Annotated in this window: 55 protein-coding genes (1 of these 55 running past the window's edge); 33 read left to right on the forward strand and 22 right to left on the reverse strand. The window is 34.1% G+C overall.

Going from position 1 to position 57,671, the window contains the following annotated elements; translation table 11 throughout:
* The 4 genes from BMX24_RS02090 to BMX24_RS02105 all read left to right on the forward strand — a co-directional run.
* On the forward strand, positions 1–412 hold the 3' portion of the coding sequence (locus tag BMX24_RS02090) for an NADH:flavin oxidoreductase/NADH oxidase (protein ID WP_089790427.1). It extends 641 nt beyond the left edge of the window; only the last 412 of its 1,053 coding nucleotides appear in the window; its start codon lies beyond the left edge, outside the window; the stop codon is at positions 410–412.
* A 31-nt stretch (positions 413–443) separates the two neighbouring features.
* Positions 444–734, forward strand: coding sequence for a DUF2752 domain-containing protein (locus tag BMX24_RS02095; RefSeq protein ID WP_089790428.1), 291 nt, complete (start codon positions 444–446; stop codon positions 732–734).
* A gap of 23 nt (positions 735–757) precedes the next feature.
* Complete coding sequence (locus BMX24_RS02100; protein WP_089790429.1) at positions 758–1,081, forward strand: CCC motif membrane protein; 324 nt, start codon at positions 758–760, stop codon at positions 1,079–1,081.
* A gap of 120 nt (positions 1,082–1,201) precedes the next feature.
* A complete protein-coding gene (locus BMX24_RS02105; protein ID WP_089790430.1) occupies positions 1,202–2,974 on the forward strand; it encodes a DUF6119 family protein in 1,773 nt (590 codons plus the stop codon).
* 61 nt (positions 2,975–3,035) lie between these two features.
* Here BMX24_RS02105 and BMX24_RS02110 read toward each other — a convergent pair whose 3' ends face one another.
* Complete coding sequence (locus BMX24_RS02110) at positions 3,036–4,565, reverse strand: endonuclease (protein WP_089790431.1); 1,530 nt, start codon at positions 4,563–4,565, stop codon at positions 3,036–3,038.
* Between the two features lie 703 nt (positions 4,566–5,268).
* Here BMX24_RS02110 and BMX24_RS02115 point away from each other — a divergent pair.
* Positions 5,269–6,081, forward strand: a complete 813-nt coding sequence (locus BMX24_RS02115) for a T9SS type A sorting domain-containing protein (protein WP_089790432.1) — start codon at positions 5,269–5,271, stop codon at positions 6,079–6,081.
* 105 nt (positions 6,082–6,186) lie between these two features.
* On the forward strand, positions 6,187–6,504 hold the full coding sequence (locus BMX24_RS02120; RefSeq protein ID WP_139176688.1) for a hypothetical protein: 318 nt from the start codon (positions 6,187–6,189) through the stop codon (positions 6,502–6,504).
* Positions 6,505–6,572: 68 nt separating this feature from the next.
* On the opposite strand, the gene BMX24_RS02125 is transcribed toward BMX24_RS02120, so the two are convergent.
* Together BMX24_RS02125 and BMX24_RS02130 are read right to left on the reverse strand one after the other, a co-directional pair.
* The gene (locus BMX24_RS02125; RefSeq protein ID WP_089790434.1) at positions 6,573–7,100 is read right to left on the reverse strand and encodes a DUF4136 domain-containing protein; all 528 of its coding nucleotides are present in this window, start codon (positions 7,098–7,100) and stop codon (positions 6,573–6,575) included.
* A 1-nt stretch (position 7,101) separates the two neighbouring features.
* Positions 7,102–7,284, reverse strand: coding sequence for a DUF5522 domain-containing protein (locus BMX24_RS02130; protein WP_066441318.1), 183 nt, complete (start codon positions 7,282–7,284; stop codon positions 7,102–7,104).
* Between the two features lie 41 nt (positions 7,285–7,325).
* Here BMX24_RS02130 and BMX24_RS21300 point away from each other — a divergent pair, with 41 nt between their 5' ends.
* The 5 genes from BMX24_RS21300 (at position 7,326) to BMX24_RS02155 (ending at position 12,302) form a co-directional block, all read left to right on the forward strand.
* Entirely contained in the window at positions 7,326–7,652 is a 327-nt protein-coding gene (locus BMX24_RS21300) for a hypothetical protein (protein ID WP_089790435.1), read from the forward strand.
* A gap of 187 nt (positions 7,653–7,839) precedes the next feature.
* Positions 7,840–8,748 (forward strand): 1-aminocyclopropane-1-carboxylate deaminase/D-cysteine desulfhydrase, encoded by a 909-nt coding sequence (locus BMX24_RS02140; protein WP_089790436.1) that lies wholly within the window; start codon positions 7,840–7,842, stop codon positions 8,746–8,748.
* A gap of 15 nt (positions 8,749–8,763) precedes the next feature.
* Positions 8,764–9,822: a glucosaminidase domain-containing protein gene (locus BMX24_RS02145; RefSeq protein WP_089790437.1), complete on the forward strand. Its 1,059-nt coding sequence runs from the start codon at positions 8,764–8,766 to the stop codon at positions 9,820–9,822.
* A gap of 73 nt (positions 9,823–9,895) precedes the next feature.
* Positions 9,896–11,179 (forward strand): glutamate-1-semialdehyde 2,1-aminomutase, encoded by a 1,284-nt coding sequence (gene hemL / locus BMX24_RS02150; RefSeq protein WP_089790438.1) that lies wholly within the window; start codon positions 9,896–9,898, stop codon positions 11,177–11,179.
* 277 nt (positions 11,180–11,456) lie between these two features.
* Positions 11,457–12,302 (forward strand): helix-turn-helix domain-containing protein, encoded by an 846-nt coding sequence (locus BMX24_RS02155; RefSeq protein ID WP_089792690.1) that lies wholly within the window; start codon positions 11,457–11,459, stop codon positions 12,300–12,302.
* A 78-nt stretch (positions 12,303–12,380) separates the two neighbouring features.
* Here BMX24_RS02155 and BMX24_RS02160 read toward each other — a convergent pair whose 3' ends face one another.
* The 4 genes from BMX24_RS02160 to BMX24_RS02175 all read right to left on the reverse strand — a co-directional run bounded on the left by BMX24_RS02160 (position 12,381) and on the right by BMX24_RS02175 (position 18,726).
* Positions 12,381–13,541: a hypothetical protein gene (locus tag BMX24_RS02160; protein ID WP_089790439.1), complete on the reverse strand. Its 1,161-nt coding sequence runs from the start codon at positions 13,539–13,541 to the stop codon at positions 12,381–12,383.
* Positions 13,542–13,723: 182 nt separating this feature from the next.
* The gene (locus tag BMX24_RS02165) at positions 13,724–14,749 is read right to left on the reverse strand and encodes a CARDB domain-containing protein (RefSeq protein WP_089790440.1); all 1,026 of its coding nucleotides are present in this window, start codon (positions 14,747–14,749) and stop codon (positions 13,724–13,726) included.
* 223 nt (positions 14,750–14,972) lie between these two features.
* Positions 14,973–16,136, reverse strand: coding sequence for a hypothetical protein (locus tag BMX24_RS02170; RefSeq protein WP_089790441.1), 1,164 nt, complete (start codon positions 16,134–16,136; stop codon positions 14,973–14,975).
* Between the two features lie 34 nt (positions 16,137–16,170).
* Positions 16,171–18,726, reverse strand: a complete 2,556-nt coding sequence (locus BMX24_RS02175) for a TonB-dependent receptor domain-containing protein (RefSeq protein WP_089790442.1) — start codon at positions 18,724–18,726, stop codon at positions 16,171–16,173.
* 185 nt (positions 18,727–18,911) lie between these two features.
* Between BMX24_RS02175 and BMX24_RS02180 the strand changes: the two genes are divergently transcribed.
* The 4 genes from BMX24_RS02180 to BMX24_RS02195 all read left to right on the forward strand — a co-directional run bounded on the left by BMX24_RS02180 (position 18,912) and on the right by BMX24_RS02195 (position 22,934).
* Positions 18,912–19,589: a response regulator transcription factor gene (locus tag BMX24_RS02180; protein ID WP_089790443.1), complete on the forward strand. Its 678-nt coding sequence runs from the start codon at positions 18,912–18,914 to the stop codon at positions 19,587–19,589.
* 53 nt (positions 19,590–19,642) lie between these two features.
* Complete coding sequence (locus tag BMX24_RS02185; protein ID WP_089790444.1) at positions 19,643–20,674, forward strand: sensor histidine kinase; 1,032 nt, start codon at positions 19,643–19,645, stop codon at positions 20,672–20,674.
* A gap of 132 nt (positions 20,675–20,806) precedes the next feature.
* Entirely contained in the window at positions 20,807–21,400 is a 594-nt protein-coding gene (locus BMX24_RS02190) for an IS1096 element passenger TnpR family protein (RefSeq protein WP_089790445.1), read from the forward strand.
* A gap of 184 nt (positions 21,401–21,584) precedes the next feature.
* Complete coding sequence (locus BMX24_RS02195; protein ID WP_089790446.1) at positions 21,585–22,934, forward strand: alpha-amylase family glycosyl hydrolase; 1,350 nt, start codon at positions 21,585–21,587, stop codon at positions 22,932–22,934.
* Between the two features lie 92 nt (positions 22,935–23,026).
* On the opposite strand, the gene BMX24_RS02200 is transcribed toward BMX24_RS02195, so the two are convergent.
* A complete protein-coding gene (locus tag BMX24_RS02200) occupies positions 23,027–23,956 on the reverse strand; it encodes a hypothetical protein (RefSeq protein ID WP_089790447.1) in 930 nt (309 codons plus the stop codon).
* A gap of 368 nt (positions 23,957–24,324) precedes the next feature.
* Between BMX24_RS02200 and BMX24_RS02205 the strand changes: the two genes are divergently transcribed.
* From BMX24_RS02205 to BMX24_RS02235, 7 genes are all read left to right on the forward strand, one after another.
* Positions 24,325–24,765, forward strand: a complete 441-nt coding sequence (locus BMX24_RS02205) for a hypothetical protein (RefSeq protein ID WP_089792692.1) — start codon at positions 24,325–24,327, stop codon at positions 24,763–24,765.
* A gap of 70 nt (positions 24,766–24,835) precedes the next feature.
* On the forward strand, positions 24,836–25,429 hold the full coding sequence (locus BMX24_RS02210; RefSeq protein WP_089790448.1) for a hypothetical protein: 594 nt from the start codon (positions 24,836–24,838) through the stop codon (positions 25,427–25,429).
* 54 nt (positions 25,430–25,483) lie between these two features.
* On the forward strand, positions 25,484–26,278 hold the full coding sequence (locus BMX24_RS02215; protein WP_089790449.1) for a thymidylate synthase: 795 nt from the start codon (positions 25,484–25,486) through the stop codon (positions 26,276–26,278).
* A 44-nt stretch (positions 26,279–26,322) separates the two neighbouring features.
* Positions 26,323–26,532 (forward strand): hypothetical protein, encoded by a 210-nt coding sequence (locus BMX24_RS02220; RefSeq protein ID WP_089790450.1) that lies wholly within the window; start codon positions 26,323–26,325, stop codon positions 26,530–26,532.
* A gap of 406 nt (positions 26,533–26,938) precedes the next feature.
* Positions 26,939–27,169 (forward strand): hypothetical protein, encoded by a 231-nt coding sequence (locus BMX24_RS02225; protein ID WP_089790451.1) that lies wholly within the window; start codon positions 26,939–26,941, stop codon positions 27,167–27,169.
* A complete protein-coding gene (locus BMX24_RS02230) occupies positions 27,169–29,682 on the forward strand; it encodes a M1 family aminopeptidase (RefSeq protein WP_089790452.1) in 2,514 nt (837 codons plus the stop codon). The genes BMX24_RS02225 and BMX24_RS02230 overlap by 1 nt, the downstream gene beginning before the upstream one ends.
* 253 nt (positions 29,683–29,935) lie before the next feature.
* Positions 29,936–31,264 (forward strand): hydroxymethylglutaryl-CoA synthase family protein, encoded by a 1,329-nt coding sequence (locus BMX24_RS02235; RefSeq protein ID WP_089790453.1) that lies wholly within the window; start codon positions 29,936–29,938, stop codon positions 31,262–31,264.
* Between the two features lie 131 nt (positions 31,265–31,395).
* Here the strand turns inward: BMX24_RS02235 and BMX24_RS02240 are convergent, their stop codons facing one another.
* Complete coding sequence (locus BMX24_RS02240; protein WP_089790454.1) at positions 31,396–32,595, reverse strand: dicarboxylate/amino acid:cation symporter; 1,200 nt, start codon at positions 32,593–32,595, stop codon at positions 31,396–31,398.
* 94 nt (positions 32,596–32,689) lie between these two features.
* Here BMX24_RS02240 and BMX24_RS02245 point away from each other — a divergent pair, with 94 nt between their 5' ends.
* The 3 genes from BMX24_RS02245 to BMX24_RS02255 all read left to right on the forward strand — a co-directional run bounded on the left by BMX24_RS02245 (position 32,690) and on the right by BMX24_RS02255 (position 34,537).
* Positions 32,690–33,604: a DnaJ C-terminal domain-containing protein gene (locus tag BMX24_RS02245; RefSeq protein WP_089790455.1), complete on the forward strand. Its 915-nt coding sequence runs from the start codon at positions 32,690–32,692 to the stop codon at positions 33,602–33,604.
* Between the two features lie 3 nt (positions 33,605–33,607).
* The gene (locus BMX24_RS02250) at positions 33,608–33,910 is read left to right on the forward strand and encodes a chaperone modulator CbpM (RefSeq protein ID WP_089790456.1); all 303 of its coding nucleotides are present in this window, start codon (positions 33,608–33,610) and stop codon (positions 33,908–33,910) included.
* A 99-nt stretch (positions 33,911–34,009) separates the two neighbouring features.
* Positions 34,010–34,537, forward strand: a complete 528-nt coding sequence (locus BMX24_RS02255) for a YcxB family protein (protein ID WP_089790457.1) — start codon at positions 34,010–34,012, stop codon at positions 34,535–34,537.
* Between the two features lie 51 nt (positions 34,538–34,588).
* Here the strand turns inward: BMX24_RS02255 and BMX24_RS02260 are convergent, their stop codons facing one another.
* Positions 34,589–35,572: a PLP-dependent cysteine synthase family protein gene (locus BMX24_RS02260; protein ID WP_089790458.1), complete on the reverse strand. Its 984-nt coding sequence runs from the start codon at positions 35,570–35,572 to the stop codon at positions 34,589–34,591.
* Positions 35,573–36,020: 448 nt separating this feature from the next.
* Positions 36,021–37,250: an ABC transporter permease gene (locus tag BMX24_RS02265; RefSeq protein WP_089790459.1), complete on the reverse strand. Its 1,230-nt coding sequence runs from the start codon at positions 37,248–37,250 to the stop codon at positions 36,021–36,023.
* A 4-nt stretch (positions 37,251–37,254) separates the two neighbouring features.
* Between BMX24_RS02265 and BMX24_RS02270 the strand changes: the two genes are divergently transcribed.
* Positions 37,255–38,451, forward strand: coding sequence for an exo-beta-N-acetylmuramidase NamZ family protein (locus BMX24_RS02270; protein ID WP_089792694.1), 1,197 nt, complete (start codon positions 37,255–37,257; stop codon positions 38,449–38,451).
* A 101-nt stretch (positions 38,452–38,552) separates the two neighbouring features.
* On the opposite strand, the gene BMX24_RS02275 is transcribed toward BMX24_RS02270, so the two are convergent.
* Genes BMX24_RS02275 through BMX24_RS02285 form a run of 3 tightly spaced genes read right to left on the reverse strand, consistent with a single transcriptional unit; the run spans position 38,553 to position 40,566 of the window.
* Complete coding sequence (locus tag BMX24_RS02275) at positions 38,553–38,759, reverse strand: hypothetical protein (RefSeq protein WP_089790460.1); 207 nt, start codon at positions 38,757–38,759, stop codon at positions 38,553–38,555.
* 4 nt (positions 38,760–38,763) lie between these two features.
* Positions 38,764–39,387 carry a DUF3575 domain-containing protein gene (locus tag BMX24_RS02280; RefSeq protein ID WP_089790461.1) on the reverse strand — a complete coding sequence of 208 codons (624 nt, stop codon included), beginning with the start codon at positions 39,385–39,387 and terminating at the stop codon, positions 38,764–38,766.
* A 3-nt stretch (positions 39,388–39,390) separates the two neighbouring features.
* The gene (locus BMX24_RS02285; protein ID WP_089790462.1) at positions 39,391–40,566 is read right to left on the reverse strand and encodes a thioredoxin family protein; all 1,176 of its coding nucleotides are present in this window, start codon (positions 40,564–40,566) and stop codon (positions 39,391–39,393) included.
* A gap of 691 nt (positions 40,567–41,257) precedes the next feature.
* Between BMX24_RS02285 and BMX24_RS02290 the strand changes: the two genes are divergently transcribed.
* From BMX24_RS02290 to BMX24_RS02320, 7 genes are all read left to right on the forward strand, one after another.
* Positions 41,258–42,385: a histidine decarboxylase gene (locus BMX24_RS02290; RefSeq protein ID WP_089790463.1), complete on the forward strand. Its 1,128-nt coding sequence runs from the start codon at positions 41,258–41,260 to the stop codon at positions 42,383–42,385.
* A gap of 54 nt (positions 42,386–42,439) precedes the next feature.
* Complete coding sequence (locus BMX24_RS02295; protein ID WP_089790464.1) at positions 42,440–43,078, forward strand: GNAT family N-acetyltransferase; 639 nt, start codon at positions 42,440–42,442, stop codon at positions 43,076–43,078.
* 340 nt (positions 43,079–43,418) lie between these two features.
* Positions 43,419–44,471 carry a hypothetical protein gene (locus BMX24_RS02300; RefSeq protein ID WP_170835639.1) on the forward strand — a complete coding sequence of 351 codons (1,053 nt, stop codon included), beginning with the start codon at positions 43,419–43,421 and terminating at the stop codon, positions 44,469–44,471.
* A 96-nt stretch (positions 44,472–44,567) separates the two neighbouring features.
* Positions 44,568–44,879, forward strand: coding sequence for a helix-turn-helix transcriptional regulator (locus BMX24_RS02305; RefSeq protein ID WP_089790466.1), 312 nt, complete (start codon positions 44,568–44,570; stop codon positions 44,877–44,879).
* Between the two features lie 210 nt (positions 44,880–45,089).
* Entirely contained in the window at positions 45,090–46,520 is a 1,431-nt protein-coding gene (locus BMX24_RS02310) for a hypothetical protein (RefSeq protein WP_089790467.1), read from the forward strand.
* 324 nt (positions 46,521–46,844) lie between these two features.
* Positions 46,845–47,783 carry a ParB/RepB/Spo0J family partition protein gene (locus tag BMX24_RS02315; RefSeq protein WP_089790468.1) on the forward strand — a complete coding sequence of 313 codons (939 nt, stop codon included), beginning with the start codon at positions 46,845–46,847 and terminating at the stop codon, positions 47,781–47,783.
* Complete coding sequence (locus tag BMX24_RS02320; RefSeq protein WP_089790469.1) at positions 47,755–49,158, forward strand: recombinase family protein; 1,404 nt, start codon at positions 47,755–47,757, stop codon at positions 49,156–49,158. The genes BMX24_RS02315 and BMX24_RS02320 overlap by 29 nt, the downstream gene beginning before the upstream one ends.
* Before the next feature lie 102 nt (positions 49,159–49,260).
* Here BMX24_RS02320 and BMX24_RS02325 read toward each other — a convergent pair whose 3' ends face one another.
* From BMX24_RS02325 to BMX24_RS02360, 8 genes are all read right to left on the reverse strand, one after another.
* A complete protein-coding gene (locus BMX24_RS02325) occupies positions 49,261–49,836 on the reverse strand; it encodes a DUF6705 family protein (protein ID WP_089790470.1) in 576 nt (191 codons plus the stop codon).
* 2 nt (positions 49,837–49,838) lie between these two features.
* Positions 49,839–51,446, reverse strand: coding sequence for a hypothetical protein (locus BMX24_RS02330; protein ID WP_139176691.1), 1,608 nt, complete (start codon positions 51,444–51,446; stop codon positions 49,839–49,841).
* Positions 51,447–51,736: 290 nt separating this feature from the next.
* Entirely contained in the window at positions 51,737–52,057 is a 321-nt protein-coding gene (locus tag BMX24_RS02335; protein WP_089790472.1) for a hypothetical protein, read from the reverse strand.
* 4 nt (positions 52,058–52,061) lie between these two features.
* Positions 52,062–52,592 (reverse strand): hypothetical protein, encoded by a 531-nt coding sequence (locus BMX24_RS02340; RefSeq protein WP_139176694.1) that lies wholly within the window; start codon positions 52,590–52,592, stop codon positions 52,062–52,064.
* A 1-nt stretch (position 52,593) separates the two neighbouring features.
* The gene (locus tag BMX24_RS02345; RefSeq protein WP_089790474.1) at positions 52,594–52,989 is read right to left on the reverse strand and encodes a hypothetical protein; all 396 of its coding nucleotides are present in this window, start codon (positions 52,987–52,989) and stop codon (positions 52,594–52,596) included.
* Positions 52,990–53,338: 349 nt separating this feature from the next.
* The gene (locus tag BMX24_RS02350; protein WP_089790475.1) at positions 53,339–54,034 is read right to left on the reverse strand and encodes a hypothetical protein; all 696 of its coding nucleotides are present in this window, start codon (positions 54,032–54,034) and stop codon (positions 53,339–53,341) included.
* Between the two features lie 19 nt (positions 54,035–54,053).
* Positions 54,054–56,396, reverse strand: a complete 2,343-nt coding sequence (locus tag BMX24_RS02355) for a ThiF family adenylyltransferase (RefSeq protein WP_089790476.1) — start codon at positions 56,394–56,396, stop codon at positions 54,054–54,056.
* Positions 56,396–57,484 (reverse strand): ComEC/Rec2 family competence protein, encoded by a 1,089-nt coding sequence (locus BMX24_RS02360; RefSeq protein WP_089790477.1) that lies wholly within the window; start codon positions 57,482–57,484, stop codon positions 56,396–56,398. Before BMX24_RS02360 ends, BMX24_RS02355 begins: the two co-directional genes overlap by 1 nt.
* Positions 57,485–57,671: the final 187 nt, after the last annotated feature.

Raw genomic sequence — 57,671 nt, forward strand, 5'->3', positions numbered from 1 at the left:
AAACGAAAATGTGGCACTGTTTGTAAGAATTTCCGGAACAGAATACGCTGAAAGCGGCTGGGAAATTAGCGACAGCGTGGAATTGGCAAAAATCTTAAAAAATCATTCCGTTGATCTGGTGGATGTTTCCAGCGGTGGAAATATTCATGGGGTTAAAATTCCTCTTTTTGACGGCTATCAGGTTCCTCTTTCTTCTCAGGTAAGAAATGAAGCGGGAATAAAAACCGGGGCTGTAGGATTAATTAAAAAAATCTCACACGCGGAAGAAATTCTACAAAAAGGCGATGCAGATTTAATTTTTATCGCAAGGGAAATCCTGAGAAACCCATATATTGCCATCCAGGGATCGTTTGAGATGAAGGAAGATTGCTTTTTTCCCCATCAATATTTAAGAGCTAGAATTTCTACATAATTTTTATATATTTGAGAACCAAACAGAAAAAATGAAAATAGAAGACTTCATGCTCCCGTGTCCAAGCAAAAAATTCTTAGGAATCGAATGCTTCGGTTGCGGAACCCAGCGAGCTATTGTCATGGTTTTTGAAGGGAAATTTGGTGAAGCTTTTCACCTGTTTCCGGCGGTCTATACTTTGTTGCTGTTTTTTGCAACGGTTTTCCTGAGCTTTGTAGACAAGAAAAGGAATTATGGTAATGTCTTAGTCATTTTAGCGGCTGTGAATTCCGTAATTATGGTCGTGTCTTATTTTTATAAACATTTTTTTATTAACCATTAAAACAACAAATTAAAAATATAACTATGGATCAAAAATTGCCAAATGCACAGACCGTGCTTATTTTAGGAATCGTTTCAGTGGTAGGAAGCTGCTGTTGTACAGGTTTAATCGGTATTATCTGCGGACTTATCGGATTAAACAAATACAAAAGTGATAAGCTTCTGTATGATGCAAATCCTTCCCAATATTCAGATTTTGGAAATTTGAATACAGGAAGAATCTTATGTATTATAGGTCTTATTTTGGGTATTCTTCAGGTACTTTACTTCATCTATATCCTTGCAACGATCGGTTGGGACGGATATATGCAGCAAATGCAGGATCTTACCAAAATGGGAAGAGGATAAAAAATCAAGACCGCGATTAGGCGGTCTTTTTTATGTCTAAATTTATTTTTATGGCTTCCCGTAATATTTGATAATTAGTATTTTATATATTTATGAAATAAAAACTATAACCAAATACTTATGTCAAATACAGTCAATGCCAAATTATATAAAGTACAAGATTTTATTGTTAAAGAAAAAGATGATAATGAAGCAGTTATTCAAGAAATAATCGATAGTTATTTAAAAAGGAAAGAAAATGAGTTTATTCCTATTAATTTATCAAATAGTGTAAATATTGAAGGCTGGAATGCAAAACTATATGTTTTTACGACTGGAATAAAAGTTCCAAGCTGGTATGATTTTTTAGCTTCTATAGTTGATGAAGAATCAGAATTAGATAATATTAAAGTACAAAATTCAACATTTGTATTATTCGTTTATGATCATGAGTCTATTTTTATTATATCAAGAGGCTATCACGGACATTCTTTATTGGATGAATATATTGAACCTTTTTTTGGAATGGATGTATTATCTAAATTAGTAAATAAAAATTCCACTGAGATTAGACAACTTGAGGAAAGAGGATTATTTGGAATTGAACTTGGCGCTCAAAGGTATTTTAGAGAAAATTATAGTTTAGCTTTTGAAGATGATTTTGGTAAGATTTACAAGGCAATGTTAGCATCAATTAATGAAGATGATTTTGGAAAATTAGGTATTATTAAAAAGAAAGAATCAACAACGAAACTTTCTATAAATGGAGGTTCATCTCTTGAAATTTCATCTAAATTCGATTATGAAGAATTAATAAATCGATTAAAAAAAATTAAAGAATTATTAAAATTAGAAGGTGTTGAATTTAATCAATTTTATAGATTACCATTGTCTAATCCAATTAATAAGGAATTAAATGACTGTTTACTCGATTATGCTTATGAATGTTTAATTAACAATGAAAATATAGATTTTTATAATCCAAATCTAATGCATTATGTAAGATCTACAGAGACAGAATTTTTTAATAAAAAAGATGGTAATTATTGTGAAAAAGAGTATTCGGCTTCAAGTAATTATATTGAAATAATGAAGCTTTTAAAGGATAATAATTTAATTGATGACACAAGTTTAGAAACATTTAAAGAATCTTTAGATAAAACTCAAGGTCATTTTAGAGAAAATGATAGTGGGGAATTTATTTTTCCTTCAAAACTTTCTTATTGGATTTCTGGAGAAGTAGAATATGGAGGAAACAAATATTTTAAACTTGATGGTTCTTGGTATGTCTATAGAGATAGTTTAGATCATAACTTGAATGAATATTTTAAGGATTTTGATTTTGAAAGTTATGCCCCAATTATACCTTTAGAATCCTGGGTTAAAAAAAGTGAAGGTTCCTATAATGAAAGCTTTAAAAATAAAGAAGGTTTTATTATTGGTGATCGAGCATATTTAAATTATATTGAAATTGCAGATTTAATAAGAGTTACTGATGATAAAATTTATTTATATCATGTTAAAAAAGGTCTAGGGCAAGATACGAGAGTTTTGATAAATCAAATAAATAATTCTGCTCGTTTTTTATCTTATTCTGAAGATGAAGAAAGTATTGAAGGTATTAAGTCATACTATAAAAGTGTTTCAGATAAACATTATAACGGAGGTAAAATTAAATTAAAAGAGAACAACCGATTAAAACAACTTTCAGAGAAAAACTTCATTGATTTATTTAAATCTAATAGAAAGATTTGCTTTGTTTTTGCTTATGGTTCTGATAATGTTTTATCTATAAAAGATGAAATTATTGCTAGTAATTCTCGTATAGCAAAATTATCTTTAATTTATATAATAAGAGATATGAAAAGAACTGATTATGAATTATTATTTGAACGAATATTATTAGAGGAATAAACAATTAAAACTCCTTCTTTCAAAACGAAAAGAAGGAGTTTTTAATTGTTTAAAATATTAATTATCTTACAATAAACTTCAAAGTCGAAGCATCCAATTTCAATAGATAGATTCCCTGTTCAAGGCTTTTAATTTTAATTGAATTTCTGGTGTTTTTAAAAGGCTGGTCAATAGCCTGTACCATTTTCCCCTGAAGATTGTAGATTTCAGCTTTTTTGATATTTTGCGTTTCCCCTTTTACAAAAATTTCATTGTTTGAAACCGGATTAGGAGAGATCTGTAGTGCATGAGTTTCATTAAATTCAGAAGCAATATTCTGAGCTTGTCTTGCACTTCCGGAATAGCAGGTCCAGCTTAGATTGTCGATCGCCACTCTGTTGTTCGTTGAAGTATTTTCAAGTTCCACGACTACATTTCCTGAAATATTGATATTATTAATGGTTGTCGTTGTAACATTCGTGTTGTAAGGGATCGTTCCGACAGTTGTTCCGTTTACTTTTACGTTGAAAGTTCCGTTCGAACCGGTAAATTTCAATTGAGTTGTTACCGTTAATGAACCGATTCCGTTGGCTGAGCTACCTGAAGTTAATGAACCGTCTCTTACCGTAATGGCTTTGGTAGTAATAGTTTGATCGGTTCTGGCGTCAGTGGCCGTCCATGAAATTCCGCTGTTCGTCCATGTTCTTGTTAAATAAGAAGATGTGCTTGCTGTTGGGATGGCTTCAAAATTTTCGTTCACACAATTGGTTCCTGTCGGAGGATTGGTTGTTCCGCCACCGCTTGTAGAACCCCAAATCTGACTCACATAATTCGGATTATCAATAAATGGATTTCTGTTTCCCTGATAGGTGTAAGAAGCATTATTTCTGTTAATTTCCGCCTGAGAAACCGGATCCTGATTGTGCCAAGCCAATAAAACATTCAGCTCCCAGGTCTGCAATCCCGGAAACGTTGAATTTCCCAACATATTTCCCGAAGAAAAAGTAGAAAGCTTGCTTTGATAACGGGTCACAAAATAAAAAATCATTCTTGCAACATCTCCCTTAAACTCATCAATCGGCTCAAAAACAGTCCCGGAATATCCTGATGAAACAGAATTTCCAAGTTTTGAACCGTTTTTAGAAGTAAAAGTAGCTGTTCCTACCTTCCCGAAAGGATAATTTGATCTCATTCCGTTTACTTTTCCGTCGGTTGCTCTGATGAATTGAATATCAGAAACCATTGGTGAAGCTTCATTAAATAAGCTTTGAGGAACGATATGCTCCCTGTTGTAGCAATTTCCTTCTACAGAATAGGTTCCGCACTGGTTGGTTACCGGAGTATATTTGTAAGGATCTGTTGTGGTCGGTTTTTCAGAGTAGATATCTAAAATAGAACCATCGTTTTCATAATTTTTATCGATGTCGGTGGTTTTGTAGCCAGTCCAGAGTCCGTTGTAGCCTTTGTCTTGATGACCGTTGGTGATGATTGTACTCAAAGCGGTTTTCAAAGCGGCGCCTGACAATCCGTTGGCAGCGTTGTAATAGCCTGCCGGAGCTTGTGCATTAGCCAAAAAACCAATAAATGCAAATAGAAGTAATGATTTTTTCATGTCAATTTAATTTTTTCAGTAAGATTACTACAATTTAATGAATAAAAAATTACGGAATTGTTAAATTTCAATACGTGTTGAATTATTAATTATGCATTGCTTACCATTAGATTGTGAGTATGGAAAAATGATTTTATAATGCTTTGGGAGCTTCGGCATGATACGGGCAAAAGACTGTGGATATTAAAAAATAATAATTGTATAACAGTTAGTATTAAGAGTATATGTTGAGGTTCTCGAAGCATCTGTATTAAAATAAATCAGTGTCATTTGTGAAAATGTTTGTGATACTCAAGTTTAGAATAAAGTTTTCAGCATAGCAATGTGTAAAACGGGTAGTATTAGGAATGTCTTGCTGAGGTTCTCGAAGCATCTGTATTAAAATAAATCAGTGTCATTTGTGAAAATGTTTGTGATACTCAAGTTTAGAATAAAGTTTTCAGCATAGCAATGTGTAAAACGGGTAGTATTAGGAATGTCATGCTGAGGTTCTCGAAGCATTTTTTATTAAAAATAAATTAGTGTCATTTGTGAAAATATTTGTGATACTCGTGTTTTAAAAAAAACAACCATAATAAAAAATATTTACATTAATCAATTTTAAATCAAAAATTAATTTATATTTAATTGATAAAAATCATAAAATTTTAAATTAAAAGTAATATCAAAAAGAATTACTTTCGCATTATTATCTTTATTTAGAATGATTAAAAATTTATCTCTTAAAAAATGTTTTCCTTTATTAGGAATCTTGGGTGGAATGTTAACTGCAAATGCTCAATGCAATGCAGTCACTAGTTTTTCTGAAAATTTTGATGCCTATAGCTGCTGTACTATGGGAGTGGTGCCTACTTGCTGGGACAGTGTTCTTTTGGGAGGAGCAAGCCAGATTATTTCGTCAACAGCTCCTGCTTCAGGAACGAGTCAGATTTATCAAAATGGTTATGGAGCAGGGAAAATCTCTATCGTTGTGATGCCTCCGGTTTCCAATATCAATGCGGGAACACACCGTTTGAGAGTAAAAATGAGGGCCAATTCTGCGGGGTATCTGGAGTTTGGTTATATTAAAGATGCTTTACCGGAAACTTTTGTTGTCCTTCAAGGCATTACGATCACCAATACATCTTACAGTGACAGTGCTGCAGAGCGAATTTTCACGGTTCCGACTACAGTTCCGGACGGAATGAGACTGGCGATCCGTAATCCCGGAACTTCTTTCGCGGGGCATTACTGGGATGATGCAGTCTGGGAGCCGATTCCGACATTGGGAACGGTCGAAACAACTATTTCTTCGGGAGTAAAAGTTTATCCGAATCCTTTTACTACTGTTTTACATATTTCTGATACTAAAGATGTTAAAACTGCGATCATCACCGATGCCGTAGGAAGAGTGGTGAAAACTGTTGAAAAACCTGCGACAACAGTAGAAGTGAACGATCTTCAGAAAGGAGTGTACTTTGTGACTCTTTATTTTAAAAACGGGACAGAAAAGTCTTTTAAAACAATCAAAAACTAATTTTTTTTAAATTTAAATTGAAAGGCTGTTAATTTTATTAGCAGTCTTTTTTATTTTGCTTGATTTTTGGCAGGTGTTTTGAGTTATTCTATGAAAATCACCATTATGAATAACAAAATAAAAGTAGCTCTGGCAATGATTGTAGGAGGAGCATTAGTCTATCTGGGTCGTAAAATAAAGAACAGGAAAAATGATTCCGAAGTCTTTGTAGGAGAAGACGGGAATACGTACAAAAAGGATGAAATGTATTTTACTTCCGACGGAAAAGTCTATAAGAACGGGAAAGAATTACATTTTAAAACCCCTGAAACCGATAATGTCACAGATTCGAAAAGCAATTTTAAAAACGAATCAATACCAAAAAATTATGATGCACAGCCTAAAAATGTTGAATATCATCATAAAGGGGTAAGGCACCATTAATACTGAAAAAAAAGTCAATGCAATAAAAAACTGCATTGACTTTTATATATACTTGATTGATTTAAATCTTATTTTCTCTGCGGAGGGTAATTTTTCATAATTTCCGCCATGATTTCCGGGATTTGTCTTTGCTTAGCTTTCGGTGAATCTACGGAAATTCCGCTTCCGATTCCCTGCCAAACCAATTTGTTGGTTTTTGCATCAACTAGGTCTACGATCAAAGCACCTTCGTTATAGTTGCTTGTCCATGTTCTGCTCATCCCGATTCCCCATCCGAAAGGCCCGCCCCAACCATACATTCCGTAGGGAGAGTTGTTGGTAATATCGGTAACTTTTTTGTGGTTGGCTTTTACATTCACGATCAGATCAGGGTTTTCTCCCGACTGAAGACCTTTGCTTTGAAGCTGTCTCGACAATTCATTCAGCACTCTGTCTTTATCAATATCATTCAGCTTCAGATCGTCAATCCTGATTTTGTAAGTTTTATATGTTGTAAAATTTGCTGTTTCAGCATAATCAGAACGTACCTGGAAAGGACTACAAGATGTTAAACCCAACGTAGCCGCAGCCAACAAAATAAAAATATATTTTTTCATTTTATTTATTTTTTTTATCGTTTTTAATAAATGTATCGGTCTTTTTATCGTATCCGTAAGGACAATGTCTACAGCCACTTTTACAGCAATATCCTCTTTTTAAGTGAAATTTTTCTGTAAAAACCTTATACCCCTGCTCGTTGTAGTAAAAGTCTTCACCTTCTTTGATGTCAAAAAGTGCCATAGGTTAAATCTCTAAGTCAAAAAAACTTTATATTTGTTATTATGATAATTGTATGCCAAAAGCCTTTAAAAAAATTAAAAATTAGCGGCATTGCTCTTTTCCCTTTTATCTTCATTAGGAAACCCGAAGATAAGAAAAATAAAATATTGATCAACCACGAAAAAATCCATTTACAACAACAACTGGAGCTGCTTGTCATTTTCTTTTATATTTTTTATGTGATCGAATATTATTACTGGTTTTTTAGATTAAAAGACGCCCATTCAGCATACAAACGAATCTCATTCGAAAGGGAAGCTTACACCAATGAATCGGATTTACATTATCTCCAAAAAAGAAAATTCTGGAGCTTCAGGAAATATCTTTAAGGGTTTTGGGTTTAATGTTTTAGATTTAAAGTTTAATGATTCTGTCAATTTTTTTACGTAAACAGCCTTGTCAAGGTTTTAAACCTTGACAAGGCTCATTCATTCAATGAATTTTTGACATCAATCAGGTAAATATCATTCAAACACAAAAAACATTAATTTTGTACCATATGATTTAAGCTAAAGAATGCTGCTACAACTCCCGACACAAAAAATTCCCATTCAGGAAATTTCCATTAATAAAAACATCAAACTTTTTATTAAAAGAGAAGATTTGATCCATCCTCATATTTCCGGAAATAAATATTGGAAGCTGTTTTTTAATATTAATAATTATTTAGAAAAAAATCCTGAAAAACCCTATATCATCACTTTCGGGGGAGCTTTTTCCAATCATATTTCGGCGGTTTCGGCGGTTGGAAATTTAGCAGGAATTCCAACATTGGGAATAATAAGAGGAGAGGAGCTGAAAGATAAATGGCGCGACAATCCAACATTACTTTTTGCCAAAAGAAACGGAATGAACTTGCAGTTTGTTACCCGGGAAGAATATCGTCACAAGGAAAAATTAACCGACTTTTTACAGAATGAATTTCCCGATGCCCTCATCATTCCGGAAGGCGGAACCAACGAAGAGGCTCTGGCAGGCGTGAAAATGATGCTGAACGACGATACAAAAGATTTTGATTATCTTTGCACCGCAGTCGGAACTGGAGGAACGATTGCAGGGATTTCAAAATATTGTGAAGATAATCAGAAGGTTATAGGATTTAAGGCGGTTGACGATGATTCACTTGAAAATAAAATCTTGGAATTAACTTTAAAGCAAAACTTTAATCTAATAAATTCATGCTTTGGAGGTTATGGTAAAGTAAAAGACGAAAATATTCGTTTTATCAATGATTTTAAAGAGAAATATGGGATTCCTTTGGAACCGATATATACGGGAAAGATGATGCAGAGAGTTTTTGAACTGATTGATGAAGATTACTTTCCTGAAGACAGCAAAATTTTGTGCTTTCATACTGGTGGACTGCAGGGAATTGAGGGGGCAAATTTGCTTTTAGAAAAACAGAATAGAAATTTAATTATATAAGTAAAATTGAAAAACATGAAAAGACTTTTCTTACTCGTAAGCCTTTTAGTTTTATCAAAATTCTCAGCTCAATCTTGGGCAACTGAAGATCAATACATCCAAAAATTTGCGAAGTACGCTGTAGAGGAGATGGAAAAATACAAAATTCCGGCCTCTATCACCCTTGCTCAGGGACTTTTGGAAACCGGCGGTGGACAAAGCCGATTGGCTCAGGAAGGCAAAAATCATTTCGGAATAAAGTGTAAAGAAGACTGGACGGGGAAAACCATGAAACATACCGACGACGCTCCCAATGAGTGTTTCCGTGTTTATGACGATCCGAAACAGTCGTATGAAGATCACTCCGTTTTCCTGGCAACAAGAAAATATTATACAGGCCTTTTCAATCTTGATATGAAAGATTACAGAGCCTGGGCTCATGGTCTGAAAAAAGCCGGCTATGCAACAAATCCACGTTATGCTTCTATTTTGATCGGTAAAATTGAAAAATATAAATTGTACGAATTCGACAATACAAGCTCAAAAGAAGTTTTGTATGCTGTGCTGAAAATGTATCCCGATCTTAAAGACGACAGAAGTTTCATGGCTCAGCTGGAACCTGAAAAATATACCAAAAAAATAAAAGATCCGGTTACCGTAGAAGTTCCTTATAAGCAAACGTCTTACGCTCAACAACAGAAAAGAGTGGAAAGAATTAAGACAAAAGCTGAGATTCTTAATTCTATTTTAATTAAAAGTCATCCGAATGACGGATTGAAATATATTATCATTCCTGAAGATACCAACTTAAAATTCATCGCCAATAAATTCAAAATAAGCGAAAGCAAGCTGATGAAGTGGAATGAGCTGGAAAATGATGTGCTAAAGAAAAATGATATTGTTTTCCTTGAATCTAAAAACTCTGACGGAAATACTCCGACTTACAAAGCAGAATCAGGCGAAGACATGCATGATATCGCACAAAAATTCGGAATCAAATTAAATAAACTATACGCAAAAAACAGAATGGATGAAGGCCAGAAACCTTCTGCCGGACAATTGATTTATTTAATTGATAAAAAACCTAGAAACTAATTTTTGTTGACGGTTGCTGGTTGCTCGTTGATTGTTAAACTAGCAACCAGCAACCGTCAACCAACAACTACATATGAAATACCAAAGAAGTTCAGCTTTATTCGATGAAGCTTACAAATACATTCCCGGAGGGGTAAATTCTCCGGTTCGTGCATTCAAATCTGTGGGTGGAGTGCCCGTTTTTATGAAATCTGCAAAAGGAGCTTACCTTACGGATGCTGATGACAACACGTATATCGATTATATCAACTCATGGGGTCCCGCCATTTTAGGTCACACTCATCCAGAAGTGTTGGAAGAATTAAAAATTCAGGCAGAGAAAGGTTTTTCATTCGGTGCACCAACAGAGCTTGAAACGGAAATTGCAAAATTCATCGTAGAAAATGTTCCGAATATCGACCAGATCAGAATGGTTTCCTCAGGTACGGAGGCTTGTATGAGCGCGATCAGACTGGCAAGAGGTTTTACGGGAAGAGATAAAATCGTAAAATTTGAAGGTTGTTATCATGGTCATTCAGATTCGTTTTTGATTAAAGCGGGGAGTGGTGCAGCGACTTTCGGAAATCCGAATTCTCCGGGTGTACCGGCAGGAACGGCAAAAGATACTTTACTAGCAAGATATAATGATTTTGAACAGGTTGAAGATTTATTCAGACACAATCAGGGCGAAATTGCCGCGGTAATTATCGAACCTGTTGCAGGAAATATGGGCTGTGTTCTTCCTGAAAATGAATTCCTTCAAAAATTAAGAAAAATCTGCGATGAAAACGGTGCTTTATTGATTTTTGACGAGGTAATGACAGGCTTCAGATTGGCCTTTGGCGGTGCTCAGGAACTTTTCAATGTGAAAGCTGATTTGGTGACTTACGGAAAAGTAATCGGAGGCGGACTTCCGGTGGGTGCTTTTGCAGGAAGAAACGAAATTATGGATCATCTCGCTCCAAAAGGTGGTGTTTACCAGGCCGGAACATTGAGCGGAAATCCTTTGGCCATGAGAGCCGGATTGAAAACGTTGCAAATTATTAAAAACGATCCTGAATTTTTCAACAGATTGGTGAAAACTACAGAAACGCTGGATTTTGAAATCGGAAAAATTTTAAATGAAAAAGGGATTGCCCATAAAATCAACAGAAAAGGATCGATGATGTCGGTGTTCTTCCATATTAATAGGGTTTCGAATTTTGATGAAGCTCAGGAAGCAAATCATTCATTATTCAATAATTTTTTCCATCAAATGCTGACAAACGGAATATATCTTCCGCCAAGTGGCTACGAAACATATTTCATCAGTGATGCGATTAAAGATAAAGAAATTGACATGACTTTAGAAGCAGTCAGAAAATTTGAATATTCTTAAAAGATAAAAATAAATTTTAAAGGATGAGGTTTTGCTTCGTCCTTTTTTGTTTTTATTTAAACACGAATTTCACGAATATTTTCACGAATAACACTAGTAATATTTGGTTTGTCCGTCATTCAGACCTCCAACCTGTGTCGAAATGACAATGAGACTGCTTATTTTTTCTTCCACAGATTTATACAGATATTTGTGTCATTCGTGAAAATATTCGTGAAATTCGTGTTTAAACTCAATCTCACAAAATTTGCTTATTTTAGAAAGTAAATTTAATCAAGTGAGTCATCAGAAAGATCATTTTCCGGTTTTGAGAATTCAGGAATTTGTGGAGAAGCAATCGAACGGTTGTGATCTGCTGTTCAATGAATTATATGGCGAAAGATCAATTATTGAGCCTCATAAACACGATTTTTTTATCATTAACCTCTTTGAAAAAGGCAAAGGAACTCACACGATAGATTTCAGGGAATATCCGGTTGAAAATCATCAGATTCATCTGCTATTTCCGGATCAGGTGCATCACTGGCAGATTGAGAAAGAAACGATCGGATATCAACTGATGATCAGCCGGGAATGGTATGAGAGCTTTTTACCGTCATTGAGATTTTCAGCTTCTTATTACCAATATCATCCTGTAATTTCACTTTCGGAGCCGGTTTATCAGTCACTGCGGTATGAATTTCAGATGATTCAGAATGAATTAGATTTGGAACCGATTTTTTGGGAACTGATTCAGAAACGTAGTGAGCTGATTGGTTTATTGGTAAGCAAAACCGCGGAAGGAGCTTTCAAAGATTTTGAAATGTACAATTCTAACCCCATTATTTCTAAATTTTTAAACTTAATTGATAGTCATTTTAAAACAGAACGCTCCGTATCTTTTTATGCCGAAAAACTGAATATTTCGGCTAATTATCTGAATATTGTCTGTAAGAAAAACCTTAACGTATCGGCTTCATCATTGATTCAGGACAGAATTTTACTGGAAGCAAAAAGATTATTGAAAGTTTCCGAAATGTCGGTAAAAGATATTGTTTATGATCTTGGTTTTTATGACCATGCCAGTTTTTCCAAATTTTTTAAAGCTCAGACGGGAATGACTCCTTCGCAATTCAAAGAATAAATGGAAAATATATTTTAAATAAAAATCCCCTCGAAAGCCTATTCCGAAGGGATTTTTTTATTGTTTTTAATTAATTTATTATAAACCAGACCAACCCGCTGCCCAAGCCGGAGTGGCAGTTCCGTTTCCGGCACCGAATGCATCCGGTTTTTCGGTGAAAGTGGTATCTACAATAGGAACATTCGCCCCTGCTGTTGATTTTAAAGACACTTTGGTTGTTGTATTGTCAAACAAAGCACCCACGATTTTTTTATGACCGTTAAAATACGTTACGGAAGGATCACTTTCAATAGTAATTCCTGTTGACCAATTGGAAATCACGATATTTTCTAAAATGGCATTGGTTCCCGAAATTAGGTTGATCCCGTTGGTATTTCCGGTAGTTCCTCCAATTACCGTGATGTTTTTAATGGTAGGATTTGATCTCGGAGAAGCGTCAAAATTGGTAGCATTATTCACCCCTCTGATGCCGGAATTTCCTGTTCCGTCGGCTCTTCTTTTAGTATAAATATTAGTAACTACCGCAGCCCAGCCGTCTGTAAAGCTGAAAGCATCGTCTGCATTACCGGCAGAAATGATATTGGAAACTATCACTGTTCCCCCGTAAAGTTCAATACCATCGTCTGAACCGTTGAGTAATGAAATATTGTCTGCTTTTGTGCCATTACCTACACCAAATAAAGAAAGTCCGTTGAATTTTTTGCCAGGCGCGAACTCTGCTCCTGCATATTCAATTCTTACATAATTCAAAGATCCTGAATTATCTGCAGGATCAGAACCACCGTAAGTAGAATTACCGATTTCGGAAATACCTGTAGCACCTGTATTAATGGGTGCTTTTCCGCAGATCACCACACCGCCCCAGCTTCCCGGTGTTGCCGCAGAAGAAGTGAATGAAACCGGAGATAATGCAGTTCCGTTGGCATATAACTGTCCGCCTTGTTCCACCAAAAGATAAGATGCCGCACCTGCTGTTGCCACGATTCTGGTTCCTGCAGGAATCACAAGTTTTCCTCCGTTTTTTATAATGACACTGCCGGTAAGTACATATACTTTGGTGGCATCCAGTGTTACGACTTGTCCGTTGGTAACTTCACCCTTAAAATTACTTGGGTCTAATGCAATGCCTACGGGAACGATGGTCGCAATTGTTTCATCGTCTTTACTGCAGGAATATATAGTGAAGGAAAAGCCTATTATAAGAGCCGCAATGATTAATTTTAAGTGATTCTTTTTCATACTATTTTTTTAGATTCTTTTGAATAGATACTTGCAGGGATCTATTTAAGAAGACCAAATTACCATTTTTCTGTTAATTTTCCCAATTTCACTTGAGTAGGGTTAAAATAATTTGAACGGCTAAAATAAAAAACATCAGAAAATATTCTCTGATGTTTTTTGATTATGAAATAATTTGAAGTTTATTTTGAAATTTTTAATTTTCGGGTTATATTATTTTCCGATTTGATGAAATAATTTCCAGCTCCGAAATCTTCAACAATTTTATTTTCAATTTTTTCATCTTTTTTTACTGAATATTCTTTCAATAAATTCCCTTTTTCATTAAAGACTTTGATACTTGTTAAGTTAGCAGATTTCCCTGGAATTGTGATGCTTGTGGGATATAAAGATGCTTGTTGTATTTTAATATTGTTATTTTCATTAAGTTCATCAGCGGTATTATTCTTATCAATATGAAATGCCAGATAGGCAGGTACATAATCCTGTGAAGGAGAAATCAAGGTTTCATAAAATTCTACAGTTTTTATGTTTGTATTGGCAATAGAGACAGCAGCGTCATAAGTTTTTAAAGCTGTACCACTTGGATATGTACCACTTTGTGATAACCCCTGAATAAGGGTAAGTGTTGAGTTTTGGTTGGTTAGAGAACCTGTATTGTAGACTGTTACTACAAATTTATATTTCGTCCCTTTGTTAAATGCTGTTCCGGGATAATTTGCCGTATCTTGTGAATCAAAGAAAAGGTGTGAGTAGTCATTTGTGTTAAATTTATCTCTATAAATCTGAATTCTTGCAATAGAAAAGTCTGGCTTTTGTGGTGCCGGGGGAGTGTATGTTAAAGTTTGTGTCATTTTCGGCATTTCCGGATTTTCCCAAGCTTCAATTACTAAGATGAATTTTGCAGGAGTTGTACTTTCATAATAGTTTAAAGAATACGTAGAGTATCTAAATCCTGGAGGAAAAGTGAACTGCTCAAAATTACTCTCATCGATTTTAGAGTTATAAGAAATTAAGTTTTCTTGAGCGACCGAATTCTTATAAACATACATATCTACTTTAAAAAAGGTTCCTGAAATGTCATAACTATAATCCATTCTGTGGTTTGCCGTACTGAGAGCATCAACTTTAAAATTGCCTGCAGTTAGAGTCTGAGCCTTCACAGTAAATGAGAAAAAAAGTACTAAATAAAAGAATAAATTTTTCATATAATTTTTTTAATAATTAATTCTAAGTGTTGTGATTTTTTGTAATGTAAAGAAAGAGAAAAATCAAAAAATTGATGTTAAAAGAAAAATAACTAATTATTAAATTAAATTTTTGAAATAACACTAAAAATGAAGGATAAAATGATTCCATTAAAAAACGGCATCGGAAATATTTCCGATGCCGTTTCTTTCAATTTGATATGAAAAAACTAATTACTATTTTTTATAAGCTAGACCATCCAGAAGCCCAAGAAGGAGTGGACGTTCCGTTTCCTGCACCTGTAGCACTTGCGTTTTCTGTGTATGTGTTAGCTAATACTGTTACAGAAGTTCCTGCATTAGATTTAGCAGAAGCTTTAGTCGTAACGTTGTCAAACTTGATGTTTGTAATTTTACCACCTCCGTTGAAGTAGCTTACAGACGCATCATTCTCAATATTGATACCTGTAGCCCATCCTGAAAGTACTACGTTATCGATAGTAGCGTAAGTTCCTACTCTTAGTTTGAAACCGTCAGCTTCACCAGAAGTACCTCCGATGAAAGTAGCATTTTTGATAGTAGGATTTGATCTTGGAGATGCATCGTGGTTATTTGAGTTGTTATCTGCTTCGATACCTCTGTTTCCTGTACCGTTTGCTCTTCTTTTTGTGAAGATATTTGTAGCAGTACCGTTCCATCCTTCTGTCCAGTCAAAAGCATCATCTTCATTACTTACAGAAACCACATTTGTTACGTTTACAGTTCCTCCGAAGAACTCAATACCGTCATCAGATCCGTTTACAAAAGCTACGTTTTCTACTTTTGTTCCGTTTCCTACACCGAAAAGAGAAAGACCGTTGAATTCTTTATCAGCAGTATAAATTGCTCCGGCATATTCAACTCTTACATATGTTAAAGATCCTGAGTTATCAGTAGGGTTTGTACCTCCGTAAGTAGCGTTACCAACTTCCGCAGTAGCAGTAGTACCTTTATTGATAGGTGCTTTACCACAAATTACTAATCCACCCCAGCTTCCCGGCGCACCTGCAGGAGATGTGAATACCACAGGAGCAGACTGAGTACCGTTTGCGAATATTTGTCCGCCTTGTTCTACAGTGATGAAAGAAGAAGTACCACCTGTAGCCTCAATTCTTGTACCTGCAGGGATAATAAGTTTACCACCATCTTTGATCATTACAGCACCTGTAAGTTTGTAAACTTTAGATGGATCTAATGTCACAACCTGACCGTTAGGAACATCACCCTTGAAGTTACTTGGATCTTGAGCGATTCCTACCGGAGATACTGTTGGAATTGAATCATCATCACTGCTGCTGCATGATTGGATTGCAAATGAAGTCCCAATAAATAAAGCCGCAGCTATTAATTTTAAGTGATTCTTTTTCATAATACTTTAGATTTTTATTCTTTTTTAATTTATTTTAAAATTCATAAGAAACTCCTAGTCCTAAACCGATACCTCTTTTGTATTGTTTAGCAATAAGCTCTGTTCCTTCATTATCCTGAACCCTTTTGATTGTAGGATTGATTAAGTTTTTACCTTGAAGGGAGATCCCAAATCCATTGTTGAACTTGAATCTTGCTGTAGCATCCAAAGTATTGATGGCTTTGTCTACCATATTTCCTCTTTTCTCGAAACCTAGAGAGTAAATATTGTCTCCGATGTAAGAATATGCTACCACCAAGTCAAGATTTCCTGTTCTCCATTTTGTTTCCCAACCTAAGTTTACGTTGGCAAGGAAATCTGAAGCTCCCTGCATTTTTTCTTTGTCTTTAAGGAAGTTTCCGGAAACGTATGTATTTTCTTTAGATAATTTTTCAGAATCCAGATCCTGTTCCGTATTTAGATAAGTTGCATTAAGGAAAGTATACACTCTAGAGTTTCCTTTTGTATAAAGGTCTTTTCTGAATTCAATTTCAGCTCCGAATACTCTGGCGCTTTCTCCAACGTTGGCAAATGAAACTACGTTTGATGAAGAAGCAATGGTAATCCTTGAAATCGGATTTTTGATATATTTCCCGAACGCTGTGATTGAGATTACTTCATTCTTTTTCGGGAACCATTCCCATTTTAAGTCTAGATTATAGTTATCAGAAGGATAAACATCTTTGTTACCTAAGCTTGACTCGTCGATATCTTCATATTCGAATGGAGCCATTTCCAATAATAGTGGAGTAGTATAGGTCTTGGATGCTGATAATCTGAAATTGTTGAAATCGTTTAAAGCATATTTTACGTTCAATGACGGTAAAATTTTAGAATAATTTTTATCTAAATTACCACCATTAGAAAGTAGAGCCGTATTATAAGTCATCTTCTGGCTTAAGTTATCATAACGAACGCCAATCTGAGCCGTTAATTTTTCATTAAACTTATAATCAAAGTTCACATACCCTGCATTATTGAAGATCTCAGAAGTAAAGAACTGTGGGATCAAAGCTGTAGCTGGATCAAATTTCACATCTCCTCTGAACGTTACAATATCAAAAGCACCGATCTGGTAGTTCAACGGATTAAAGAAAGTATCATAATTATTAGGATCTACAAAATAACTTCCCTGGTTCAGCTTAATTCTGAAGTTGTACTGGGTAGCTCTGAAATCACTGTCTTTATATCTTCCGCTGTATCCTAAGGTCAATTTTGCATTCTCAGAAAATTTGTAATCTGCATGGATGTCTCCTACATAATCATTTTCAATAAGATTATCAAAATATCTGTTGTTTGCTCCCGGATTACTGCTTGCAAAGAAACTTGTATTCATTTGCTTGTCGAAGATCGTTACGTTCTGCTGACGGTCTGGTCTTTTACTTTCCAGTCTGTTGTAGCCTAAATTCCAAGAAAGCTTCAAAGGCTCTGATAAAGTATGCTCACCTCTTAATTGGTTTACAAACAGATCGTTTACTTTATAGGTTGCTCTTCTCAGATTGGTTACATATCTTTCCTGTAACGGGTCATTATCGTAATAGTCTCTGTTATATCCTTGGTAATTACCCAATTTTTGATCGGTAGTGTGGATATAATTTGTTGTGAAATTAATATTATGATTGCTGTTTAGCTTATAGTTTAAGTTTAATAAGCCAGTGCTGTTTGTCAGATATCTGTATTCTTCAGCATTGTTATAGATTTTCAGCGGAGTGTTTTGTCCGTCGTATGCGCCACCTGCGATTCCTTTTACATATCCGTAATCATTGTCAAATGCGGCATATCCGAAAATGCTCAGTTTTCCTGTAGAACCTACTTTGAAGTTTGTTCCAAAATCAATTCCTAAAGACGAAGCAAAAGGATTGTTCTGTTCTTTATTCTGCCAAGAAGTTTTGAAAACATACCCTGCACTTGCAACAGATGCATTTGAAGGTTTTTTAATGATATCGGTTCCGAAGAAATTCGGTCCGTCTTGTAAGTAGAAATTATTTTTCTGGATGGCATTGAAATTGACAGAAGATCCTAAATTTACTTTAAAATAAGGCTTTCCTGTATACACTTTTGAAACGATATCTACGTTTGCACCAGCCATATCTCCCCAGATTCTAGGAGTATATACTTTTTCTAAACTTAAATAATCGATCATATCAGTTTTCACGATACCTAAGTCGATGTTCTTATATAGAGGATCGTTGGAAGGAATAGGAAGACCATTCATCGTCGTAGAATTATATCTGTCTCCCAGACCTCTTACGAAAATCTGCCCGCTGCTTTCCTGCTTCTGAGTTCCGGTAGCTTTCGTTACCGCGGTAGCAGCATCACCTACACCTTGTTTTGTAAGCTGTGCAGATCCTACTCTTTCAATTACTTCTACAGATTTTTTTTGTAAGCTGATGATGTTGGATTCTGCTCCTTTTTTAGTTGATCCAGTGATTACGACACCTTCGATCTTCTTTTCAGATTTTGCAGTGTCTTTTTTGGTTTCTTGAGCGTAAAGTACAGTTCCCGATGTTGTTAAAAACAAAACTGCGATACTCAGTTTTCTAAAGTTCATTTCTTTTACTATATTCTTTCGGTGCAAAGGAATAAAGAATATGTGGGGTAAATGGTTTAGCGAAATTTAAATTTTCCTTAACTAAATATTAATAAAAGGATATTATTGTTAACTTTATGTGAACGATACCCGTTTTGTTAAACAGTGATTAAAATATTATTAACTTTGACCCGTAAAAATTAAAAATGAACCAAAAGAAAATCCTCTTAATAGACGATGAATTGGATATTTTAGAGATTCTGTCTTACAACTTAGAAAAGGAAGGCTACGACATCTACACTGCCACAAATGGTAACGAAGGTATCGATAAAGCTAAAGAAATCATCCCAGACCTTATCTTATTGGATGTCATGATGCCGGAAAAAGACGGTATCGAAACTTGTCAGGAACTTCGAAAAATTAAAGAACTTCAGAAAACTCTTATTGTTTTCCTTTCCGCGAGAAGCGAAGAGTTCTCTCAATTGGCCGGTTTCCAGGCGGGTGCAAACGACTACATCGTAAAGCTGATCAAACCGAAAATCCTTATTTCTAAAGTGAATGCCTTATTACAATTAACCTCTCAGGTTTCTGATAATGCAAAACTCATCGAAATCGGAGATCTTGTGATTGATAAGGATAACTTCAGGGTTTCCAAAAACGGGCAGCAGTTTCTGCTTCCGAAAAAAGAATTTGATCTGCTGTATCTATTGGCTTCAAACACAGAAAAAGTCTTCAAAAGAGAAGAAATTCTGGAAAAAGTTTGGGGTAATGACGTGATCGTGGGAGAAAGAACCATCGATGTCCATATCAGAAGATTAAGAGAAAAATTAGGAATCAATACGATTCAGACATTAAAAGGAATTGGGTATAAACTTATTGTTTAATACTCAATTTCAATTTTATTACCTTTACAATCAACCAATAAAATTTTGTAAAATTGAAATTTTACAGACTCACACTCGTCGCCTCTTGTCTTCTGACATTGGTGATGTTTCTTTTAGTAATCATTTTCGATTCACTAAAGGATATTTATTACAAAACGCCATTCTTCAAACTGGGGCTTTTCTTATGTCTTGTCTTTATTTTTATCGTTAATTATATAGTATTGGAACTGCTGTTTAATTATTATGGTAAAAAGCAGGTTCGCGGGCTTTCGCAGCTTCTTCCTCAGGAGATTGTTCATGACGACGATCAAAATATTACCATTAAAGAATTGGGAGAAAGATTCTCAGACCTTAATCAGCAGAAAGTCACCGAGCTCGATATGATGAAAGAAATGGAAAGCTACCGTAAAGAATACATCGGGAATGTTTCTCATGAGCTTAAAACCCCGTTGTTTTCCATTCAGGGTTACGTTGAAACGTTGAGGGACGGAGGTGTTGATAATTTGACCATTCGGGATAAATATTTGGAAAGAATTGATAAATCGGTAGAAAGGCTTATTGCTATCGTTACAGATTTAGATATGATCAACAGGCTGGAAGCCGGCGAAATCAATCTTACTGTTTCCAGATTTGATGTTAATCTTTTAATTAAAGAAATTTTCGACCTTCTGGATCTTGAAGCCGAAAAACACAATACTACGTTGCAGATTCAGACCCTTCATCCGCAGATCTTTGTTGAAGCCGATAAGCAGAAGATTTCTCAGGTTTTTATTAATTTGATTTCCAATGCCATTCACTACGCCAACAGACAGGAAGCCAAAGTAGTGGTAAAAACAAGTATTCTTAAAAACAAGGTTTTAATAGAAGTCATAGACAACGGAATGGGAATCAAGTCTGAAATCCTTCCAAGAATTTTCGAGAGATTCTATCGTGTGGAAACCAGCCGAAGCAGACGCGAAGGCGGTTCCGGGCTTGGGTTGGCCATTGTAAAACACATTCTCGAGGCCCACAACGAAAACATTACGGTAGAGAGTGTATATCTCGAAGGAACGAAATTCAGTTTTATGCTTGAAAAAAGTAAATAATTTCTGCAGAATGTATGAAAAAAAAATATTTTAAAAAATCCTGAAATATTTTTTTGTCACATCTCATTTATTTTATATTTGCAACAGAGATTTATCATAATAAAAAAGGCAAAAAAAGTAATTTAAAAACTGATGGTTTACAAAATCCGCGTAATATTAGATGCGAAAGAAGATATTTTCCGAGATATCGAAGTTAAAGGAAAACAGACGCTATGGAACTTACATTTAGGAATTAAAAGTGCATTCAGCTTGCAGGGAGACGAGCTTTCTACTTTTAATTTGCTTGAAGACGATGGAACGATAGTAAAAAGTGTTCCATTGGAAGATATGAGTGACGATGGTGATGGCGAAATTATGTCGGATGTGTACATTGATGAGGCTTTCGAAAATATAGGAGATAAAGCTCAGTTCCAGTATGGCCTTCTTGACCTTTGGGAATTTTTCTGTGAGCTTGTTGAGATCATCGACGAGACGAAAGGGGTAAATTATCCTATCACAGTTTACAGATTTGGAAACGTTCCTTTGAAAGCGCCTAGCAAAAATGGTGGTTCAGGATCTAAAAAGAAATCGGCAATGCCTTTGATGGACGACGATTTCAACTTTGAAGATGACTTTGCAGAAAGCACAACCTTTGTAGATGAAGACGACAGCTTCGATGATGAGGAAGAAGAAGACTACAACGATGATATCTTCGATGAAGAAGATGACAATGAGGATGAAAGATAATCAGCAGATATCAAAAATATACAGCCCTGAATGAAAATTCGGGGCTTTTTTATGGGGAAATCTGAACTAAACCTTCAAGGTTTTCAAAATCTTGAAGATTTGAGAAGACCTATAATATAAAAATTCACCCTCCGCCATTTCACTTTTATAAAACACATTTCCTACATTTGTTAAAAATCGCTTAATGAAAAAATTAATTTTATTAGCTGTAATTGGTCTGGGAATTGTTTCCTGTACCACTCAAAATAGAATAAAACACATGACAGATTTACCTAAAGACTGGAAACACACCACAAATATCTATGAAGTTAATTTAAGACAATATACACAGGAAGGAACCTTCAAGGCATTCGAAAAAGAAATGCCGAGACTGAAGTCAATGGGTGTGAAAACACTTTGGTTTATGCCAATTACTCCGATTGCCCAGCAAAATAAAAAAGGAAGCCTGGGAAGTCAGTATGCAGCATCAGATTACACTTCTATCAATCCTGAATTCGGAACTCTGGATGATTTCAAACATATGGTGAATGAAGCTCACAGATTGGGATTTAAAGTTCTTATCGACTGGGTAGCCAATCATACCGGTTGGGATCATGTATGGACAAAAACGCATCCCGAATTTTATTTAAAAGATCCTGACGGAAAATTCCACATTGCTTCCGGAATGGACGATATCATCGAGCTCGATTATAAAAACCAGGAAATGCGCCTTGCCATGATCGAGGCGATGAAATATTGGGTGAAAGAAACCAATATTGACGGATTCAGATGTGACCTGGCTTCTTGGGTGGAAGTAGATTTCTGGCAGCAGGCTCGTCCGGAAGTTGAAAAAATAAAACCGCTTTTCTGGTTGGGCGAATTTGATGAATTGGAAAGCCCGGAATACGGAAAAGTTTTCGATGCCAGTTATTCATGGAAATGGATGCACAAATCTGCAGATTATTACAAAAATAACGAGCCGCTTCAAGAGTTAAAGGATTTACTGATAAAATATTCCGCTATTGGAGACAGCTCAATGAGAGCTTGGTTTACCACAAACCACGATGAAAACTCATGGAATGGAACAGAATATGAAAAATATGGGGTTATCACCAAGCCAATGGCTGTATTTTCCGCAACATGGAATGGCGTTCCGTTACTATATTCCGGACAGGAACTCCCCAATATGAAACGACTGGAATTCTTCGAAAAAGATGTCATCAAATGGACAAATACTTACCAGATGGCAGATTTTTATAAGACATTATTAAATTTAAAATCATCAAATCCTGCATTAAGAGGCGGTGATGCTAATGTCACAACTTATCTTTTAAACACGACGGCCAACGATAAAATTTTAGCTTATATTCGAAAAAATGGGAAAGATGAGGTTTTGGTAGTGTTAAATATGTCAAAAGAACCAGTCAATTTCAAGATTGAAGATGAACATGTATCCGGAGCTTTCATTAATGTATTTGATAAAACAAAAAGGAATTTTGATGAAGGAAAAGATTTCAATTTCAAAGTTTCCGATTATGCGGTTTTCGAAAAATGAAATTCCCGGCCATTGAAATCATGGCTGAAATTATAAATTAAAGAGACCATTTCAAACTTTGAAATGGTCTCTTTTTATTTAAAAAATAAAATTTAAAAAGCCTGTAATTTTACATTATCTATTACCCAAAGCTCCGTAGCTGCATTGTCTCTCACACCCACTCTTATTTTTAGCTGGCTGGAATTGGGAATTCCCGTCACCGACAGTTTTGTAATCGCCTGTGCCCCTGTAAGTGTAACTCCCGATCCGGTGTTGGTATTAGAAGAAGTTACAGTGATACCCGATGAAGAATAGCTGTTTGTCCCTGTACCGGAACCCGTAAACGCCCATCTTACATTCGTGGCAGTAGAAGAATTGCCTCCGGTAAGGGTAAGTTTTGTATTGTAATTGGCACCGCCATCTGTACTGATGTCGATAGTGACAACATCCGTATTTTCCATACCGTTGGTAGTACTTCCCACAGAAAAAGCAGCTACATCAAAACTGAACGTAATATTATTCGTATAAGAAGAAGCATCTACTGTATTGAATTCCAGATAAGAAACTGTCGCACTGGTATTTGAGGTGCTGTATCCGTATCCACGCGTTCCTTCAGAAAATAAAGCTGAGGATCCCGGAGCATCGGAAGCAGTGGAAGAACCGGAAGTGAAATTGAAGCTTGAAGGTGAAAATCCTGATGTGGTATAATTTACGGAGTCACTGGTTTCAAATCCCTGTGTGAAGATAACCCCCGTCTGCAAATTTCCCCCTGAAGAGCCTTCAAAACCTAGATTGACCCATTTTGTGCCATTCCATCCCAGGAAAGTTTTTTGTTGTTTGTCATACACAATCAGACCTTCGCTTGCTGTACCGGAAAGAGAAGTAATGGCCGCAGTAGTAAGTCTGGGAACTAAAAATCCTTTTGTATCAGATGTTACATCTAGTGCTGATGAAACGTGAGGAGATTCTATGTTAATCCCAACCTGTGAATATGCAGTTGAGAAAATTGCCATAGAAGCAATCATGAATAATTTTTTTGTCATTGTTTTTTTTATAAAAATTGAACGGCAAATATATGAATTATTCCAGTTTTTAAATTTTATTATTGATAAAAAATGTAAATGTTTTGTGTTAATTTATTAATATTTAAGTGTAAATATTAGAGTTATTCATAAAAATTATTACTTTAAATAAATAATTATGTTAAATGTTTATTTTCATTTTTATTGCTGTTTAAAATATGACTGTCAATTTTATCTTTAATGATGGGAAATTTATATTAATTTAATTCCATTAGTGTTGATTTATTTTTAAGATTTAAATATTATGTTATATTGTTATTCTGCCTTTAAATAAGATTAAAAATATTTAATACATTTGAAAGTTGATGTTAAATGAAAGTCTTTTGTCTATGGATAAATCGAAAATATTAGAGATTATAAGAAATAAAATCACGGAAAAAATTCAAAGTTTTGAACATCTTATCGCCGAAACCAGAGCTTCAAATAACGATACGAAAAGTTCGATGGGAGATAAATATGAAACCGGCCGTGAGATGCTTCAGCAGGAAATCAACAATCTTCAAAGGCAATTGAACGAAACGTTGAATCAACAGTCCATCCTTCAGAAAATCACTTCCGAAACATCTTCAAAAGTGCAGAACGGAGCTTTAGTGAAAACAAATAAAGGATTGTTTTATATAGCGGCTTCCATCGGGGAAATTGTCGTTGACAATCAAAAAATCATGACGGTTTCGGTAGAATCACCTTTAGTAAAAGCAATGATGGGATTACAATCGGGGCAAAATTTTTCTATTAATAATGTAAATCAAACCATAGAGGAAATCTGGTAAAAATAAAGGCTATATTTGTAAACCCTTTCAGAGTTTCAAACTCTGAAAGGGTTGCCTTAAAAACACACAAATGAAAATAGAAACCTTAGAATCAGGTCATTTTTATCATATCTATAACAGAGGAAATAATAGTGAAATGATTTTTTTCGAAGAAAGAAATTATCATTACTTTTTACAACTGTTAAATAAATATATTGTTCCTATTGGTGAAATTTATGCTTATTGCTTATTAAAAAATCATTTCCATTTTTTGATTAGATTAAAAGAAGAAAATAAAATTTCTTATGATGATTTTGTATTTTCAACGATAAATAAACCAAAATCAATTGATCCTTCAAGGCAATTCTCACATTTTTTTAATGCTTACACACAAGCAGTCAATAAACAATATTGCAGAACAGGTAGTTTATTCGAAAAACCATTTGAAAGAAAGAGAATTACAGATGAAAAATATTTAAGACAGGCAATTTTGTACATTCATAACAATCCTGTAAAACATGGGTTAGTGTCAAAAGTTGAATATTACAAATGGTCATCATATAGAGCGATTTTATCTAATAACATTTCAGCCGTTAGAAAAAAAGAGGTGTTGGAATTATTTGGCGATCAAGAGAATTTTGTATTTTCGCATAATTATTATGATGTATTAAACTTGCCATATTAATTTATCTTTTTTTAGTTTCGGCTCCCGAAAGATATCATAAAACCCAATTTTAAAATGCAAAATTACTTAGACCTTTTACAGCATATTTTAGACAACGGAACAGACAAAACCGACAGAACAGGAACGGGAACCAGAAGTGTTTTCGGCTATCAGCTGAGATATGATTTGTCGAAAGGTTTTCCTTTGGTGACTACCAAAAAAGTGCATTTGAAATCTATTATTTATGAATTGCTTTGGTTTCTAAAAGGAGATACCAATATCAAGTATCTGAAAGACAACGGAGTCTCGATCTGGGACGAATGGGCGGATGAAAACGGAGATTTAGGTCCTGTTTACGGAGCGCAGTGGAGAAGCTGGAACGGAGCCGATGGGAAAGTTGTCGACCAGATTACAGAGGTGATCGACCAGATCAAAAAAAATCCCGACTCCCGAAGACTGATCGTTTCTGCCTGGAACGTTGCCGAAATCCCGAATATGGCTTTAGCGCCTTGTCACGCATTATTCCAGTTTTATGTGGCGGATGGAAAATTATCACTTCAATTGTATCAGAGAAGTGCAGATGTTTTCCTGGGAGTTCCTTTCAATATTGCAAGTTATGCCTTGTTATTGATGATGGTTGCGCAGGTCTGCGATCTTGAGGTTGGAGATTATGTTCACAGTTTTGGAGATGTTCATATTTATAACAATCATTTTGAGCAGGTTCAGAGACAGCTTTCAAGAGATCCTAGACCACTTCCTACGATGAAGCTGAATCCTGAAATTAAAGATATTTTCGGTTTTGATTTTGAAGATTTTACACTGGAAAATTATGATCCGCATCCGGGAATTAAAGCGCCGGTAGCGATTTAATTTTTAGTAATAAATTCATTAACCTTGATATAAATTCAGAAATTATGGAAATTAAAATCAGCTTAGACGAATATGCAGATATTCCTTTTATCAAGAAACTTTTATCACAAATAAAAGGTATCACTAATATTGAAGTTTCTGAAAATGATAAAACATATTCTTGGGACGAAATAGAGAATTCAGAATATTTTGCAAAAGTAATGAAGCAAGTGAGAATGATTATAAAAATGGAGAACTCAGGAGCTGACAGATGATTTATTAAATGAGATATTTGGCAAAAAATGAAAATAACAATTTGAGACTGCTAGAATATCACTGGACGAAATTATAGATTTTCTAAGAGCTAGATGGACTGCAAAAGAAATTACTGTTTTAGAGAATGACATTAAAAAATTCAGACAGACAATAGTTGATAATATTGTAAAACATCCATCTTTGAAAAAATTTCCAAATAAAATACATGTCTATTGGAAAGAAGCAAATTAAGTTGATGTATGAAATCAAGACAGATGAAATCGTTATTAAATTATTCTGGCATTGCAAACAAGATCCAATAAAATTAAAAAATATTCTTAACGAAAAAACAAACTAAAAAGTGAAGCCTAAAACTTCACTTTTTTTGTAACATTCACCGTAATTTTCCAACCTATTGAACAAAAAATGAAATATTTAAAAATAAATACCCAGGAAACTACCGATCTTGAAGCATTGAAAAACGCAATCCTTCAGATGAAAGGTGTAGATTCCGTAGACATTATCGACGAAGAAAATCCCGAAAGTGAACTGAAAAAAGCTTTCAATAAAACGAAAGAACAGTTTAAAAAAGGCGATTATGAAACAGTTGTCAATGATATTTTCGACATTTTAACAAAAAATAATTCTAAAAAATAATGAAAAAGGCCATTTTATCGATTGCTCTTTTGGGAGGTATTTTTTTCTCCGTAAATGTAGCAGCACAAACCGATACTTCGGGTAGAGAAAAGGTATACAGAGCCACTCACACGAAGGTAACGGAACTTAAACATACCAAGCTTAAAGTAAATTTCGACTATCAGAAAGAACAGATGAACGGGGAAGAATGGCTGACTGCCGCTCCTTTTTTCTATGCTACCAACGAGCTGACTCTTGATGCAAAAGGTATGTTGATTCATGAAGTAGCTTTGGATAATAATGGTAAAAAATCTCCTTTAAAGTATGATTATAAGGATGATGTCTTAAAAATTACTTTAGATAAAACGTATCAGAAAAATCAGGATTATACGGTTTATATCAAATATACTTCCCGTCCGAACGAGGTGAAACAGCAGGGAAGTGCAGCTATTAATGATGCAAAAGGCTTGTATTTCATTAATGCTCAGGGAAAAGATCCCGATAAGCCGACGCAGATCTGGACGCAGGGAGAGACAGAATCTTCTTCTGCATGGTTCCCGACCATTGATAAACCCAACCAGAAGACAACTCAGGAAATTTATATGACGGTTCCTGATAAGTATGTTACGCTTTCAAACGGTATTTTAAAAGATTCCCAGAAAGAATCCAATGGGTTGAGAACAGATCATTGGGTGATGGATAAAAGACATGCAACCTATCTTTTCTTCATGGGTGTGGGCGAATACGCAATCGTGAAAGACAAATGGAGAAATATTCCGGTAGATTATTATATCGAAAAAGAATACGAACCTTACGCAAAACAGATCTACGGAAACACTCCGGAAATGATGGAGTTTTTCTCTAAAAAAATGGGTTACGACTATCCTTGGGCAAAATATGCACAGATTTCCGGAAGAGATTATGTAAGTGGAGCCATGGAAAATACAACGGCAACCCTGCATGGAAGCGATATTTTACAAAAACCGGGACAGCTGATCGACGAAAATACCTGGGAAGATACCATCGCTCACGAATTATTCCACCATTGGTTTGGAGATTTGGTGACGGCAGAAAGCTGGAGCAATCTTACGGTAAACGAGTCTTTCGCCAACTACTCAGAATATCTTTGGAACGAATACAAATACGGAAAAGACCAGGCAGATTATCATCAAATGCAGGATGTGAATATGTACATTCATAATCCGGCGGATTTCAAGAAAGATTTGGTAAGATTCGATTATGATTCCCGTGAAGATGTTTTTGATTTGGTGACTTATCAGAAAGGTGGGGGAATTCTTCATATGCTGAGAAATTATCTGGGTGATGAGGCCTTTTTTGCCGGAATGCAGGATTATTTGAAAACCAATGAATATCAGAACGCAGAAGCACATCAGCTGAGATTGTCTTTCGAAAAAGTTTCAGGAAAGGATCTAAACTGGTTCTTCAATCAGTGGTATTTCGGAAGCGGAAATCCGAAAATTAATTATTCCTATACTTTTGAACCTGTAAAAAAACAAATCGCTGTTGTTATCGAGCAGACTCAGGAACAGCCGTTCCAGTTTCCTTTGGCCATCGACGTTTATGACAATGGGAAACCAAAAAGATATAATGTCTGGGTAAATGCACAGGCAAAAAATACCTTCAATTTTGATGTTTCTAAAAATGCAGATTTGGTGAATATCAATGCAGATGGTGTGTTATTGGCGGATATTACAGACACAAAAACTCCTGAACAGTATTTGATGCAGTTCACAGGTTCTAAGGAATTTAAAAGCAAATACAACGCTCTGAACGGAATTAAAGATCAGGTGGGAAAAAATCCTACGGCAACAAAATTATTGGCAGCAGCCATTAAAGATCCTTTTTTCAGAACTAGAATTAAGGCTTTACAATTAATGGATTTGTCAAATGCAGAACAATTGAAAGCATTAGGTTCAGATGTTGAAAAACTGGCAGCCAATGACCCGAAAACTTTGGTTCAGGCAGCAGCAATTTCAGCGTTGGCAAAAACTAAAGATAAAAAGTATATGCCAATTTTCGAAAAAGGACTGAATGCAGTTTCCAATTCCGTAAAAGGAAATTCCGTAGGTGCAATTATTGAGATTGATCCTTCGAGAGCCAGTACTTTAGCAGATAAAATTGATCTGGAAGGCGCTCCTGAAAATTTATTGAGCAAATTATTACCGATTATCGTTAAAAATAAAGTGACTTCTCAGATGTCAAATATTGCTCAATTGGCAGCATTTTATCCGTTCATCAAATTCCAAAATCCGGAATTGGGCAAAGCGGCGGAAGAAGGATACAATTGGATCATGACTTCAGATAACGTAAAGGCTACAGAAAGCATTACAAAAATTTTGGGTCAGGCAAAAGGACAGATGGGAGACAATCCTCAGGTAAAAATGATGATCTCTCAAATGTTGAAAGACGGTCTTGCGAAGAAAATGGAACTTCTGAAACAGAATCCACAAAACGCGGCCAGCATCAACAAACAGATTGACGCCATGAATAAAGCGATCGAAGATTTTAAATAATTTAAGATTAAATAAATGAAAGCACTTCTGAAAAGAGGTGCTTTTTTTTGTTGTAATGAATCAAGTAGATTCTTCCTTCATCTGAAGGACAAATTGTGAAACAAAAACCTTTACAACCGTTTAAAATTTAGATATTTTAAATCTTTACTCTTATTGTGGTTAATTATTTTCACAATTATTTTTTAAAATTTATCAAAAATCATATATGATTAAACGTTTACATTTTTTAAATTCGTATTAAAATTGAACTATTATGACTTTTGGAATTGAGGCGGCAAGCTATTATGCACCTTCGTTGTATTTGGAAATTAAAGACTTAGCGGAAAAAAGAGGAATTGAACCGGCCAAACTGGAAAAAGGTTTGGGCTTACATAAAATGGGATTTCCTGATGTGCATGAAGATGCGGCTACCTTTGCAGCTGAAGCTTTGCTAAAATTAATTAAAGATTACAATATCAATCCAAAAGAAATATCGAGAATCTATCTGGGAACCGAAAGTGCTTTGGATGCAGCAAAGCCTACCGCTTCTTATGCCATGCAGATGGTTGAAAAAGTATTGGAACCGGAATTCGGAGCGAGATGTTTCAAAAATTGCGATGTCGTTGACATGACTTTCGCCTGTATCGGAGCGGTGGATGCTCTTCACAATTCTTTGGATTTCGTAAGAGCAAATCCTGACAAAAAAGCAGTTGTCATCGCCAGCGATTATGCAAAATATGAGTTGGTCTCTTCCGGCGAATACACGCAGGGAGGTGGTGCGGTTGCGGTGCTGGTTTCTTCAAATCCGGATCTGATTGAGATTGAAAATGATTGGGGTATCGCTACAGAAAGTGTTTTCGATTTTTTTAAGCCGAGACGTCATTTTAAAAAAGAAGACTTATCCAACTCCCCTGAAAATTACCCCAATACAATAGAAATCTTTACAGACGAACCTGTTTTTGATGGACAATATTCTAATCAATGTTATCAGGACAGAATCAGGGAGGCGTATAATCATTATAAAGAAATTACAGGAAAAAATAAACCTTACGAGAGTTGGAAGTATCTTATTTTTCATCTTCCTTATGCTTTTCACGGGAAAAGAGTTTTCACGGAAATTTACAGCTTAGAAAACGGACTTTCCTACGAAACACCAGAAGAGCAAAAAACGGTTGCAAAATCTGAGGAGTATGTCCAGTTTATCAATGATAAAATTGAGAAAACGCAAAGAGCCTCATCAGAAATCGGAAATATGTACACGGCTTCGATCTTCATGGCTTTGTTGTCTGCTTTGCAAACTTCTTTTAATGAAAATGAAGAATTAGCAGGCGAAGAAATCGGATTTTTAGGCTACGGAAGTGGTTCCAAATCAAAAGTTTTTGCAGGAAAAGTTTCCCAAAACTGGAAAAATGTCGTTGCAAAATGGAATTTATTTGAAGATTTAAAAAACCGAACCGCCATAGATTTTGAAACGTATGAAAAACTTCACAGAAAACAGTTGGAAGAATCTGTTAATCAAAATTATAAAGGTTTCGGATTGACATCTGTTGAATTAGAAAGCCCGGTTTTGAAAGGAGCGAGGTATTATGATTATCAAAAATAATACACATTATAAATTTTAGCCCAAAATATAATTCCAAAAGTCAAATTGCTTAACTTTTGGAATTATATTTATAAGGTTTAAATGTCGTGTTAATTCATGAAAATATTCGTGTCATTTGTGTTTAAACAAAATCAAACCCTTACAAACCTACTCACAAACATCGAAGCCACAAGTTGTCCCACTGCATTTAAAACAGTTGCCAACGGATCTACCAGAGTTCCAATAATCATAACAGCCGGGATCGCTTCCTGAGGTAATTTGTAAACGGAAATCATCAGCATTTCACCGATATAGCCACCATTGGGGATTCCGCCCGCAACGATACTCACAAAAACGGTAATTCCTAATGCTAAAAGTAAATTCATCGGATCAAAAAAATCTCTTCCTATAATTAAAAACGCCACGTAAATCTTAATAATTGAAGACATCGACGAGCCATTTTTATGCAAAGTTGTCCCAATTGGGATTACAATATTCGCAATCTGACTGGGAACACCGATTTTTGAAGCTGCCAGTAAATTCGCAGGCATAGTGGCAAAACTGCTGCAGGTGCTCAATGCGGTTAAGGTAGGGTAAATGGCGTTTGTCCAAAAACTTTTTACTCCGTTTTGACCTTTTGCAAGAAAAGCATACAGAGAAAAGAACACAAGAAAATAAACAATTCCGGCGATATAATACAATCCCAAAGGTTTAGCATAAAATCCGAAAAGCTGAGGTCCCAGAGTGGCCACCTGATAGGCAAAATAAGCTCCCAGACCGATTGGGGCGATCTTCATAATTAATAAAAGCAATTCCTTCATCACTTCATATCCCGAAGCAATAAATTGTCTGAAAGGCTGCCCTTTTTCGCCAGCTTTTCTGGCTGCAAATCCGGTCATGAAAGCAAAAATAAGTAAAGCCAGCATATTTTGTCTTGAGAAAAGCTGGGTAAATTCCCCCACTGTGAAGAAACTCACAATTCTGTTTCCCCAACTGTCGTTGTTAGCTGCTTCTTCAACGATTTCCGAACTTCCAGAAACTCCCGAAACAGGAAACAGATACACTGCACAGATCGTGAAAACAGCTGCCGTTAAAATAAAAAACAAAAAAGTAAAAGCCATCGTCATCATGATTTTTCCAAATTTCGATTGCTGTTCTAATGACGCAATAGAATTGGAAACGGCAAAAAATACCAACGGAACAACGCTTACGAAAAGCAAATTCAGGAAAATGTCTCCTAAAGGTTTGATGTAATCAACAATTTGCGGAGCTACAATTCCGATGATGCTTCCAACGGAGATTCCCAACAGTAAAAGTAAAATTCCGGAGTAGTTCTTTAAGACCTCTTTCATGTGGTGCTTTTTGATCAAAGATAGCTTTATTTTTAACATTCCGTTATATTAATTTCATGCATAAAATTCATAAATTTGAGTAAATATCGTTTCTATGGCTTATATAGATTACTATAAAATTTTAGGCGTAGACAAAAACGCAACACAGGATGACATTAAAAAAGCTTATCGAAAACTGGCGAGAAAGTTACATCCAGATCTTAATCCCGATGACAAAGAAGCTGAAAAAAAATTCAAGGAGCTTAATGAGGCCAATGAAGTTCTCAGCAATCCTGAAAACCGTGCCAAGTACGACAAATACGGAGAACACTGGAAACACGGCGAGGAGTATGAAAAGGCCCAGCAACAGCAGCAAAGTCAATATCAAGGAGGAAATTTCGGAGGCGGATTTTCCGGAGCTGATTTTGGGGAAGGTGAAGATTTTTCAGACTTTTTTCAGAGTATGTTTGGCGGGGCAGGAGGTGGCTTTAGCAGGAGTTCAAGGGGAAGTGCTTCAGGAAAATTTAAGGGGCAGGATGTGCATGCGGAACTGAATTTAAATTTAAAAGATGCGGCAACGACACATCCTCAAACTTTTGAAATTAATGGTAAAAAAGTAAGAATCACGATTCCTGCAGGGGTTTACGACGGACAGCAGATTAAGTTGAAAGGTCACGGAAATCCCGGTTTCAACGGCGGTCCGAATGGAGATTTATACATTACTTTCAATATTCCGGCAGATCCGAATTTTGAAAGAATCGGGGATGATTTAAAAACAAAAGTGGCGATCGATCTGTACACCGCAGTTTTAGGCGGAGATGTGAAAGTGAATACTTTGGGCGGAAGCGTAAACCTTAAAGTAAAACCCGAAACTCAAAACGGGATGACGGTAAGACTGAAAGGAAAAGGGTTCCCTGTATACAAAAAAGAGGGGCAATTCGGAGATTTGTTTGTGACCTACGAGGTAAAATTGCCGACCAATCTTACGGATCACCAGAAAGAACTTTTTGAACAACTTAAAAATTCCTAAGCCATGAGTGAAAGAATATCGCGAGAAGAACTCGTAAAAATATACAATATTGAAGTCACTTTTTTTGATGAACTGGTAGATTCCGGATTGCTGCATATCGAGACGGAAAATGAAATCCGTTATCTGATGTATGAGGATTTGCCTTCATTTGAAAGGTTTGCAAATTGGCATTATGATTTGGAAATCAATCTTCCGGGTTTAGAAGTCATCGATGATATGCTGAAAAAAATGGAAGATTTAAAACAAAAAAACCGCGAACTGATGAATAAGCTGTCGGCGATCAGTGATAAATATGAAGAGGGGTAGTTTGTTGTTGGTTGCTTGTTTCTAGTTGATGGTTGTTTGTTGATGGGGTTTATTGATGGTACAATGAAAAACCTATCTTTGTAAGAGAAATTAATAATTATGAATGAAGAAAAGATTATTGTTTTAAAACCTAGAAAAAACGATTTTGAGGAAATATATTTTAGTGAAAACCAGGGAAGTCTGTTTTTTTCATCGACAACGAGAGGAAAAACGATTACGACCATTGTTGTCGGACTGATTTTATTGATTCTCTTTTTATTTAAAGATGATTTTACTAAAGAAAAATTTGGGATTTTGTACTTTGTAAGTTTTCTGTTTTTGCTTTGTGCTGTATTTCTTTCGGTAAGCATTAATAAAGTTTCAAGATGGAAAAAACAGGTTAATTCTTATTTAAACAAGCTTGAAAACTGCAATATTTATGAGATAAGATTCGATCAAAATTTTTTCACGGTGAATATCGACGGAGAAAAAGAAACCAGCGAATGGAAAGACTTCGAATATTTCGACAGCACCGAAAAATATATTGCACTGGAAGGAAAACACAATTATATGTTTCCCAAAAAATCAATGAATGAAAAGGATTATAGTTTATTAAAACAAACCTTAAAGAAAAATATTAAAGAATAAAAAAATCAGAGTAAATTTTACTCTGATTTTTGTTTTTATATTGAAAGCTGATTAATCCAGCCAACCCATTTCTTTCATCCAGTCATCGTTGTAGATCTTCCCAACGTATCTTGAACCGTGATCGTGAAGTAAAACAACAATCACATCATCTTTTGTGAACTGATCCTTCATCTGCACCAAAGAAGCAATTGCGCTTCCCGCAGAATATCCGCAGAAAATTCCTTCTTCTTTTGCCAGTTTTCTTGCGTAAACAGCTCCGTCTTTATCCGTAACTTTCTCAAAATGATCGATCACCGACATATCATAGTTTTCAGGAAGAATATCTTCACCAATACCTTCTGTGATATAGGTGTAAGCATTTTCCAAATGAATTTCTCCCGTTTCGTGAATCTCTTTTAAGATCGAACCGTAAGTATCAACACCGATTACTTTAATATCCGGGTTTTTCTCTTTGAAAAATTTTCCGCAACCTGTAATCGTACCGCCTGTCCCGGCTCCAACCACGAAATGAGTAAGTTTTCCTTCCGTTTGTTCCCAGATTTCAGGGGCAGTAGACTCATAGTGAGCCGCTCTGTTTGATAAATTATCGTATTGATTTACATACCATCCGTTTTCCGTTTCTTTAGCCAGTCTTTTGGAAACTGAATAATAAGAACGAGGATCTGTAGGCTTCACATCTGTCGGACAAACGATCACTTCAGCTCCAACGGCACGAAGAATATCGCATTTTTCTTTTGACTGTTTCGAGTTGGTCACGAAAATACATTTGTAACCTTTAATAATTGCTGCAAGAGCCAATCCCATCCCTGTATTTCCGGAAGTTCCTTCGATGATGGTTCCTCCTGGTTTCAATCTTCCATCTTTTTCAGCGTCTTCAATCATCTTCAGGGCCATTCTGTCTTTCACAGAGTTCCCCGGATTGAAGGTTTCAACCTTGGCCAAAACCAATGCAGGAAAATCCTCACCCAAAACTTTATTAAGCTTTACCAATGGAGTATTCCCGATCGTTTCAAGGATGTTGTTTGCGTATTTCATAAATGTTTTTTAAAGCAGTGCAAAGATACAGCTTTAAATTATATTTTAGATTACGGTTGAGTTAAAGAAGGGCTAGAAAGTGAATGGTGAATTAATTTCTTTGTCAATTTGCTTCGCTTGTGAATTTTTTGAAGGTACTATTATTTACTCAAAATTTTTTAGGAGCTTATTCCTGCTTTCCACTATATCTTTTTGGGTACGGTCTCCGCTTTGCTCCGACCGCACCCAAAAAGGATGCCGTTGCAATCAGGGCTAGGGTAGCAGTCGTTATACGCACTCTTTGTCATTGCGAGGAACGTAGTGACGAAGCAATCTCAACTAAAAAAAGAGTGATACTTAAATATTCTTAAATACTTAATAAAACTTAATGGTTAATAGTAAGATATAGATAAAGATTAGAAGAGATTGCTTCACCTTCGTTTCGCAATGACATTTATAGATTAAAGTTTTAATTATACTTAATCGCCTTCACCGGAGAAATCTTACTGATCAGATAACTCGGAATAATCAAAGCTAATGCAGAAATAATCAAAATTCCTATAGAAATAGAGATGATCGCAATCGGATTGAGATCCACCGGAACGGTGCTTACATAATAATTTTCCGGATTCAATTTAATAACTCCAAAAAACTTCTGAATTAAAATCAATCCAAGACCAATCGCATTTCCATACAACAATCCCGGAATCATGATGATCAGGGTATAATTAATGAAAGTCGCTCTGATCTGGGAGTTACTCGCGCCCAATGTTTTAAGAAGACCGATAGAATTTGTTCTTTCAATAATCAAAATCAGAAGAACCATGATAATATTGATAACTACAACGATTAACATGATGATGATAATCAATGCAATATTGGTGTCAAAAATGCTGATCCAGTCTGTGATTTGCGGATATTTTTCAGTTGCTTTCTCTGCGTAGTTTTTGTAGCCGATCAGTTTTTCAATTTCTGGGAAATCTCTGTCGATATCGTTGACATTTTTCAGGAAAATATCGATTCCGCCCACTTCATCAGGCTTCATATCCTGAATTTTCCTTACATGATTGATTCCTCCGATTACGAATTGGTCATCAATCATTTTGATATCGGTTTTATAAATTCCGACCACTTCAAACTTCCTGTAAATCGGTTGCTGATCTGTTTTGGAAAAAACGGTCACAATGCTGTCTTTTACCTTTAAATGAAGGTCATTCGCTATTTTTTGCGAAATGGTCACCCCATTGTTGTAGCCTACTTCCGTCACTTTCGGCGTGGTACCGGCTATCAGGAATTTTTTAAATCTCAGACTGTCAAAATCTTTTCCGACACCTTTGAAAATAATTCCTGCAAAATTATGCTCATTACGCATGATTCCTGTAACCATCGCATATTTCTGAACCGTTTCTACATCCGGAAGTTCCTGTATTTTTTTGATGTTTAGTCCCTGATTATCAAGAACCGAAGTGTTGTATGAAGAATTTGACCTCGTAGATTTTACCGTAATATGTCCGCTGAAATCTGCCAATCTCTCTTTGATCGCTTTTTTAGAGCCGAATCCGGTGGAAACGGTAATTAAAGAAACAATAATTCCCAACGCTACAGAAAGTCTGCCGATGAAGATGATAACCCTCGAAAGGTTATTTTTGTTATCTTTGGAAAACGCTATTTTTCTAGAGAAATATAAAGGAAATTTCAAACCTATGAATTTAGATTTCAAAATTAAAAATTTAGTTCTTATTTGCCTAATTTTTTTGGGAGTATTCAACCAATATTATTCTCAAACTCAAGATAAAGCCAATTTTAAAACCGGTGCAGATCAACCTGAGCTGTATTTACCTTTATTAAAAGGAAAAACAGTAGGTGTTGTGACCAATCAGACCGGATTGATGAGCGACAGAACCCACGTCGTTGATTTTTTAGTAAAAAACGGAATCAAAATAAAATCAATTTTTGCTCCTGAACACGGTTTCCGCGGTGATGCGGATGCTGGGGAAAAAGTGAAAAACGGAGTAGACGTAAAAACCAGAATTCCCATTGTTTCTTTATACGGAAATAATAAAAAACCAAAACCTGAACAGCTCAAAGGAATTGATGTCGTTGTTTTTGATATTCAGGATGTTGGGGTGAGATTCTATACCTATATTTCTACTTTGACGTATTTAATGGAAGCCGGCGCAGAAAATAATGTGGAAGTGATGGTGTTAGACCGTCCCAATCCGCACGATGGCTATATAGATGGACCGGTTTTAAGACAGAAATGGTCAAGTTTTGTAGGAATGCACGAAGTTCCTGTTGTCTATGGCTTAACCATTGGTGAATACGGAAAAATGGTAAACGGGGAAAAATGGTTAAAAAATAGTGTTCAGGCAAAGTATACGTTAATTCCCATGAAAAATTATCATAAAAAATTGCGCTATCCAATTTTAGATAAGCCTTCTCCGAATTTACCGAATGATAAATCGATCAATCTATATCCAAGTTTATGCTTTTTTGAAGGAACACAGGTTTCAGTAGGAAGAGGAACAGATTTGCCTTTCCAGATCTATGGTTCACCATGGACACCGAATTTGCCTTATCAGTTTACTCCAAAACCTAATTTCGGAGCGAAAGATCCATTTTTAAACGGAAAACTGTGTTATGGCGAAAATCTTTCAAATTATCCAAATGATTTGAGAGAGATCAATTTAGAATGGGTTATTCAGGCGTATAAAAATTATAAAAATCCGCAGCTAGATTTCTTCCTGAAGAATCTTTGGTTTGATACTTTAGCCGGAACCGATGAATTAAGAAAACAAATTATTGCCGGAAAATCAATCGCCGAGATCAAAGCATCCTGGAAACCGGATTTGAATAAATTTGAGAAGATCAGATCGAAATATGTCGTTTATGAAAATTGAAAAAGTGAATGGTCAATAGTGAATTTGCTTCGCTTGTGAATTATTAACTGGAAAAATTCACAATTCACTAACGAAGTTAGATTCACAATTCACCCTTTCTATCAGTCAAAATTCTGTGGTGGAGTTTTGTCATTCTTTCCTTTATTCAAGATAAAAAGACCAATTGACAATCCGATAACTCCTGCAATAGAAGTCATAAGAGCTCTTTCGATTTTATCAGGTTGATCATTTCCGACATAGTTCATCAGAAAAAGAATGACAAAAGTAATGACAGAAATGATAATATGGTTTCTTCCGAATAGTTTCATTGAATTATTTTAATTTATAAGAGATCATTACACCGCCTCTGTATGGGAGAACTTCGCCGCTTTTGTTGAATCCTGTTGCTGGATCATAACGCTTTCCTGTTGTACGGTCATATCCTTTGTAGAAATCCTGGGAAGTTCCTACTGTACCGTAGATATCAATATTCCACCGGTCTGAAATGTTGAACTGATACCCTGCTGTAACTCCTAATATTAAAGAATATCCTTTCTGGTAAAGATTAGAATAGACCAGAAGATCTCCGTTATGCTCATTAATGAATTCTCCATCACTCCAATAGCTCCACTTCTGTAAAGTAAAAGCTGATGCAGCAATATTGGCTCCAAGATACCAATGTTTAAAGGCTTCATCAAAATAATATCTTCCTTCCACAGAAGCTGAATAATATTGAAATTCATGTCCCGCAAAAGACTTCCATGGAGAAATGAAAATATCACCCTGTAAAGTATACTTTTTGCTTAACTGATGTTCTACGCCTACATTTAAAACACCGATTGTAGCAAACAAGGCATTTCCTTTTAAATAAACACTCGTTTCAGATTGCTCCTGAGCTTTTAAATTTCCCAATAAAAATAAGGTAAGGAATCCTGTAATAAATTTAATTTTCGACATGTGTTATTTTATCTGTTTTAATAACTCTTCGGCCAAAGTTGCATCTTTCTGTGCCTGGGTTGCCATATTTCTCGACATTTCTGCGTAAGTTTTTGCCATATCTTTGTTTCCGGTTAAGAAATAAAGTTTTGCCAAAATATAAGTGTTTTCGGAAGTTTCACCTCGCATTACCGATTTTTCTGCCCATTCTGCAGCCTTTTTCAGAGAGGTGGGAGTTTTTACGTGTTCGGAAAATACCCATGCCGCTTTTAGCAATTCATTAGGCTCAAATGATTCTGAGTTTTTGTAATAAGCCAAAGCCGCTTTCTCATATTCCGGAAAATTGGCGTTTTGTTCGTAATAGCTTAATTTTGTTTGATTAAGCTTCACTTCTGCATCATGTTTTCCTACCAAAGGTTCGGCAGTTTTCATGAAATAATCGTCGTTGATTCTTTTATTCTTTTGATCGATAGACTGCTCAACAACTTTTGATAATTTTATCTGATTGTCAAATTCTTTATAGGTTTCTTCCGGTAAAAACTTAATAATTTCCGCTTTTCTGTCTGTAAATTCTTTATAATTTTTATCATCAGCTGATTTCAGGAAAAATAGTAGAAATCCAACTTCATCTTTTGAGAATTCTTCCGCTTTTTTCTTGTTTTCGAAATATCTTTCTGAAGCTTTTTTTGCAAAATCAAAATCGGATGCAGAATTTAATTTCATGATATTGATCAAAAATTCCGGATCTTTTTCGCCATTGGCAAAACGGTCTCTTAATGAGCCTTTCTTATTGTTTGGAGAATTAATATCCTGTGCCATCGAAAGGAAAAGACCTTCTTCCATATAACCATAGTTTTGAGAAACAATTTCCCCATCGCCATTTAAAAATAGATAAGTAGGATAGGAGCGTACTCCATATTTCGCGGCAATATCCCTTCCTTCGCCCTTTTCCATATCGAATCTTGCATTTACAAAATTAGCATTGTAATAATCTCCGACGGATTTTTTAGTGAAAGTGTTCTTTTCCATCATCTTGCACGGTCCGCACCAAGAGGTATAGGCATCGATGAACAGGATTTTATTTTCTTTTTTCGCTTTGGCAACAAGGTCTTTGAAAGGCAAATCTTGAAACTGAATGGCTTCCTGAGCAAAGGCAACGACAGAACTTATTATAAATAATCCAGAGATAAATTTCTTCATTTGGCGGTAAAAATTAAAAAGCGAAGATACTTATTTTAACGTAAATGATTGATGATTATTACTGAATTTAAGACTTGTTCTGATGAGTTTAACTAAGATTTAACATTATGAAAAACGCGTATGTATTAGTTCTTATTTTTTTATTTAATTGACAACGATAATCAAGAACCAACTCGTTTTACTTTATATAATGCTCATTAATTTCTGTTTAAAGACGTTATATTTTTCAGGTTTCTGTTACATAATCATGAAATTATCATATACTTTTTATTAAGGCTAAATTTTTTTTCTAAACAAAGTGTTTTTTGTAATTGTAATATAATCAGGCTGTTGTGTTATTTTCTTTTTCATTTTTATTTCATTAATGTTAATAAATTGTGTCATTTTATTTATAAATGCTATTCATAAATTGTATTTATAAGATTTTTATAATTCATATTGAAATTATGTAATAAATAATATAAAATATTGATATATTTTTGACTATTGATTATTCACAAATTGTTGAATAATTAAATCTAATTATTATTTTAAATGAATATTAACTTAAAGAAGGAATAAAATAAATACAAAAAAGATGTGTAGTGTTTTCAAATTCTTCTATTTCGATTTTTGGCCTACATAGTTTTTTAATGATGATAAAGAGACATTTTTATTCGAAAAAAATTTATTTAATTACAAAATATTAATCATGATCATTCAAAAAAGAGAAATGCTAGATGCGTACATGCATTCATTAGCTGAAAAAGCATCCCTTTCAATAGGGTATCCTTTTGCAACTGATTTCAATTATGAAGAACTTCACAGCTTACTCCGATACCCACTTTTTAATCTGGGAGATCCTTTTATGGAAAGCAATTACGGCGTAAACTCATTTACTATGGAGAGAGAAGTCATAGATTTCTTTGCAGATTTGTTCCATGCTCCTAAGGATAATTATTCAGGGTACATTACCAGTGGAGGAAGCGAAAGTAATCTCTATGGTTTATATATGGCCAGAGAATTACACCCTAATGGGATTGTATATTACTCATCCGATTCGCATTACAGCATCCCAAAATCTATCCGATTGCTTAATATGAAATCTATTGAAGTCGGTTCAACCCAAAATGGAGAAATCGATTATGATGATTTGTTCCTTGCAGTAGAACAAAACCGCCATCTTCCTGCTATCATTGTTGCCAATATCGGAACTACAATGACGGAGGCGAAAGATGATCTTTCCAAAATCCGAAGTATTTTACAAAAGCTGGTGGTCGAATCACATTACATCCATTGTGATGCAGCATTGGCGGGAGCTTATCTTCCTTTATTAGAAGGAGGTTCAAAATTTGATTTTTCAAATGGCGCAGATAGTATTGCCTGCAGCGGACACAAATTCATAGGTTCGCCAATTCCTTGTGGAGTCGTTGTCGTTAAAAAAGATAACAAAGAGCGCTTGTCTCACTATATTTCCTACATAGAATCCGTAGATTCTACGATTACCGGAACCCGAAACGGGCTGAGTTCGGTCTTTCTCTGGTATGCCATCAGGCATTTCGGAAAAGAAGGTTTGTTGCAAAGAGCTGAAGAATGTCTTTCTTTGGCAAAGTATACTTATCACAGGCTTTTGGAGAATAATATTGACAGTTATTATAATGAAAATGCAATTACTGTACTCTTTGAAAAACCGTCTGAACTGTTATGTCAAAAATGGCAGTTAGCAACAAAATCTGGATTCTCCCACTTAATTTGTATGCCGGGAATTTCAAAAGATCAAATTGATAGGTTTATAGAAGATGTCCTGAATGAAAGGGAAAACAATAAAGCCACTTTTTAATTCAATTTTAATTACAAAAACTAAATTTCAATCACTTAATATAATTTATACATCATGCAAAACACAGCAGAACAATTATCCCCAAAAGTAAAACATGTTGATCCAATTATCGTTACAACTCCAGAGCCTTGGCAATGGGATGTATTGGCAAAAGCTTTTCTTAATGATCCTACTTTAAATTTTTGGTTGGGTGAAAAGACCAATGAACAAACCCTTAGTGAGTATTTTGAAGCCATGATCAAAGATACTTTGGCTTCCGGCGGAACTGTATTTGCAAGTCCTGATCAAAAATCTGTTTTAATCTGGACATGGCTTGGGCGTGATCCTGAGGATACCAATGAGTTTAAAAAACAATGGCATGCTGTCCTTGATCCGGAAGGTGTAAAGCGTTATTACTGGCTTTATGAAGAAGGCGAATTAGACCTTGATCCCGAGAAACTTGAAAAAAGTTATGAACCCGCATACATGGGAGTTCACCCGGATTCACAGGGAAAAGGATATGGAGGGCATCTTTTGAGATGGAGTCTTAATTATTTTGAAGACAAAGGCTACGAAGCTCCTTACATATTGGCAAGTACAAGACGTTCGGCAAAATTATACTGTCCTCTGGTTGGCTTTCATCACCATAAAGAGGTATTCGCATCAGAATCGGATTCGGAACCTGTTGCAGTATATTTAAAAAGAAATAAATAAAAAAAAGAATAATTAGATAAATTTCAGTTTTTGAAAAGGAGTTGCTTCGATGGAGGCAGCTCTTTTTTTTGTTATTAAAAAAGCAACCCTTCAAATCATTGATTTGAAGGGTTTGTTAATTTCATTTCTTGTGGTTTCTCCAGGAATATCCCTTTATTCTGATTTTCAATGATTTAAAACTTTGTTTACTTATGGAAGGGACAAAGAAGAGACAAAAAATAATAAATAAAATCTTTTTTGCCGATATTTGTTTAACCCTGTTTAGTAAACTATGAAAGCAAAGATAAACAATTTTTACAATTTTCTTAATGAACTTCGATATAGGTTTCAAAATATTTTAATGTTAGGTCCTGAAAGTTTCGATGAAGATATTTCTCTTCTAGAATCCATTTATTCAATCAATAAAGAACAGTTTCCATTTGATATTAAGACAGCATTTGAAGAATTGTACACAGAAAATCCCGATAAGATGGAAATGATTTTTTGGGATAAACTCAAAGAATCTTACTACAATTACGAGCAGTTTATAGAATTAGATTATCAATATTTTAAAAATCCAGATTTACCTGAAAAGTTTCAAAACCTATTCTATCACAGTAAACTGCTATCATATAACTATTTTGCCTATGTTTCCCGTATTTATTATTGGTACTATGGCAGAAAAAATGAACATCGAAGTGAAAAAGAAGAGATTACAGTAGGATTTTTAGATGATTACAGTAAGATAATTCCTGATTTATCTGAAAGTAATGCTATGCAAAAAATTCAAAATTACTTTTCTCTTCAATTTGAAATGTTAGAAAACTATATAAAATACATTTACGTAAAAAATGAATTTCACCTTGAAGTTGTTGAGCTCCGAATGTCTGATAATAGCTTTATAAATAAGAGACTGAAAAAATTAGCAAATGAATATTATTCAAAATTGGAAATACTTACAAACTATAAAGATAATATTACAAAATTAGCGATGAATCTAAGGTTTAATTATCCTGATTTTTTAGATAATAAACAGCCAACTGCTAAAAAAGTTACTAAAAGCCAAGAATCACTAAAATTTCTTTATCCAGAAAATGTATTTGATTCACTCTCTCCATATATTACCGAAGAATTTAAGGAATCTTTTAGAAAACTAATTTTTGGTGAATTGGCTAATGTAGTTAAAGAAATTACTTTCAGAGGCGGTTCTAATATGCTTGTGTATTTTCTTAAACAACGTTATGATGAAGGTCATCTAATTGCTGATAGTAAAGAGCAGGTTTCGGAATGGATAATTAAAAACTTTATGTTTTATGATGAAGAAGATTACAAAAAGTTTAAAAAAGATACTATTCAAAAAACTTTAATGAGAGATTGTAAGCCTCCCAAAAAAGAGGTTAAATATCTAATTTAATTTTTTTAGTCCCTTTTTTGTCCCTATTTAAGTACAGGCATTGATTAAGGATAATTCACTAAAGTATTTTTGTATCATAATTTTAAATAAAACATTATGAAACAAGAAAAATTCTTGGAAATTATCACTCAATTAGTGAGTGCCTTTCCGTCAGAAAGCAAAACAGACGAGAAATTAGATTTATTAATTTCAAAATTAGAAAGTAAAGACAAAGATTCTGCGGAATCAGAAAAAGATGAACATCTTTTAATCTCTGAGGTCTGCGAACTTACTAAAAAGAAAAGAACAACTATTTGGCTTTGGGACAAAAAAGGTTTATTAAAGCCTGTTGGTAAGTCTGGTAAAAGTCCTATTTACAGGAAAAGTGATGTCTTGAATTATATTTATAATTCTAAAAAAACAAAGTAAGCGGTAATTTTATCAATTAAAAGAGAAAGAAAAAATGTAATATATTAAAAGAAGATTTTCTTTTTCTCCACCTTCCACAAATACCTAAAAATTTTATTGAACGATTTTAAGCATTGGCAACACCTGTGTGGGTTGTTGCTACTGCTTGAAGTCAATTATTAATCTTTCCTTATTCCTGTAATGGTTTGAGGATACAAAATTATATAAAAAATGACACAAAGTATTAAAAACAATGAAATGATGGCACTTTTGCCAAGATCAGTCAATTACGAACATATCGAACTTTCAGGTAAAGAGAAGATTGAAAAATTTGACATGAATATTGTTAAATTTATTTTACATTCAATCGTCTTTAAATCTGTTGCTTTCAATGGAAATACAGAGGTTGTAAATTATTTTAACCAAAGTTTTTTATCCCGAAATTACTGGGTTGAAACAATCGGTACAGACTATTCAAAATACATTGAACTTTTGAGGGATGAAAAAATAATCTATCGAACCCCTTATCAAAAGAAAACTTGCTTTGGCTATGGCTTGGTTGTTCCATATCGTTATTCAAGAATCATTGTAGAAGTGATTCAAATGAAAGGGGTTCATAAACATCAAAATAAAAAGTTCAATTCAAGCTATACGAAGAAATATGAGAAGCCATTGAGTGATTTTTTTGTTAATACCGATTTTGCTATTGATAGCGATAAAACTGAAAACGATTTATTTGAGAGATATTTTGAGTTAGCTAATTATCCGTTAAAAAAGTCACATGGAGAACCAATTAAAAGTGATTTGAAGTCTTACAGTAGCTACCTTATGGCTTTGAAAAAGATGGCTCAATTCATGAATGGAGATTATATATTTTCCAGAAATAAAACAAGCTCGAACAATAAGAAAACAGGAAAAAAAGATTATAAAACAAAAGGAAGGCTATACACTTCATTTTCTTATCTCAATAAGGAAATCAGACAAAACCTTATCTACAAAGGCGGAAAACTAATTGAAATTGATTTGAAGAATTGTGTACCATATCTTCTTTCTAATCTTTTCAGTGTTACCAACATTAGAATGACCTCCAAGAGAGTAAGTCGTCTACAATCTAATCTTTCTATTTATATGTGTTCGGAAGACTTGAAAACCGTCATGGATAGGGAGATTGAAGACTTCAAAAATTTATGTATTGAAGGAACGGTCTATGATATATTTATTGAGCCTTTGAAAGAAAAGTACGCAGAAAAATGGTCTGATATGTTTATGAGTTATTTTGATAAAAGATACGTTGAAAGTTATGAGCATGACAGAGCTTTAGCCAAACAACTATTTATCATGATGCTATTCGGAATGATTAGCCAATTTACAGAGGTTCAACAAGTGTTTGCTGAGAAATTTCCGATACTATGGGATATTCTAACCACCAAGAAGAGACAAAATTATAAAGCAGTAGCAAAATCACTTTTTGATTTAGAAGGTAGCCTTATGATTGACCAAGTAGCTAAACCACTTATCAAAAGTCATAAGAGAAAGATTCCTGTTTTTAGTGTTCACGACTGCATTGCTACTACAGAAGAAAATATTCCTGTTGTAACTGAGAAAATAGAATCTGTATTTTATAGTAACTTTGGGAATATACCACGAATCTCAATTGATTAGTAAAATACCAATAGACAGGCTGTTTTGGACTACTTTTGGTGTGTTAAAAGAAAGAATATAATGTCTAAAATGAAAAAGCATGCTCAATAGAGCCTGCTTTTTCATTTTATATAATTACTTAAACTTTTTTAGAAGTGAATTGTTGATAAAATTTCCTTCTTAAATTAATATGTTTCTTTAAGCTATGTCGGATAAAAATAAATATTACTAAGCTCAAATAATATTTACGTAATATTTTGTTCAAAAAAATATAATTTCACATTTCACTTTATTGAGATTAAATTTGATTGATTTATTTTATAACAAATTATTAAACATTTAGTTATGGGTGAAAAGAATATAAAAAATCTTATTAGTTCGTTCAGACCACAACCCTTCAAATTTATGGAATTAACTCTTGATGTAATTGAGGGAGACCCAAATCAACCTCGTAAAGCGTTTGGCTTTGGAGCAGGAGGTGATTATAGCCGACTCTTGAAATCAATTTCACATTATGGAATTGAAGACCCTATCAAAGTAAGTGAAATTGAAGAAGGTCGCTTTTTAATTATGGATGGGCATAGAAGATTTTCATGTGCGAAAGAGTTAGAACTTGAAACAGTCCCTTGTAGGGTATATCCTAAAATGAGCGAAGGGGAATTTGAAGCTCGAAGATTTGAAATGCAAAACAATCGCAGAAGTTGGAAACCTATGGAGAAAGCAAATGCTATTCATAAAATTACGGCGGAATATAAGGATGCTACTAAAAAAGAATTAGCTAATTTATTAGGAATCTCACCTGTACATTTATCTCATTATATTGGATTAAGGGATATGAGAGTGGAATATTTAGAATTAATGTCAGACTATAATATGAAAGAATACCAACGTATTGCTTTTATGCAAATGCTCCCTAAACTAAGGAAAATTAAACAATATGAAATTGATAATATTATAAAAATTTTATTTAAAAAAATAAGTGATAATGTTATGTTTGTTGCTAATGATTTTAAAACCTTATCCAAAATTTTCACAAATGCTTCTCTTCATGAAGAGGAAATATTAAATTTTCTTACCGAGCCATTAATGACCGTTAATGAACTTTCTGAAAAATCTCGTCTTTCAGGTTTTTCGAGTCAAATTAAAGGCTTAATAAAAGAGTTAAGTACAAAGAAAAGCCTAAATATTAGGTTGACTGAAAAGGAGCAAAATTTACTTGACGACCTTCACAAACTTATGGGAACTTTTACTGACAATGCTGAATATTTCTCAACAGAGGTTTAAAAATGCGATTGCATATTATCGACATTCTGCTGAAGATAAACAAGAAAACTCAGTAGCAATTCAACGTAGTCACATTGAGCGATTTGCTCATGAGCATAACCTTGAAATAATCCATGAAGAGGTAGATGAAGGAGTAAGTGGGCTACTTGCCAATCGACCTGGATTTGAACGACTTTTTGAACAATGGATTGAAAATCCTACAGCACCTCATTTTGAATATGTTCTGGTTTACGATGTTTCTCGATGGGGACGCTTCCAAGACCAAGACCAAGCAGGGCATTATGTATATTTATGTAAAAAACACAGTAAAGAGGTTGTTTATGTTTCAAGAGGCTTTCCCGATGTATCTAATCAACTATTTTCAAGTTTAGAAATTTCTATTCAAAGATATATGGCGGCAGAGTATAGTCGTCAATTAAGCGAGAAAGTATTTCACGGATGCATAAAAGTTTCACAACAAGGCTATTCTGCGGGAGGAAAAGCAGCCTATGGAATGACACGACAATTACTTGATGTCAACAAAAAGCCTATTCGGATTCTTAATGCAAGGGAGCATAAGCAAATAGCTAATGAACGGGTTACTTTTACACCTAAAAATGATGAAACCACAGAAATTGTTAGGAAAATATTTGATTTATTTGTAAATGAACGATTTTCTATTACAGAAATTGCAGAATATTTTAATCAAAAAGGAATATTTTCAGCGAATACAAAAAAATGGAACACATCGAAAATTATAAGAATTCTTACCAATGAAACTTATATAGGTACTCGAATATATAATAAAACATGGGGAAGGTTGAAGCAAAAATCTGTCAAAAATAAACGCTCAGAATGGGTGGTAGTTCCGAATGCTTTTGAAGCCACGATTGATAAAGAGGTTTTTAACAAAGCACAGGAAAAGATTTATTGGTTGTTTCCAAGTAGTTGGCGAAAAGGAATTTATGCAATCAAGAAAGCTAAAAAAAATATTAACAATGATATTTTAAAGTGGTTAATAAGCAAAGGTGCAAGCGAATTTGAAGCCAATGAAATAATTTTAGAACTACCTATTATTTTTAGTATCAAACTTGAAAATACAACTACTGTGTGTTGGTGTTTTTTGATTTCTGAAAAAATACGAGCCTATGATAATGTACTAGGAATAAGTGTTCTGTATGATTCAAAAAAAATAATTGAAGAGATCTTCGTATTTTCAACTCAAAATTTCACTTCTACGAATTTTCTTATTTTAATGGGAAATAGTTCACTATATTATAAAACTAAAATTGAAACTAAAAATTTAGAAGAAGTTATTTTAAATCTTCTAAAACAAATTAAAGAATCAAGACGATGGTTCAAAAACAAGTATAAATTTTTAGAAAATTTAATGTAATTTATAGGTTGAGTACATGCTTGAAAAGCGTAGTAATAATTATTCGTAAAATGTTGAAAATTATAAAAAAGACTGTAGTAAAAACTACAGTCTAAAGTTACTTTATTGCTTTATCAAATAGTGAAAATCTTGAGGAATGACTGGATTACAAACTTGATGTAAATCCATTGGCTTTCTTTTAAAGATCTGTATTGCGATTTGACCATTTAAAGTTAATCGTCTTACATAAATATCACTAAAACAATCATTTTCCCTAATTGATAATTTTAAATAACTGTTATCTGATGTATATTGACTAAAAGGAGTACGACTTGGGTCTCCTATCCAATTTCCAGATATGGGATAGTGTATGGGATCACTTTGATTTGAATTTATATCGATTAGTGTGTTAATAATTTCAACCCCATTTTTTTTGTATTGGAAGCCTCCTATAATACAATCTTCAAAATATTGCCATACAGGAAATTTAACTTTTTTTACGAGTACAATTTTTATGTATGAAACTCCGTCATCAAGTACCCATGTACCCTCATATGGATTCAATTTGTCTCCAATATCTTTGTAATAAGTATTAGGGGTATTGGTAGGATAGGTATTATGTAGGTTTACAACAGTCTGGCATGATGCTAAACTTGAAGTCAGTATTGTTAAAACTAAAAATAGATTTATATTTTTCATAATTATTCGCAAGGTGTTAAAGTTATTATATTTCCATCGTATGTAAGTTTTGTCCATTTGTTGGTTGTTTTGTCAAATTTATAAAGACCTAGTCCAAAACTACCATATTTTTGTAAAAATTTTATTTCTAATTCTGTGCTATTTTCATTGATTCCAGCATAATATCTATCATCTTCATCTAATAATTTTTGTCTTTTTTCATCATAAGACTTACCCGCCAAATCAGAACGATTTAACATTTCATCTATTTTTGAAGCAATTGAGTCATAATCATCTGTTGCTATTGCATAAATATTAGCTTTTGTAGTGTCATTAGGATTTATTGGATTTGAGCATACAATAATATTATAGGCTACAGCTTTTGAAGGTGCAATATTTTCTTTACATATCTTCATCCACATAATGTCACCAACAGACGGTATCCTTACTCCATCAGAGGGATGATTATGTGCATTTCCTTTAATGTATTCTCCTGTACTTACGACTACTGAAAAACCATCTCCTATTTTTAAGTTCGTATCATAATCATAATCCTGTGTAGAGTTGTTATACTTCCGACTTATTTCATAAGTATATTCTTGCTTTAGTAAAGTTTTGCTCTTTAATTCTTCAAGCGCATTATTTACTTTGGAGTCTTGTTTGGCTTTCGTTAAAGTTTCACATGGAGATTGTGGTGGCAATAATTCTTCATCATCAAGATTGCCACCTCCATTATTTCCTGCACATTGAGGAGCTATCCTGTAAAATGGCATACCACTTTGTGTACAAGGATCTACAGGGGGGATTCCTTCAGGAGATGGAGAACCGCCTCCGCCTCCACCACTGCCTGGTGAAGTTCCTGTTCCTGGGCTATAGATAGGATCATCAAAAGTACCACTACCAATAGTTGTACAAGAATAAGAAAGACAAGTTCCACATTTATCACAGTTTTTCCATGATTTTCCTTCTTTACAATGCCAGCTAGTAACACAAATGTCAACCATTATTGTCATTTTTGAAGTATCATAATGAGGGTTGCTGGGAGATTTGAAATCGTTTAGCCAAACTCTTCCATAGGTGTTTGAGTTTTCTTGGTGTTGATCTCCATCAAACATATCATAGGGAATGCCTGTAAAAGATTCAGTCCCAAAAGTCTGATGATCTACATACATGAACGTGTAAAACATTTGCGTTCTTGCTTTTATATCGATTTCCGTATTGTAAACTAGATTTTTCAGTATTGAATTGTCATAATTTTTGACATTAAGTACTGAATTTTTTTCATCTAAATTAGCAAAGAGGATAGAGCTTAATGTTTCATTATCGTATGACAAAGGAATCATGAGTCCTGTTGCTCCTTCAGCGTCAAAGATCTGCATTTTGTCCCAGATTGGTATTCCTCTTTGATCTGGCATTGTTGATAAGAAATCTGTTTCCTTATTGTAAGCTTCCAAAATATTTATATAGTCAACACCTGCTTTTGAATAAATATCTGATTGGTGTTTAAAGAAATTAGCATTGTTTCGTTGTGGATCGGTTTCGGCTTTTGCAAAATCCTCATTTCTACAAGAATATAAAACAATACTCAAGGTTATCAATAGTGACAACCACAAAAAAAACTTGTTTTTCATTTACGTCGGTTATTAATTTTTTATGTTGAACTTATTTTATCATTTTTAAAATGATAATTCTGTAAAGTTATAGCGACAAAACGACAAAAGTTGTCGTTTTATTGTCTTCTTTATTTATTTAATAATTTTGTAATATTTAAAAATTAATTTTAAGCAATACAAAAGGTAGTATGCACAGCCAGTGTAAAACACAAGGAATATGAACAATATCAAAATAAGAGATACATCATCCCAAATACAGTACTGTTTGTATTCAAATGATGGTATGCAACTTCTTTGAAACTGCAACATCATTTTGCGTTATTAAAAGGGTTTTTTCCCTCACGCATAAACACAGTTCCCATTTTTTGATATTGGATAGGTTGCTGTTTAACACATACCGTATAAATCCCGCTTCCGAAGCCATTTTGCGCTCTGATTATAATTACCTCTTTTTCACCAACACCATTGTCTATGGCAACAAATTTCTTTAATCTGTTATTTTTGATTGGTTCTTTGAAATCTTTTGGTAAATCACACTCTTTAGCTATTTGTGATTCTTTCGGCTTTTCTTCCTGTGCGAAATAAAAAGTTGGTAATGCGAACATTAAAGTAAAAATTAATTTTTTCATGTATTTAAAATTTTAAGATTATTCCAATTCGATTTTCATCATATATTTTAAGAATGTTTGCTCGTTCGGATATGTGAACGAAACAAGGCTTTTTGGAATTGTAGTGAGAAAAATTTCCACCGTCAACTTTGACAACAGTGTTTAGGATTCCATCACCCTGCTTTTGAGATTTTACAATGACATAAGTTCCCGAATATGCGGAGTAGGGGTAAATTGTAATTTCAAATCTGTCTTTGTAAACCTCTGCTGTTGCTATTTGAATAGGTTTAAAAGTTACTTCATTGGTAAATTTGATTTTACTGTAATTGAAGACAAGTTTTTGCATCAATGGATTTCCCCTTTGATTTCTTACTTGCTCGTTAAGATTTCGAGTTTCTTCTTCAGCCCTTCTTTCCTTTTTGCTCATAAAATAGCCAATAGTTAGAAATGTAATTATTCCTACAATCCCCCAATTGATTTCAAGTTCGCCCCTGTTATTGCTCGAACATGATACTACAAATACTGTTAAAAAAGATAATGTAAATAGTCGGCTCATATTAATAGCTGTTTCCTCGTAATCGTTCAATTGTGCCTGAAAATTCTGAACTACTGATATTGCCGTAGCTTTGAAAAGCTTCAAATAAAATGTTGTAATCCTCCAATCGTCTGTTTTGAATTGCACCAAGCAACTCATGACCCATCACAATAAAATAGTCTCGTTGATTCGGATTTAGACTTCTTAAATCAATTCTTAGTAAATGTTGCTCATAATTTGACATTGCAACATCGGTCAATTCAAATATCGCAAGATACTTAGTAAGGATTTTCTGTTGATTGATTTTTTTTGTGAAGTCTGTTGCATTGTCGGAAATTGCTTTTACGACTGTTAGCATTGCCAATTTTTGCCTTTTGTTAAGGCTTCTTACGGTGTCTGTGGAAAATAAAATACTCATTTCTATTAAATTTTATGCTTGATTTTGAGCAATAAAAAAGTGTGAGGAATTCACACTTCGTCAGAAAAGGTATTTGGCGTAACCCTACAAACAAAAGCAGAATCCCCACACCATAGGGTGGGTTATCCACTATTTGCCTTTGTTTGTATTTTAAAATCGCCAAATTTTATTCTGCCAAAGCAAATAAGTCAACACTTATTTTATCGTTAATGTCTTCTAAAAATAGCTTGTCAGCTTTTTAGATAAATTTTTCTATATCAATAATTAAACCGTTTTAAATGTTTATAGTTTGCAAAAGTGCTAAAAAAAATTATATTACAAGGTTATTTTTTACGTTGATATAATTTTATTACTTCATACTTAAAAATTGTTCATATAATATCTTCGAATAATAATTACCATATCTACGAATAATATATCTACTTAAAACGATTGGAATTAGATACAAGATAAAGCAAATTATCCCTGTAATTATTTGGTCTTCTAATTTATTGTATGCTCCATACCAAAAAATTGCAATTGCAAAAATAACTGCAATTAAGCTTCCACCAATTAAATTTCTCCAAAAACCATATTCAATATTATGCTGTAGTAACAAATTATCACCTCGCAAAACGTTTCTAATTTGAGAAACAGCAGTAACAATTAATTTGCGAGCATCATTTTCATTTTGCGTTTCTGATTGAGCATCAGCCAAAACTATTTTAAATTCTTTTTTGATTTTGTTGCGAATTTTATCTTTTATTGGTGTAGGATAGTGTGTGTCACTAATCAATAAATGGTTGGTAGTTGGCATTAATAATTCTTCTCTAAAATGTAATCGTTGAAAAATTTCTTTTGCAACAATTCGATTTACTTGAACACATAAAAAAATAATTGCTCCTGATAGCCCAAAATGCGCTATAAACGGTAAAATGTCATAGACATTTTTTAAGGCATCTGCATACTGGACGGCAATAATTTTATTAACAAAGATAAGCATCGGTATGGATGTTATCAATGCGGGGAAAAGTCGAGCACGATAAAAATATGGATTTGTAAGCATTTTTTACATTATATTTTAATTATTTTATTTCCAAATCAGAAAAATAATATGGTTTATCTGCTGGATGTAGAGTACAAGACGGATTTCCTCGATTTGAGAAGATAATCATAACGGGACAATCTGTCAAGTAATTTTTTTCAATAGCAATTTCCGTAAGACTTTTTACATCTGTTTCACTTGGGTGATTATTCGTTGAAGGATGGGAATGCCACTCGCCAACATAAGTTGTAGTTTGATTGGAGTTCTGATAAATTTCATCTAAAAAGTTCTGACAAAATTCAATATCCTTTTCAAACTTGGTTGATGACATTACTGCTTTTGGTCCTGGACCTGAAACATGAGTAATGACTATATTACCTTTTTCATCTTTAATTCCTGCCATAACTCCGCCTGTTTCTATGGTTGGATTTTTACGGATTAAGTCTTGCATGAATGAGATACAATCTTTACTTATTATAACCTGTATTTTCTGCTTATTATTACAATAAACACATTCATTGTGTGGTGGAATGTATTGACTGTATATACTGTTTGAATTTATAGTAGTCCCATCAATTGTATCGGTTGACCAAATCCAATGATTATTTTCCGATTCTCCACTTTGAAGATGTTCAATGATAAATCTTGAAGCTATTGAAGCAATTAGTTTTAAATCTGCGGCACTTGCGGGTCTAATAGGGTTATTACATTCGTTTTTTAGTGTAGGATATTCCGCATCTTCAGGAATCTCAATGAAATATTCATTTTCACTTCTATAAAGACTTAAACAATGGAAGCAAGCATCTTTTTCAGGGACTACTCTGAAAATTCGAGCAGTTTTCCCACCCCGTAAAGCTCTAACATAAAATGCAGGCTTATTTGATAAAATCAACTGCTGATTAATAAATCCTTCAACATTATCATCAGCAATTGAACAGATTGTAATAGAATTATCTGCCAAATTTTCTGGATCTAGCTGATATAAATCACCATAATTAGGTAAGATTTTTATAAAAGGATTGTGATTATTAAGTATTTGCCATACCGCTAGCACCTTTGGAATACCAATGTATTCCATGCCAGCTAAATGTCTTACAGCGTTATGTGCATGCATTATTTGGTTATCAACAAGCATTATCTCTCCAATACCTGCTTTAGTCGCACAATCAGCAATCTCGCTTCCCAATGCTCCTACTCCAAAAATATTAATTGATTCATCTTTTAGAATATCATAATCAGCTCTTTTGCTATTTCGTTGATGAAATGATTCTTCTGTTAGCTTTTCAGATTGAATGGCTTCAATCTTATCGTAACAATCAAAAATTTCTTTTATTTTTTGCGTATTGTCAGTTTGCCCGATTATATATCCTTCTGAAACTTCTTTTTTTAAAATTTTAAAAAGTTGAAATTCGTTAATACCTTTTCTGTTTGAAAATCTTAATCCTAAATAGAAATATCCATCCAAGCTCTTAAAATTGTGAATCGATTGGGATAACCTAATTAACCCATGCTGATAGTCTCCATTACCGATAATAGTAATAAGCTCTTCAATTGTACCAAAAGGAGAGGGTTCTGAGTTTATATGAAACCAAGATGCTTTTAGTAGAGTTTTATCCTTTAACAATCCTTGAACGGTACTGGTTTTAGAATATAAATCGAGAGAAGTTTTAATATCTTTTATTCCAAATCTGGTAAGGTCAATGTCGATTTGTGTAAAAATCCCGTTTTTGTGACCATCAATAAAACAACCGAAGTATATGTATTTGTTTTCAGTGAAAATTGGGTCTTTTGGAATAAATTTAAAAAGGTTAGCATAACAATCTCCTTCTGTTAAGGATAAATCCAAAAATTGTTCAGAGTAGAAAAATTTTACATCTGAGCTGATATTATTAAAATGAGCAATGAAATTGACATCTTCACTATCGGGAGGATATTCTCCAGTAATATGTCCTATGTGCCAATCTGTAACACGTTGAAGTATTGTTGAAATTCCATAAATGCTTATTGGTTTATCCAAATCCTCCCTTTCTAAAGTACATAATTCCCCCGAGCTATTCTGGTGTCGAAGATTATAGTAAAGCTTTGTGAAAGATTTAATATTTTCAAGTGCTTCAGAAAATTGTAACTTTGATAGCTCAACAATTTCTTCTTGTGATAATTGTCTTTCCAGTGGGAAAATCATTGGCAATCGATATGGGGTTGCATCTGAATACAAGACTAAGATTGGAAAGCGATGTAAACCATTTGCTCTCACAACAATATTGCCATGAGAGATAAATAGATTATCACGATATTGAAAGAGTTCCCTGTAATTACTATCATTTGCCAAAGCATTACTTTCTCTGCGTAAAAACTCTGGATGTTTTTTAAACCACTGTAACATTACCCCATAGGTTTATTATCAATCCTTGATGTTTGTACTCCAATGTAAACATTTTTGGATGCATCATTTTTTTCATTTTCACCTCCATTCTCAGATATACCGTATTTTTCAATTAATTCTTTATCAGTTTTAACAGTTATGTTACCATAAGAGTCAATGTCTACGATTACCGATTCAATGTTAGCACCAAGATGTAAAATACCATCCTCGTCAATATGCTTCTTATATAGTTCCATAGCATCGTCATGTGGATGTTCATGTGGGCTTTCACTTTGCTTGGGAGCACTTATTATTAAGTAAGACGGTTTTATATATTCAATATGTGTTTCATAAACATCCTTATCATCTTTTCCATTTTTAAAAAATGTTCGGGAACCATGGTGGCTTGCACTTAATACATCAGCAGGTAAACTATCTTTATGATATTCTGTTATATGCTCTTTCCATGCTTCTTTATCAGAATCACCAGTCATTAAAATACTTTTTGGATTCGTTCCATAAGTAAATTTTATTACACCACATTGCTCATGAATTCTCTTATTTCTTTCATCTGCATCACCCTCTTGAATATCTTCACATAAATATTGTGCAGGAGATATGACTTGAAAATCAATTAAACCTAACTTTTTTGTAGTTGGTACGTTCTCAGATGTCCTGATTTTGTTAAGTTCATTAGTTCCTAACAAAAAATATTCATTGCTTTTTCCTACTTTTTTTAAAACTTCAGTAAAAACCTCATATTTTTCTTTATGTTTCCCGCCAGCTTTATGATTTGAATGCCAGACTTCAGAAAATCCAATTTCATCATATATTTCTTTAATACCACCTATGTGGTCGTTATGTGGATGAGTATTGATAAAAGTTGAAAGTTTACCACCGTTACTGAATAGCTCTTTAAATAAGTAAACTAAATCGATTTCATTTTCTTCATTATCCTTGTCAGAATCCACTAATACATACATATAATCATTTACATTTTGACCTGTTGGAATGACCATTAATGTTGCCTCACCTTGTCCTGTGTATAGAAAGACAGTTCGGAAGATACCTGCTTGGGTAGGTTTGATAATTTTTTCTGCTACAGTCATAAAAATATTTTGTGTTATTGTTATAGTAGTTAAAACACAACTGTTAATCCAAACTATACAGAATGAATAAATTGTCACTTTATTTAATGAAAAAATATTTATTATATATTTTTAATGAAAAAATGACAGTAATGGGTTGTGAGTGATGCTAAAATGTCAATTTTTTATCTTTACGAAATGTATATAG

It is taken from the genome of Chryseobacterium wanjuense (assembly GCF_900111495.1).
GTDB classification, from domain to species: domain Bacteria; phylum Bacteroidota; class Bacteroidia; order Flavobacteriales; family Weeksellaceae; genus Chryseobacterium; species Chryseobacterium wanjuense.

Bases quoted from the DNA above. Each gene is read 5' to 3' on its own strand.
- BMX24_RS02100 (WP_089790429.1), top strand. From the start codon at position 758: ATGGATCAAAAATTGCCAAATGCACAGACCGTGCTTATTTTAGGAATC.
- BMX24_RS02195 (WP_089790446.1), top strand. From the start codon at position 21,585: ATGAAAAAATTAATTTTATTAGCTGTAATTGGTCTGGGAATTGTTTCC.
- BMX24_RS02110 (WP_089790431.1), bottom strand. From the start codon at position 4,565: ATGAAAAAATCATTACTTCTATTTGCATTTATTGGTTTTTTGGCTAAT.
- BMX24_RS02230 (WP_089790452.1), top strand. From the start codon at position 27,169: ATGAAAAAGGCCATTTTATCGATTGCTCTTTTGGGAGGTATTTTTTTC.
- BMX24_RS02255 (WP_089790457.1), top strand. From the start codon at position 34,010: ATGAATGAAGAAAAGATTATTGTTTTAAAACCTAGAAAAAACGATTTT.
- BMX24_RS02225 (WP_089790451.1), top strand. From the start codon at position 26,939: ATGAAATATTTAAAAATAAATACCCAGGAAACTACCGATCTTGAAGCA.
- BMX24_RS02335 (WP_089790472.1), bottom strand. From the start codon at position 52,057: ATGAAAAAATTAATTTTTACTTTAATGTTCGCATTACCAACTTTTTAT.
- BMX24_RS02285 (WP_089790462.1), bottom strand. From the start codon at position 40,566: ATGAAGAAATTTATCTCTGGATTATTTATAATAAGTTCTGTCGTTGCC.
- BMX24_RS02290 (WP_089790463.1), top strand. From the start codon at position 41,258: ATGATCATTCAAAAAAGAGAAATGCTAGATGCGTACATGCATTCATTA.
- BMX24_RS02130 (WP_066441318.1), bottom strand. From the start codon at position 7,284: ATGGCACTTTTTGACATCAAAGAAGGTGAAGACTTTTACTACAACGAG.
- BMX24_RS02305 (WP_089790466.1), top strand. From the start codon at position 44,568: ATGAAACAAGAAAAATTCTTGGAAATTATCACTCAATTAGTGAGTGCC.
- BMX24_RS02275 (WP_089790460.1), bottom strand. From the start codon at position 38,759: ATGAAACTATTCGGAAGAAACCATATTATCATTTCTGTCATTACTTTT.
- BMX24_RS02120 (WP_139176688.1), top strand. From the start codon at position 6,187: ATGAATAACAAAATAAAAGTAGCTCTGGCAATGATTGTAGGAGGAGCA.
- BMX24_RS02340 (WP_139176694.1), bottom strand. From the start codon at position 52,592: ATGAGCCGACTATTTACATTATCTTTTTTAACAGTATTTGTAGTATCA.
- BMX24_RS02235 (WP_089790453.1), top strand. From the start codon at position 29,936: ATGACTTTTGGAATTGAGGCGGCAAGCTATTATGCACCTTCGTTGTAT.
- BMX24_RS02200 (WP_089790447.1), bottom strand. From the start codon at position 23,956: ATGACAAAAAAATTATTCATGATTGCTTCTATGGCAATTTTCTCAACT.
- BMX24_RS02165 (WP_089790440.1), bottom strand. From the start codon at position 14,749: ATGAAAAATTTATTCTTTTATTTAGTACTTTTTTTCTCATTTACTGTG.
- BMX24_RS02125 (WP_089790434.1), bottom strand. From the start codon at position 7,100: ATGAAAAAATATATTTTTATTTTGTTGGCTGCGGCTACGTTGGGTTTA.
- BMX24_RS02160 (WP_089790439.1), bottom strand. From the start codon at position 13,541: ATGAAAAAGAATCACTTAAAATTAATCATTGCGGCTCTTATAATAGGC.
- BMX24_RS02295 (WP_089790464.1), top strand. From the start codon at position 42,440: ATGCAAAACACAGCAGAACAATTATCCCCAAAAGTAAAACATGTTGAT.
- BMX24_RS02320 (WP_089790469.1), top strand. From the start codon at position 47,755: ATGCTGAATATTTCTCAACAGAGGTTTAAAAATGCGATTGCATATTAT.
- BMX24_RS02330 (WP_139176691.1), bottom strand. From the start codon at position 51,446: ATGAAAAACAAGTTTTTTTTGTGGTTGTCACTATTGATAACCTTGAGT.
- BMX24_RS02145 (WP_089790437.1), top strand. From the start codon at position 8,764: ATGAAAAGACTTTTCTTACTCGTAAGCCTTTTAGTTTTATCAAAATTC.
- BMX24_RS02215 (WP_089790449.1), top strand. From the start codon at position 25,484: ATGCAAAATTACTTAGACCTTTTACAGCATATTTTAGACAACGGAACA.
- BMX24_RS02115 (WP_089790432.1), top strand. From the start codon at position 5,269: ATGATTAAAAATTTATCTCTTAAAAAATGTTTTCCTTTATTAGGAATC.
- BMX24_RS02175 (WP_089790442.1), bottom strand. From the start codon at position 18,726: ATGAACTTTAGAAAACTGAGTATCGCAGTTTTGTTTTTAACAACATCG.
- BMX24_RS02220 (WP_089790450.1), top strand. From the start codon at position 26,323: ATGGAAATTAAAATCAGCTTAGACGAATATGCAGATATTCCTTTTATC.
- BMX24_RS02345 (WP_089790474.1), bottom strand. From the start codon at position 52,989: ATGAGTATTTTATTTTCCACAGACACCGTAAGAAGCCTTAACAAAAGG.
- BMX24_RS02245 (WP_089790455.1), top strand. From the start codon at position 32,690: ATGGCTTATATAGATTACTATAAAATTTTAGGCGTAGACAAAAACGCA.
- BMX24_RS02250 (WP_089790456.1), top strand. From the start codon at position 33,608: ATGAGTGAAAGAATATCGCGAGAAGAACTCGTAAAAATATACAATATT.
- BMX24_RS02140 (WP_089790436.1), top strand. From the start codon at position 7,840: ATGCTGCTACAACTCCCGACACAAAAAATTCCCATTCAGGAAATTTCC.
- BMX24_RS02095 (WP_089790428.1), top strand. From the start codon at position 444: ATGAAAATAGAAGACTTCATGCTCCCGTGTCCAAGCAAAAAATTCTTA.
- BMX24_RS02350 (WP_089790475.1), bottom strand. From the start codon at position 54,034: ATGCTTACAAATCCATATTTTTATCGTGCTCGACTTTTCCCCGCATTG.
- BMX24_RS02300 (WP_170835639.1), top strand. From the start codon at position 43,419: ATGTTAGGTCCTGAAAGTTTCGATGAAGATATTTCTCTTCTAGAATCC.
- BMX24_RS02360 (WP_089790477.1), bottom strand. From the start codon at position 57,484: ATGACTGTAGCAGAAAAAATTATCAAACCTACCCAAGCAGGTATCTTC.
- BMX24_RS02210 (WP_089790448.1), top strand. From the start codon at position 24,836: ATGAAAATAGAAACCTTAGAATCAGGTCATTTTTATCATATCTATAAC.
- BMX24_RS02280 (WP_089790461.1), bottom strand. From the start codon at position 39,387: ATGTCGAAAATTAAATTTATTACAGGATTCCTTACCTTATTTTTATTG.
- BMX24_RS02170 (WP_089790441.1), bottom strand. From the start codon at position 16,136: ATGAAAAAGAATCACTTAAAATTAATAGCTGCGGCTTTATTTATTGGG.
- BMX24_RS02205 (WP_089792692.1), top strand. From the start codon at position 24,325: ATGGATAAATCGAAAATATTAGAGATTATAAGAAATAAAATCACGGAA.
- BMX24_RS02310 (WP_089790467.1), top strand. From the start codon at position 45,090: ATGACACAAAGTATTAAAAACAATGAAATGATGGCACTTTTGCCAAGA.
- BMX24_RS02270 (WP_089792694.1), top strand. From the start codon at position 37,255: ATGAATTTAGATTTCAAAATTAAAAATTTAGTTCTTATTTGCCTAATT.
- BMX24_RS02240 (WP_089790454.1), bottom strand. From the start codon at position 32,595: ATGAAAGAGGTCTTAAAGAACTACTCCGGAATTTTACTTTTACTGTTG.
- BMX24_RS02325 (WP_089790470.1), bottom strand. From the start codon at position 49,836: ATGAAAAATATAAATCTATTTTTAGTTTTAACAATACTGACTTCAAGT.
- hemL (WP_089790438.1), top strand. From the start codon at position 9,896: ATGAAATACCAAAGAAGTTCAGCTTTATTCGATGAAGCTTACAAATAC.
- BMX24_RS02315 (WP_089790468.1), top strand. From the start codon at position 46,845: ATGGGTGAAAAGAATATAAAAAATCTTATTAGTTCGTTCAGACCACAA.
- BMX24_RS02180 (WP_089790443.1), top strand. From the start codon at position 18,912: ATGAACCAAAAGAAAATCCTCTTAATAGACGATGAATTGGATATTTTA.
- BMX24_RS02105 (WP_089790430.1), top strand. From the start codon at position 1,202: ATGTCAAATACAGTCAATGCCAAATTATATAAAGTACAAGATTTTATT.
- BMX24_RS02260 (WP_089790458.1), bottom strand. From the start codon at position 35,572: ATGAAATACGCAAACAACATCCTTGAAACGATCGGGAATACTCCATTG.
- BMX24_RS21300 (WP_089790435.1), top strand. From the start codon at position 7,326: ATGATAATTGTATGCCAAAAGCCTTTAAAAAAATTAAAAATTAGCGGC.
- BMX24_RS02190 (WP_089790445.1), top strand. From the start codon at position 20,807: ATGGTTTACAAAATCCGCGTAATATTAGATGCGAAAGAAGATATTTTC.
- BMX24_RS02355 (WP_089790476.1), bottom strand. From the start codon at position 56,396: ATGTTACAGTGGTTTAAAAAACATCCAGAGTTTTTACGCAGAGAAAGT.